Annotated in this window: 39 protein-coding genes; 22 read left to right on the top strand and 17 right to left on the bottom strand. The window is 70.6% G+C overall.

Going from position 1 to position 47,133, the window contains the following annotated elements; translation table 11 throughout:
• Positions 1-22 precede the first annotated feature (22 nt).
• From D7V80_RS16440 to D7V80_RS16430, 3 genes are all read right to left on the bottom strand, one after another.
• Positions 23-2,164 (bottom strand): beta-propeller domain-containing protein, encoded by a 2,142-nt coding sequence (locus tag D7V80_RS16440; RefSeq protein ID WP_120589060.1) that lies wholly within the window; start codon positions 2,162-2,164, stop codon positions 23-25.
• A gap of 126 nt (positions 2,165-2,290) precedes the next feature.
• A complete protein-coding gene (locus D7V80_RS16435; protein WP_120589059.1) occupies positions 2,291-3,463 on the bottom strand; it encodes a TIGR02266 family protein in 1,173 nt (390 codons plus the stop codon).
• Positions 3,464-3,556: 93 nt separating this feature from the next.
• Complete coding sequence (locus D7V80_RS16430) at positions 3,557-5,383, bottom strand: Hsp70 family protein (protein WP_120589058.1); 1,827 nt, start codon at positions 5,381-5,383, stop codon at positions 3,557-3,559.
• 269 nt (positions 5,384-5,652) lie between these two features.
• Between D7V80_RS16430 and atpH the strand changes: the two genes are divergently transcribed.
• From atpH to atpA, 3 genes are all read left to right on the top strand, one after another.
• The gene (atpH, locus tag D7V80_RS16425) at positions 5,653-6,195 is read left to right on the top strand and encodes an ATP synthase F1 subunit delta (RefSeq protein WP_120589057.1); all 543 of its coding nucleotides are present in this window, start codon (positions 5,653-5,655) and stop codon (positions 6,193-6,195) included.
• A gap of 223 nt (positions 6,196-6,418) precedes the next feature.
• Entirely contained in the window at positions 6,419-7,834 is a 1,416-nt protein-coding gene (locus D7V80_RS16420; protein WP_158616647.1) for an ATP-binding protein, read from the top strand.
• A 217-nt stretch (positions 7,835-8,051) separates the two neighbouring features.
• Positions 8,052-9,599 (top strand): F0F1 ATP synthase subunit alpha, encoded by a 1,548-nt coding sequence (gene atpA / locus D7V80_RS16415; protein ID WP_120589055.1) that lies wholly within the window; start codon positions 8,052-8,054, stop codon positions 9,597-9,599.
• A gap of 80 nt (positions 9,600-9,679) precedes the next feature.
• Here atpA and D7V80_RS16410 read toward each other — a convergent pair whose 3' ends face one another.
• Positions 9,680-10,528, bottom strand: coding sequence for an HAD family hydrolase (locus tag D7V80_RS16410; RefSeq protein ID WP_120589054.1), 849 nt, complete (start codon positions 10,526-10,528; stop codon positions 9,680-9,682).
• Positions 10,529-10,748: 220 nt separating this feature from the next.
• Between D7V80_RS16410 and D7V80_RS16405 the strand changes: the two genes are divergently transcribed.
• From D7V80_RS16405 to D7V80_RS16390, 4 genes are all read left to right on the top strand, one after another.
• Positions 10,749-13,346, top strand: a complete 2,598-nt coding sequence (locus D7V80_RS16405; protein WP_120589053.1) for a PAS domain-containing protein — start codon at positions 10,749-10,751, stop codon at positions 13,344-13,346.
• A 70-nt stretch (positions 13,347-13,416) separates the two neighbouring features.
• A complete protein-coding gene (locus D7V80_RS43650; RefSeq protein ID WP_120589052.1) occupies positions 13,417-14,283 on the top strand; it encodes an OmpA family protein in 867 nt (288 codons plus the stop codon).
• A gap of 75 nt (positions 14,284-14,358) precedes the next feature.
• Positions 14,359-15,228, top strand: coding sequence for a hypothetical protein (locus D7V80_RS16395; protein WP_120589051.1), 870 nt, complete (start codon positions 14,359-14,361; stop codon positions 15,226-15,228).
• Between the two features lie 161 nt (positions 15,229-15,389).
• Positions 15,390-16,226: a hypothetical protein gene (locus D7V80_RS16390; RefSeq protein ID WP_120589050.1), complete on the top strand. Its 837-nt coding sequence runs from the start codon at positions 15,390-15,392 to the stop codon at positions 16,224-16,226.
• A 72-nt stretch (positions 16,227-16,298) separates the two neighbouring features.
• On the opposite strand, the gene D7V80_RS16385 is transcribed toward D7V80_RS16390, so the two are convergent.
• From D7V80_RS16385 to D7V80_RS16375, 3 genes are all read right to left on the bottom strand, one after another.
• Positions 16,299-16,988, bottom strand: coding sequence for an NTP transferase domain-containing protein (locus D7V80_RS16385; protein ID WP_120589049.1), 690 nt, complete (start codon positions 16,986-16,988; stop codon positions 16,299-16,301).
• 228 nt (positions 16,989-17,216) lie between these two features.
• A complete protein-coding gene (locus D7V80_RS16380; RefSeq protein WP_014393223.1) occupies positions 17,217-17,525 on the bottom strand; it encodes an HPP family protein in 309 nt (102 codons plus the stop codon).
• Between the two features lie 130 nt (positions 17,526-17,655).
• On the bottom strand, positions 17,656-18,192 hold the full coding sequence (locus tag D7V80_RS16375; protein WP_199738681.1) for a hypothetical protein: 537 nt from the start codon (positions 18,190-18,192) through the stop codon (positions 17,656-17,658).
• Between the two features lie 201 nt (positions 18,193-18,393).
• Here D7V80_RS16375 and D7V80_RS16370 point away from each other — a divergent pair, with 201 nt between their 5' ends.
• From D7V80_RS16370 to D7V80_RS16360, 3 genes are all read left to right on the top strand, one after another.
• Positions 18,394-21,321 (top strand): hypothetical protein, encoded by a 2,928-nt coding sequence (locus tag D7V80_RS16370; protein WP_120589047.1) that lies wholly within the window; start codon positions 18,394-18,396, stop codon positions 21,319-21,321.
• A gap of 31 nt (positions 21,322-21,352) precedes the next feature.
• Complete coding sequence (locus D7V80_RS16365; protein ID WP_120589046.1) at positions 21,353-22,543, top strand: OmpP1/FadL family transporter; 1,191 nt, start codon at positions 21,353-21,355, stop codon at positions 22,541-22,543.
• An 85-nt stretch (positions 22,544-22,628) separates the two neighbouring features.
• Entirely contained in the window at positions 22,629-23,918 is a 1,290-nt protein-coding gene (locus tag D7V80_RS16360) for a YecA family protein (protein WP_014393219.1), read from the top strand.
• An 18-nt stretch (positions 23,919-23,936) separates the two neighbouring features.
• Here the strand turns inward: D7V80_RS16360 and D7V80_RS16355 are convergent, their stop codons facing one another.
• Positions 23,937-25,088, bottom strand: coding sequence for a cyclic nucleotide-binding domain-containing protein (locus tag D7V80_RS16355; RefSeq protein WP_120589045.1), 1,152 nt, complete (start codon positions 25,086-25,088; stop codon positions 23,937-23,939).
• Between the two features lie 276 nt (positions 25,089-25,364).
• On the opposite strand from D7V80_RS16355, the gene D7V80_RS16350 reads away from it, so the two are divergent.
• Positions 25,365-25,862, top strand: a complete 498-nt coding sequence (locus D7V80_RS16350) for a hypothetical protein (protein ID WP_147447119.1) — start codon at positions 25,365-25,367, stop codon at positions 25,860-25,862.
• 49 nt (positions 25,863-25,911) lie between these two features.
• On the opposite strand, the gene D7V80_RS16345 is transcribed toward D7V80_RS16350, so the two are convergent.
• A complete protein-coding gene (locus D7V80_RS16345; RefSeq protein WP_120589043.1) occupies positions 25,912-27,126 on the bottom strand; it encodes a cyclic nucleotide-binding domain-containing protein in 1,215 nt (404 codons plus the stop codon).
• A 244-nt stretch (positions 27,127-27,370) separates the two neighbouring features.
• Between D7V80_RS16345 and D7V80_RS16340 the strand changes: the two genes are divergently transcribed.
• From D7V80_RS16340 to D7V80_RS16315, 6 genes are all read left to right on the top strand, one after another.
• Positions 27,371-28,183, top strand: a complete 813-nt coding sequence (locus D7V80_RS16340; RefSeq protein ID WP_120589042.1) for a hypothetical protein — start codon at positions 27,371-27,373, stop codon at positions 28,181-28,183.
• Positions 28,184-28,306: 123 nt separating this feature from the next.
• Entirely contained in the window at positions 28,307-29,653 is a 1,347-nt protein-coding gene (locus tag D7V80_RS16335; RefSeq protein WP_120589041.1) for a hypothetical protein, read from the top strand.
• Complete coding sequence (locus D7V80_RS16330; protein ID WP_233585405.1) at positions 29,650-30,300, top strand: hypothetical protein; 651 nt, start codon at positions 29,650-29,652, stop codon at positions 30,298-30,300. The genes D7V80_RS16335 and D7V80_RS16330 overlap by 4 nt, the downstream gene beginning before the upstream one ends.
• Positions 30,297-31,535: a YncE family protein gene (locus D7V80_RS16325; RefSeq protein WP_120589039.1), complete on the top strand. Its 1,239-nt coding sequence runs from the start codon at positions 30,297-30,299 to the stop codon at positions 31,533-31,535. Before D7V80_RS16330 ends, D7V80_RS16325 begins: the two co-directional genes overlap by 4 nt.
• Positions 31,532-32,254 carry a c-type cytochrome gene (locus D7V80_RS16320; protein WP_120589038.1) on the top strand — a complete coding sequence of 241 codons (723 nt, stop codon included), beginning with the start codon at positions 31,532-31,534 and terminating at the stop codon, positions 32,252-32,254. The genes D7V80_RS16325 and D7V80_RS16320 overlap by 4 nt, the downstream gene beginning before the upstream one ends.
• A gap of 124 nt (positions 32,255-32,378) precedes the next feature.
• On the top strand, positions 32,379-33,308 hold the full coding sequence (locus tag D7V80_RS16315; RefSeq protein WP_120589037.1) for a protein kinase: 930 nt from the start codon (positions 32,379-32,381) through the stop codon (positions 33,306-33,308).
• A gap of 4 nt (positions 33,309-33,312) precedes the next feature.
• On the opposite strand, the gene D7V80_RS16310 is transcribed toward D7V80_RS16315, so the two are convergent.
• Entirely contained in the window at positions 33,313-33,672 is a 360-nt protein-coding gene (locus tag D7V80_RS16310) for a helix-turn-helix transcriptional regulator (protein ID WP_120589036.1), read from the bottom strand.
• A gap of 143 nt (positions 33,673-33,815) precedes the next feature.
• Between D7V80_RS16310 and D7V80_RS16305 the strand changes: the two genes are divergently transcribed.
• Genes D7V80_RS16305 through D7V80_RS16300 form a run of 3 tightly spaced genes read left to right on the top strand, consistent with a single transcriptional unit; the run spans position 33,816 to position 36,566 of the window.
• Complete coding sequence (locus D7V80_RS16305; protein ID WP_233585403.1) at positions 33,816-35,015, top strand: serine/threonine-protein kinase; 1,200 nt, start codon at positions 33,816-33,818, stop codon at positions 35,013-35,015.
• The gene (locus tag D7V80_RS42775) at positions 34,957-35,628 is read left to right on the top strand and encodes a hypothetical protein (RefSeq protein WP_233585401.1); all 672 of its coding nucleotides are present in this window, start codon (positions 34,957-34,959) and stop codon (positions 35,626-35,628) included. The genes D7V80_RS16305 and D7V80_RS42775 overlap by 59 nt, the downstream gene beginning before the upstream one ends.
• Before the next feature lie 26 nt (positions 35,629-35,654).
• The gene (locus tag D7V80_RS16300; protein WP_120589035.1) at positions 35,655-36,566 is read left to right on the top strand and encodes a DUF2381 family protein; all 912 of its coding nucleotides are present in this window, start codon (positions 35,655-35,657) and stop codon (positions 36,564-36,566) included.
• A gap of 16 nt (positions 36,567-36,582) precedes the next feature.
• Here the strand turns inward: D7V80_RS16300 and D7V80_RS16295 are convergent, their stop codons facing one another.
• The 5 genes from D7V80_RS16295 to D7V80_RS16275 all read right to left on the bottom strand — a co-directional run bounded on the left by D7V80_RS16295 (position 36,583) and on the right by D7V80_RS16275 (position 41,408).
• Positions 36,583-37,053 (bottom strand): NUDIX hydrolase, encoded by a 471-nt coding sequence (locus tag D7V80_RS16295; protein WP_120589034.1) that lies wholly within the window; start codon positions 37,051-37,053, stop codon positions 36,583-36,585.
• The gene (locus tag D7V80_RS16290; RefSeq protein WP_370452503.1) at positions 37,050-38,288 is read right to left on the bottom strand and encodes a DUF2380 domain-containing protein; all 1,239 of its coding nucleotides are present in this window, start codon (positions 38,286-38,288) and stop codon (positions 37,050-37,052) included. Before D7V80_RS16290 ends, D7V80_RS16295 begins: the two co-directional genes overlap by 4 nt.
• A gap of 277 nt (positions 38,289-38,565) precedes the next feature.
• On the bottom strand, positions 38,566-39,897 hold the full coding sequence (locus D7V80_RS16285; RefSeq protein ID WP_199738679.1) for a hypothetical protein: 1,332 nt from the start codon (positions 39,895-39,897) through the stop codon (positions 38,566-38,568).
• Positions 39,898-40,025: 128 nt separating this feature from the next.
• On the bottom strand, positions 40,026-40,451 hold the full coding sequence (locus tag D7V80_RS16280; protein ID WP_199738678.1) for a hypothetical protein: 426 nt from the start codon (positions 40,449-40,451) through the stop codon (positions 40,026-40,028).
• Positions 40,452-40,613: 162 nt separating this feature from the next.
• On the bottom strand, positions 40,614-41,408 hold the full coding sequence (locus D7V80_RS16275) for an SDR family NAD(P)-dependent oxidoreductase (protein ID WP_120589032.1): 795 nt from the start codon (positions 41,406-41,408) through the stop codon (positions 40,614-40,616).
• 198 nt (positions 41,409-41,606) lie between these two features.
• Between D7V80_RS16275 and D7V80_RS16270 the strand changes: the two genes are divergently transcribed.
• Entirely contained in the window at positions 41,607-42,827 is a 1,221-nt protein-coding gene (locus tag D7V80_RS16270) for an FAD-dependent monooxygenase (protein WP_120589031.1), read from the top strand.
• Here the strand turns inward: D7V80_RS16270 and D7V80_RS16265 are convergent.
• The gene (locus D7V80_RS16265; protein ID WP_120589030.1) at positions 42,824-44,518 is read right to left on the bottom strand and encodes an SH3 domain-containing protein; all 1,695 of its coding nucleotides are present in this window, start codon (positions 44,516-44,518) and stop codon (positions 42,824-42,826) included. The genes D7V80_RS16270 and D7V80_RS16265 overlap by 4 nt on opposite strands.
• Positions 44,519-44,663: 145 nt before the next feature.
• Here D7V80_RS16265 and D7V80_RS16260 point away from each other — a divergent pair, with 145 nt between their 5' ends.
• Entirely contained in the window at positions 44,664-45,356 is a 693-nt protein-coding gene (locus D7V80_RS16260) for a lysoplasmalogenase (protein WP_120589029.1), read from the top strand.
• A gap of 242 nt (positions 45,357-45,598) precedes the next feature.
• On the opposite strand, the gene D7V80_RS16255 is transcribed toward D7V80_RS16260, so the two are convergent.
• Entirely contained in the window at positions 45,599-46,849 is a 1,251-nt protein-coding gene (locus D7V80_RS16255) for a hypothetical protein (protein ID WP_120589028.1), read from the bottom strand.
• Positions 46,850-47,133 lie beyond the last annotated feature (284 nt).

The following is a 47,133-nucleotide window of genomic DNA, read 5'->3' as shown; positions in this document are numbered from 1 at the left end:
GTCTGACCGCCCGCCCTCCCCCTCAGGGCGTGCTGACCTGGAACGGCACCGTGACGAGCGGCGTCTGGAGGCTTTGCACCTTCGACACGCGCACCCCCGCGTCGCTGATGGCGTAGACGTAGTCATCCGCCATCACGCTGCGGCGCACATCCGGCGTGTAGTAGTAGCTCCACTGCGGCAGGTTCTGGGTCTTGAACAGGTCCGACATGGGCACCGCGCCTACCGGGGAAATGCCCGCCGCCAGGTCCACGCGGAACACGCGCAGCTCCGTGCGGAAGCTCCGCCAGTAGTCGTCATGGGACATGTAGGACCTCGAGTAGTCCGTGAACGGGATGGCCACCAGCCCCTTGGCCGCGAAGTAGTTGAAGGCCTTGTGCTCGTAGAGGGCCTCGCTCCAGCCGTAGGCCTCGCCCACCAGCTGCGTGGAGACCTCCTTCGGGTTCGCCATGTCGCCCACGTCGAAGAGGGACAGCTTCAGCGCGCTCGTGCCGCAGCAGCCGCCGTTCGGATCCGTGTGGATGCCCAGGGTCAAGAGGTGGTGGTCGCCCACCGGGTGCATGTACGTGGAGAAGCCGGGGACCTTCAGCTCGCCCACCTTGCGCGGGTGGGCCGGGTCGCTCAGGTCGAAGGTGAAGAGCGGATCCACCTGGAGGAAGGTGACCACGTAGCCGCGATTGCCCACGAAGCGCGCGCTGAAGATGCGCTCGCCCTCGGCCAGGTCCTCGCTGCGGCCCAGCTCCGCCAGGTGCCCGTTCTCCACGCCCAGCGTCGTCACGCGGCTGGCCGTCGTGGTGCGGCCCCACCACCAGTCGGGATGCTCCGGCTCCGGGAGGCGCGTGGTGACCGTGGTGGCCATGCGCAGCACGCCCTCGTACTCGTCCAGGGCGAACTGGTTGATGGGCATGCCCTCCACCGTCCCGGAGCCCACGTACACCGCGCGGCCCGGCTGGCGCAGGTCGAACTTGTGCAGGTAGGTGAAGTCCTTCTGCCCCACCTCCGGCCACCACCAGTAATGCGAGTGCGCCAGGTACAGCGATTCCCTGGACGCGTAGACCGTGCCCGGCTCCGCCACCAGGCTGGTGCGCCCCGGCGCCGCCGTGCGCGCGTCCAGGTCCAGCGAGGCCACCGTCACGAAGCCCAGCGCGGACGGCGCGTTGCTCCGGTAGAAGTCACCGCAGGACGTGGGCAGCGACGTCTCCACGCCCGCCGCGTCCACGTGCTTGCCCGCGGGCAGCCACTGGTCCAGCGTGTTCGCGCGGATGTGCTTCTCGTTCTCGGCGATGAGCGCGTCGAGGGTCTGGGTGAGCTTCTCCTCGTCCTTGTAGAGGTCCTCCGAGTATTCCACCCAGAACTTCACGGCCTCCGGCCAGCGGAACGCGTCCGACAGCACCAGCCGCACGTTGCTGTCCACGCGGCGCGCCTGGTTGAAGACGCCGGGCAGGTAGACCTGATCCACCACCGTGGGGTGCGCCACGTCCGACACGTCCACCGTGGTCACCTTGGTGCTGTCCGCGTTGTAGTAGCCGCAGCCGAAGCCGTAGCAGGCCATGTCCGCGACAGGCACCATGCCTCCGCCCACGCCCCCGCCCTTCGCCGGGGTGCCCGGCAGCGACCGGGCCACCTGCGAGACGATGACCAGCCGGTTCTGCGCGTCGAGCAGCATCTCCCGGGGCCAGCCCTCCACCTCCAGCGTCGCCGCCAGCGTGAGCTGCTCCGCGGGCCACGAGCGGTGCGCGTACAGCCGGTTGCCCGACAGCACGAAGATGCGCGTGCCGTCGTTCTGCACGAAGTCCGACTCGTGCACGCCCTCCACCTGGTTGTTGGTGCCGGTGGAGTCCTTCGGCGCCTGGCTGCCGGAGCCGGACGTCACGCCGCCCCCCGCCGAGTCCTCCGTGGGCATCGGCCCGAAGACGACGCCGCCGCGCGTCCCCCGGCCGAAGCGCTCCCAGTAACCGGGCTTCTGCTGCTCCAGGCTCGCGCGCATCTGCTTCGTCGCGGTGTCCTCGATGTACTGCTCCAGCGCCGAGCAGTCGTTGAAGGTCTCCAGCTTCAATGACTGCTGCACGGGTTCATTGGCCAGCCCCTCCAGGGCCTTGCCCCCGCTGTCACCGCACCCCACCGCCAGGAGCGTGAGCCCCACCGTTCCGAAAAGACGCAGCCGCATGCGTGAATCCTCCCTCGAAAGCCTCGCGGGGCCAGGCGCTTTGCCATGCCCATGCCAGGGGAGGATCCCGTCGCGTCTGTCTGTGATTGCGGGGGGTTGGGCAGCGCGCGGGGTCCGCCACCGCTCTCAGAAACCTGAGGCGCGCACGGGACTCGCGGTGGGAAAACCGAGGGACTGGGGCACGAAGCGCACGAAGCGCTGCTGCAGCTGCGCGTCCATGCCTTCCAGCCGCAGCCCCATGCCCGTCTGCGAGCGGAACCCGCTCCCCATCCCGGGCGGGTTGCACCACGCCACCACCGCCTGCGCCTCGCAGGGCGTGCGCTGGCCGGCCATCACCAGGCGCAGGGACAGCCGCGAGCCCTCGCGCGCGGGCGTGAGCGTGCGCACGAAGAGGCCCTGCGGGCTGGCGTCGTGGCTGAAGCCGCTGAGCGTGGGCCCTCCCGGCGTGTTGAACTCCACCACGGTGAAGAAGGGCACCCGCTCCGCGGCCCTCAAGGGGACCGTGCCCGGAGACAGGCGGGCCAGCACCATCGCCAACAGCTCGTCCGCGCCCAGCTGCCGCTTGAGCAGCAGCGGCGCGCCGCTCAGCTCCTGCGCGCGGGCCAGCACGTCCGGCGCCTCCTCCACCCGCGACATGAGGACCAGCGGCTTGCGCGCGAACTGCTCGCGCAGGCGCGTGGCCAGCGCCAGGGCCTCGCGAGGCAGCCGCGACACGTCCACCACGAAGCCGTCCAGCCTTTCCCCGTGGGTGGCGGCCTGGGCCGCCGCGTCGTCCAGGTCCTTGGCGTAGAGCACGTGCAGCCCCTCGTGCTCCAGCGCTCCGCCCAGGAAGGTGTGCAGGAACCGGCCGCCCTCCACCAGCAGCACGCCCCGGCCGCGCGGCGGGCCCGTCCAGGCGCGCTCGCGCGACAGCCGCACCGCGGCCACCTTCGCCGCCAGCGCCTCCTGGCTCACCGGCTTGGGCAGGAAGTCGTCCGCGCCCGCGCGCCCGCAGTGCATCACCTCATGGGGCTCGTCCGCCGCGGTGAACATCACCACCGGGACATTGCGCCCCGCCGGGTGCGCCTTGACCATGCGGCAGGCCTCGTCCCCCTGGAGCTTCTCCAGGTGCAGGTCCATCAGGATGAGCGCCGGCGTCCGCTGCGCCAGCTCCGCCAGGCACGCATCCGCGCCCTCCAGCCCCACCGCGTCACAGCCCATGCGCGACAGGTGCAGCCGCATCACGTCCCGCGCCGTCCGCGAGTCGTCCACCACGAAGACCAGATCTCTCGGGCGAGGAGAAAAGCCGGGGGTCGTCATGACTCCCGGAGATACGCGGACTCCAGGGATGGCACCACGCACCCGGCGCCACAACGTGCGCTGGTGGACGCCTGTTCCGTGCGCCGCGGGACGTCAGCCGCGGGGCTCCGCGCGGCCGGACAGCAGCTTCGTGAGCTGACGGGCAATGAGGGCGCACTGCGCGGCGTCACCGGCGGCCAGCGCGTCCTTGCCGCCCACCAGGAGCTGCTGCACGGTGCCCACGGCCGACTCGGCCTCCGGGCTGGGGTTCTCCCGGGCGCTCTGCTGGAGCAGCCGGGCCAGCTTCTCCCCGCGCTCCAGGAGCTTGCGGAAGGTCTCCTCCGCCTTGCGCGCGTCCACCACGCCCTGGGCCTGGGCGTAGTGGGACTGCTCCTGGCCCAGCTTCTCCGCCTCGCCCTGCGGCAGGCCGGCCCGCGCCTCCAGGCGCACCAGGTCCATGTTGCCGGAGGTCAGGTCGGTGGCCTTCACAGAGAGGATGCCCTCGCCGGACAACTCGAAGACGACCTCCAGCGGCGTCTCCCCGCGGTTGGCGACGTGCAGGTTCTTGAGGACCACCTCGCCCAGCTTGTGGTTCTCGTCCTGGAACTCGCTCTCCCCCTGGTACACGGGGATGCGCGCCTCGGACTGGCCGGAGGTGCCCGGGAAGAAGATGTCGCGCGCCACCACGGGCACGCCCGTGTTCTTGGGGATGAGCCGCTTCACCCGGCCGCCCATCACCCCCACGCCCAGGCTCTGGCTGGCCACGTCCAGGAGCAGCGCCTGCCCCGCCTGGCGGACCAGCTCGTCCGCCTGCACCGCGGCGCCCAGCGCCACGGCCTCGTCCGGGTGCACGTCCGTGGAGGGCGCGCGGCCGAAGAAGTCCGCCACCAGCCGGCGCACCAGCGGCACGCGGGTCATCCCGCCCACCAGCAGCACCACGTCCACCGAGCGCGGATCCATCCGCGCCTCCGCCATCACGCTCTTGCAGACGTCCAGGCAGCGGCGCGACAGCGGCTCGGAGAGCGTCTCGAAGAAGCTGCGCGTGAGCGCGGTGTTGATTTCGGTGAAGCGCTTCACGCCCGCCGTGTGGTCGCCCAGGCCGGACACTGAGATGAGGGCCTCCTCGGACTCGGTCAGCTCGCGCTTGGCCGCCTCCGCCGCCACCTTCAAGCGCCGCAGCGACTGCGCGTCCTTGGAGACCGCCTCCTGGAAGGGGTCCTCCACCTGCGCCAGCAGCCACTGGACGATGCGTTGATCGAAGTCCTCGCCGCCCAGCGCGTGGTCGCCGCCCGTCGCCTTCACCTCGAAGACGCCCGCCTTCACGTCCAGGATGGACACGTCGAAGGTGCCGCCGCCCAGGTCGAACACCAGCGCGCTGCCCTCGAAGCCGCGCGACAGGCCGTACGCCAGCGCCGCCGCGGTGGGCTCGTTGACCAGCCGCACCACCTCCAGCCCCGCGATGGCCGCCGCCTCTCGCGTGGCCTGGCGCTGGTTGTCGTCGAAGTTCGCGGGGACGGTGATGACGCACTTGCGCACGTCGCACCCGAAGTGCGCCTGCGCGTCCAGGCGCAGCTCGCCCAGGATGAAGGCGGACACCTGCGTCACCGGCAGCACGCGGCCGGACAGCTTCACGCGCACGTCGCCCGTGGGCCCGGCCACCAGGGGGTACGGCACCACCGCCTTCGCCTGCTGCACCAGCTCCGGCGTGTAGCGGCGGCCCAGGAAGCGCTTGGTGGCCCACACCACCGCGTCCGGGTGCTCCTCCCCCAGCGCCTGGGCCGGCCGCCCCACCAGGCGGTCGCCCGCCCGGGTGAGGCCTACCACCGAGGGCGTGAGGCGTCCTCCCGAGCGCGAGGGGATGAGGCGCGGACGGCCGTCTTCCACGGTCGCGACGACGCTGTTGGTGGTGCCCAGGTCGATGCCGATGACAGGTTCTTGCATGGCGAGGGGTGGGGCCCACGCTACGGGTAAGCGCCCGCTTCCGCCAAGTCCTGTCGCACCCAGGCCGTCCGTTCCCGGGCGCCGGACTGCCTCAAAGGGCCCCCTCGGGCTCTGAAGACGGCCACCAGCACACACCCGGAGCGCCCATTCGGTGACGCTTCCCTGCTCGCCCTCTCCAGCCCCGGGAGGCCCCGAGCGGCCACGGCGATCCACGCATGGCGCCGGCATCATTGCCGCCAGGGACGCCCCATGCTAAGGGCGCCAGCGTCATGGTGAACGTCTCCATCGCCCGCCGCTACGCCCGCGCCATCCTCGACGTCGCAGCGGAAGGCAACCGCACCGACGCCGTCGCCGAGCAGCTCAACGCCTTCGCCGCCGTCGTGGGCAAGAGCGCCGACCTGTCGGACGTGTTGCTCAACCCCGCCTACAGCCGCGCCCAGCGCAGCCGCGTGGTGGAGGCCCTGCTCCAGGCCATGCCCTCCCCCGCCGAGCCCGCGCTGGCCAACGCGGTGCGCCTGCTGGTGGACCGCAACCGCCTGGGCTACCTGCCCGACATCGCCCGGCTCTACCGCGACATGGCGGACGCCCGCGCGGGCCGCGTCCGGGGCCAGGTCACCAGCGCCGTCCCGCTCTCCGCGGACGCCGTCGCCCAGCTCCAGCAGTCGCTCCAGCAGCTCACCCAGCGCAACGTCGTGCTGGAGACCAAGGTGGACCCCGCCCTGCTCGGCGGTGTGGCCGCCCAGGTCGGTGGCACCCTCTACGACGGCTCCCTGCGCACGCAGCTCGAGCAGATGCGCCGCGAGCTGAAGTAACCCCCTCTTCACTCCCGGTGCGGCAGACGCGCCGGGTTGTCAGGGTTGCCCCGTAGTCCTAGTCAAACCTGTATTTCCTGTCGGCTCTGGGAATGGGTATACTTCTGGGCAACGCGGACAAGCCCGCGTTTTCCGAGACGACCCGCCCATGCCGCAGCCTGTGTTCCAACGGCTTCCCGGAGCCCTTCCGACCCCGGGGGTTCCCGAGGAAACCCTGCCCTTCTTGAGTGCGTTGCTCAACGCGCCGGGTTGGGGAGTGGCGCTGGTGGATGGGGACTCCCGCCTCGTCTGGATGAACGACCTGCTGGCTTCGCTCGGCGGCCGCCCGGCACAGCTGTGCGTGGGGCGCTTCCTGTCGGAGGTGTGGCCCGGCCTGGCGCCGCCGCTGTCGCCGCTGCTCGCGCGGGCGCAGTCCGGTGAGCGCGTGGCGGAGGAGATGGTGTCCGGCCGCTTCGGCGAGGTGGGCACGCTGCGCCACCTGACCGTGAGCGCCATGCCGGCGGCCCCTGGGGCACCTGCGTCCGGCGTGCTGCTGCTCCTGCGGGACTCCTCCGCGCGCCTGCGCGAGGAGGCGGCGCTGCGCGCGAGCGAGGAGCACATGCGCTCCATCGTGGAGATCTCCTGCGACGGGTACTTCTTCCACGACCGCGGGCAGTTCCTGGAGATCAGCCCCGGCCTAGGGCGCCTGCTGGGCTATTATGAGACGGCGGAGCTGATCGGCCGGAACATCCTGGAGTGCGTGGCGCCGGAGTTCCGCGCCCCCGCGCGCGACGTGATGGACCGCGGCGTGGAGGCCCCGTACGAGCTGGCCGTGCTCCACCGCGACGGCCGCCGCATCCCCGTGGAGGTCATGGGCCGGCCGGCGACGTTCCAGGGCCGCTCGGTGCGCATGGGCGCGGTGTGGGACGTGAGCATCCGCAAGGCCGCCGAGGAGCGCCTGATGCGGATGGAGCACTTCCGCGACCAGTTCCTGGACGCGGCGGGGGACGGCTTCAAGGCCCCGCTCCAGTCGCTCCAGTGCGACGTGCTCGCCCTCCAGCACGCGCCGTCGATGCCGGAGGGCCTGACTGACCAGGTAGGGCGGGTGGGCGCGGGCGTGCGCCGGGTGGAACGGCTGATCCGCCAGCTGCTGGATTTCACCCGCGCCCGGCTGTCCAACGGCCTGCCCGTGCACACCTCCTCCGTCGACCTGGGGCAGCTGGCGGAGCGCGTGCTGGCGGACCGGCAGCGCGCCCACCCGGGCCGCGACCTGCGGCTCGTGGCCAGCGGCGACCTGAAGGGCACCTGGGATGGCGAGCGGCTCTCCCAGCTGATGGACTCCCTGGTGGGCAACGCCCTGCACCACGGCCCGGCGTCTTCATCCGTGGTGCTCCAACTGACGGGGCGCTTCGACGGGGTGACGGTGCAGGTGCACGACCCGGACTGCCGCGTGCCGCCGGAGTACCAGGGCACCCTCTTCGAGCCGTTCAAGCACCGCGCCCTGTGCTCCGCGGATGACGGGCTGGGGCTGTCGCTCTTCATCGTGCGGCAGATCGCCCTGGCTCACGGCGGGCGCATCTCCGTGGAGTCGGGGGCGGCGGACGGCACCCGCTTCATCGTGTGGCTGCCCCGCGAGGACGGCCCCTCTTCCGGCGTCTAGCCGGCTCCCAGGCCATGCGGGCGGGCAGGCCCCCCTGCGTCCGGGCCGCCGGCTTACGTGCGCGATAAAGGGGTGCGGGGGTGGGGGAAGGCCCTGGCGCGTGGTGCGTTGCGAGAGTCCCGGTGCCCGTGATAGGGGGCCACCCGGTACATCAAGATTCGCGGCGGCCATCCCCGTTCTCCTCAGGCCGCCCCCTCCGCAAGGACGCTAGACGCCCATGGAAATCCGCGCCGACGAGATCAGCAAAATCATCCGGGAGCAGATCAAGGACTACGGCAAGAAGGTCACCGTCGCCGAGACCGGCACCGTGCTGACCGTGGGCGACGGTATCGCCCGCGTGTACGGCCTGGAGGGCGCGCTCGCCGGTGAGCTGGTGGAGTTCGCCAACGGCGTGCAGGGCCTGGTCCTCAACCTGGAAGAGGACAACGTCGGCGTCGCCATCATGGGCGAGTTCAAGGACATCCGCGAGGGTGACTCCGTGAAGCGCACCGGGCAGATCGCCTCCGTGCCGGTGGGCAAGGGCCTGCTGGGCCGCGTGGTGAACGCGCTGGGCCAGCCGGTGGACGGCAAGGGTCCCGTCGAGGCCACCGAGCACCGCCGCCTGGAGGTGAAGGCGCCCGGCATCGTGAAGCGCAAGTCCGTGCACGAGCCCCTGCAGACGGGCATCAAGGCGCTGGACGCCCTGGTGCCGGTGGGCCGCGGTCAGCGCGAGCTCATCATCGGCGACCGCCAGACGGGCAAGACGGCCGTCGCCATCGACGCCATCATCAACCAGAAGGGCCTGGGCGTTTACTGCATCTACGTCGCCATCGGGCAGAAGCAGTCCACCGTCGCGCAGGTGGTGGAGAAGCTGACCAAGCACGGCGCCATGGAGTACACGACGGTCGTCGCGGCGAACGCGTCCGACCCGGCGCCCATGCAGTACTTCGCGCCGTACGCGGGCGTCGCCATCGGCGAGTACTTCCGCGACAACAAGATGCACGGCCTCATCGTGTACGACGACCTCTCCAAGCAGGCCGTGGCGTACCGCCAGCTGTCCCTGCTCCTGCGCCGCCCGCCGGGCCGCGAGGCGTACCCCGGCGACGTGTTCTACATCCACAGCCGCCTGCTGGAGCGCGCCGCCAAGCTGTCCGACGAGGAGGGCGCGGGCTCCCTCACGGCGCTCCCCATCATCGAGACGCAGGCGGGTGACGTGTCCGCCTACATCCCGACGAACGTCATCTCCATCACCGACGGGCAGATCTTCCTGGAGACGGACCTGTTCTTCTCCGGCGTCCGCCCGGCCATCAACGTGGGCCTCTCCGTGTCGCGCGTGGGTTCCGCGGCGCAGATCAAGGCCATGAAGCAGGTCGCGGGCTCCATGAAGCTGGAGCTGGCGCAGTACCGCGAGCTGGCCGCCTTCGCCCAGTTCGGCTCCGACCTGGACAAGGCCACGCAGGAGACGCTGGCGCGCGGCGCCCGCATGGTGGAGCTGCTCAAGCAGGGCCAGTACGAGCCGCTCTCCGTCGAGCGTCAGGTCATCCAGATCTACGCCGCGACCAACAAGGACGACGCGGGCAAGCGCGGGTGGATCCGCAACGTGCCGGTGGGTGACGTGGTCCGCTGGATGAAGGAGATGCTGGAGTTCGTGGACAGCAAGTACCCGAACATCGTCTCCGACCTGGTCGCCAAGCGCGAGCTGACCGCCGACATCAAGGCGAACATCAACAAGGCGCTGACCGAGTTCAACGACCTGTTCCAGGCGACCCCGGGCGCCAAGGTCTAGTTTCGCGCCCCACGCGCGGTTGCCGTCACGGACAGCCCCGCCCTCCCTTTTCGCAGGGAGGCGGGGCTTTTCGTTTGCCTTCAGCGCAGCCGGGGCAGGATGGCGCGCAGGCTCTTGTCCGCGCTGCCCCGCGCGCCCAGCCGCTGCACGGCGGCGCGCTCGTAGGGCATCACGTTGGCGCGCTCCACCAGCTGCACGTGCGCGCCCAGCGCGGCGGGCATGGCCAGGTCCAATTCGAAGATGTCACCCGCGACCAGCGTGGACTCCGGGCCCGTGTGCGTGGCGTCCCAGATGCGCTTGAGCGCGGAGAAGTAGCGCCCGCGCCGCAGGTACACCGGCCGGCCCAGCACGCCGTCCAGGTGGAGCGCGTCCGGCAGCGCGTCGAAGCGCGCGTCCTTCGGCTCCGTGTCCTCCAGCTGGAACTTGCGCGCGTCGCCGAAGACCTTCAGCCGCTCGCGGCCCTTGGGGGCCAGCTTGTCCAGCTTCGCCTCCACCAGCTCCGTGTGCGCGTTCGTCACCACGGACACGGGCAGGCCCGTGGCGAGCAGCGCCTCCAGCACCTCCTTCGCCTCCGCCTTGAAGGCCGTGGCCGAGTGCCGGTACGCCTCCCGGTACAGCGACTGCACCGTGTCCGTGCGCAGCGCTTCGTCGTCGCCCTTGCCGAAGCGCTTGAGCAGCCGGTGCGCGGTGCAGGTGGCCGTCAGGTAGGGGTCCGCGGTCGCAGGCGCCACGATGCGCCCCGCCACCTCCCAGCCGTACTGGTCCACGCCCTCATGCAGCGCGGCGACCTCCTCCGCCCACGCCTGGGACGCGTCCTGCCCCAGCACCCCGTACAGCGCGTCCTGGAAGTGCTTGAGGAAGGGCTCGCCCTCCGCCAGCACGTCCGTGAAGGTCCCATCGAAGTCCAGCACCACGCACGCGATTCCCATCCACCCATCCTTCTTGCAGCCCGGCCGCTTCGAAGCGCGGCCGTGAACGAAAGCCCTGAATGACGCCCCGTTGGCCGCTCCGAATCAAGCCCCCTGCCCTGCCTCCGGGTGGAGGCGGGTGCCAACTCCCGGAAAGCCGGATGGAACCCAGGTCGGGTGGTCCCACGCCTCCCGCACCCCCACCGTAGAGCCTCCCGCGGGGGAGGGGGGCTCCGCGCCCATGTCCGAGCCGACTGGCACCTTTCTGGCGGAGTCCACACCCGTGCCGCAGGAGTGGCTGCGCACGGTGTTGCACCTCTTGCCGGTGGGCGTGGTCATCGTGGACACGGCGGGCCGCCTGCTCGCGGCCAACGCCGCCGCGAGCGCGCTGTGGGGCCAGGACGCGCTGGCGCGGATGCAGCTGGAGCAGTTCGACACCTTCGAGGCGTACTGGCCGGGCACGGGCAGGCGCCTGCGCGGCGAGGAGTGGGCCGTGGCGCGCACGCTGCGCACCCGGCAGACCGTCTCCAACGAGGAGGTGGACATCGTCGGGAAGGACGGCGCGCGCCGCACCATCCTCAACTCCTCGGCGCCGCTGTACTCGGCGGAGAGCGGGCTGGTGGGGGCGGTGAACATCAACGTGGACATCACCGAGCGCAAGTCCACCGAGCGCGCGGAGTTCTTCGTCAGCGAGGCGAGCCGGCTGCTCGCCGAGTCCCTGGACTGGGAGACCACGCTCAAGGCCGTGGCACGGCTGGCCACGCTGGAGTGGGCGGACTACTGCATGGTGGACGTGCTGGGGCCGGACGGAGCGCTGCACCGGCTCGCGCTCAGCGCGAGGGACCCGCGCAAGCAGTCGCTGCTGGACCAGACGCTGTCCTTTCCGCCGGAGGCCGGCTCGGACACGCCGCTGGGCCGGGCGTTCGCGCGCGGCAAGCCCGTGCTCATCGCGGACATCACGCCCGACTGGTTGGATCAGGTCTCCCGCTCGAGCGAGCACCGCCGGCTGCTGGAGGCGCTGGCGCCGCGCTCGTCCATGCTGCTGCCCCTGGCGGTGGGGCGCCGGCGCTTCGGCATCATCAACCTGGTCTCCGCGTCGCCCGCGCGCCGCTACACGAAGCGGGAGCTGGGCTACGCCACGGAGTTCGCGCGCCGCGCCGCCCTGGCGGTGGAGAGCGCCCGGCTGTACCGCGAGGCCCGCGAGGCCCTGCGCGAGCGCGACGCCTCCGCGGCCATGCTGGAGTCCTTCTTCGCCGCGTCGCCGGTGGGCATGGGCTTCGTGAACCAGGACCTGCGCTACGTGCGGCTCAACAAGGTCATCGCGGAGAACAACGGCATCCCCCTGGAGAAGCACCTGGGCCTCACGCCCCGCGAGCTGATGGGCCCGGCGGGCGGCCCCATCGAGGACCTCCTGAGCCAGGTGCTGGAGTCGGAGGAGGCCGTGGTGGACGACCCGGTGGAGTACGTGAAGGGCCCGGAGCCGCGCACCTTCCTGGCCACGTACTTCCCCGTGCGCTCCGGCGAGGAGCTCCTGGGCGTGGGCGGCGTGGTGCGCGAAATCACCGAGCAGCGCCGCATGGAGACCCACCTGCGCTTCCTCACGGACGCCACCACCCGGCTGGCCACGTCCCTGGACTGGCGCACCACCGTGCGCAACGTGGCGGAGCTGGTGGTGGCGCAGATGGCGGACTACTGCCTGGTGGACATGCTGGGCGAGGACGGCCAGCACCTGGAGCGCGTGGAGCGCCGCGCCCGCAATGGCAGGCTCCAGGCCCGGCTGGAGAAGTCCATGCCCTACGCGCCGCAGCCCGGCGCCCAGACCCTGCTGCGCAAGGTGCTGGAGACGGGGCGCTCGGAGCTGGTGGCGGAGGTGGATGAAAACGCCATGCGCGCCTTCGCCGTCAACGAGGTGCACCGGGAGGTCCTGGAGGGGCTGAGTCCGCGCTCGGTGATGGTCGTCCCGCTGATGGCGCGCGGGCGCACGCTGGGCATCGTGAGCGCGGCGACGTGCTCGCCCACGCGGCGCTTCAACACGCGGGATTTGTCACAGCTGGAGGACCTGGCCTGGCGCGCGGCGCTGGCCGTGGACAACGCGCGGCTGTACCGGCAGGCGGAGCAGGCCGTGGCCGCGCGCGACGAGTTCGTGGCGGTGGCGACGCACGAGCTGCGCACGCCCCTGTCCGCGCTGCACCTGCAGCTGTCGTCGCTGCAGCGCACGGTGGACAAGCTCGCGTCGGATGAATCCGAGCGGCTGGCCCAGGGGCTGTCGGGGGCGCTCCGGCAGGCGGACCGGCTGGCGCGGCTGGTGGCGCACCTGTTCGACGTGGCCCGGCTGGGCACGGGGCAGATGGCGCTGGAGCTGGGCGCGGTGGAGCTGTCCTCGCTGGTGCACGCGCTGGTGGCGCGGATGGAGGAGGCGCTGGCCACCGCGGGCTGCGTGGCGGTGGTGCACGCGGACCAGCCGGTGGTGGCGCTGGCGGACCGGCCTCGCGTGGAGCAGGTGCTGATGAACCTGCTCACCAACGCGATGAAGTACGCGCCGGGCCTGCCGGTGGAGCTGTACGTGGAGCGCGACGGAGAGCAGGCCATCATCGCCGTGCGCGACTGGGGCCCCGGCATCCCCCCGGAGGCGCGCGAGCGCATCTTCGAGCGCTTCGCGCGCAACAGCGGCGAGCACGCGCGCGCCAGCCTGGGCCTGGGCCTCTACATCTCCCGGCAGCTCGCCCGAGCGCACGGCGGCGACCTGTTCGTGGAGGCGCCGCCGGAGGGCGGGCCCGGCTCGCGCTTCGTGCTGCGCCTGCCCCGGTGGAAGAAACCGTCCGGGGCGGCCCCCGGCTGAAGCAGGCGGGCGCATGTCGCACGGCGCCACCTTGCCGCCCACACCCGGGGGGCCATTACCCTTCAGGGCCATGGACGACGCGCGAACGACAGCAGCGCTCGGACGCTGGCGGTGGCTGCCCTGGGGGCTGCTGGCCGTCGCGGTGGTGGTGGCCTCCACGGGCGCGTGGCTGGGCTCGCGCTCGCTCCACGCGCTGGAGACCCGGAGCGCGCAGCTGGAGCGCGAAGCCTCCGAGTCGGAGACCCACGTCGCGCAATTGCAGACGCTCCGTCAGGCCATGGAGCGGCGGCTGCGCACGCTGGAGCGTCAGCAGCAGGCGCAGGAGTGGGGCGGCGCCGCCGCGGAGCTCCAGGCGAAGAGCGCGGAGGCGCAGCGCACCAGGCGCGAGGCGGCGCTCGAGACGCTGGGCATGACGCTGAAGGACGCGCTCCAGGCGGGCGACGTGGCCGTGGCGCTGGAGGACGACGCCCTGCGCGTGGAGGTGTCCGAGCGGATCCTCTTCGCGCCCGCCACCACGTCGCTCACGCCGGAGGGCGCTGGCGTGTTGAAGCAGGCCGCGGCGGTGCTCCGGGGGCCGCTCGCCGACCACCGCGTGGCCGTGGAGGCCCACACCGACGAGGTGCTCCCCACCGCGCCCGGCGCGCCTGCCACCACCGCGTGGGAGTTGTCCGCCGCGCGGGCCGTGGTGGTGGTGCGGCAGCTGGGCGAGCGCGAGGGACTGGCTCCAGAGCGGCTGAGCGCCACGGGCCACGCCGCGTACCGGCCGCTGGTGCCCAACGACAGCCCGCCCCACCGCGCCAGCAACCGGCGCGTCACGCTGCGGCTGTCCCCCACGCCGGTGACGCCGGAGAGCGCGGCCGTGGCGCGCACGGAGCCGCCGCCGCGGCCCATGAAGCGCCTGGCGAAGGCCAAGGCGAAGAAGACGGCGCAGCGCTGACGGAGTGAATAGAACCGGCGGGCCCCACGTCGGGGAAGCAGAGGGGCTTCTCCCCGCCCCTGCCCGGAGCCTCCCGTGTCCGCCTTCCGCCCCGCGCTGTGCGCCGCCTTCGCCGCCGGCCTCCTCCTGGCCGCGCCCGCCGCCGAGGCCCGCTTCGGCAAGAGGTCCTCTGGCACCTCCGACGACACGGGCGCCAAGAAGATCCACGCGGCCACGCCCATCCGCTCCAGTTCCCAGGACGACGCCCCCAGTGACACGCCGCCGCCCTCGGGCGACGACGATGACTGCTGCGACACCGCGCCCGCGTCCAGCCCGCCCTCGTACTCCGCCCATGCCTACGGTGAAGCAGTCCTGGCAGGCGAGGAGCTGCTCACCGCCGCCCTGGCGGCTTCCCACGCGCAGGCCCTCCGCGAGCAGCGCCCCTCCCCGCCGCTCGACGTGCGCCTGGGCCTCAACGTCGGCGCCATGGGCGGCGGCACCGCCGGGGACGTCTTCCTGGGCATCGAGGGCGAGGCGCTGGGCTTCAGCATACAGGGCACGCAGCTGACGCTGCCCACCGACGACGGCACGCGCGGCACGGACGACATCCGCCTGGCGACCATGCACCTCACCTACGCGCCCGTGTCCACCGACCGCGTGCGCTGGCGCCTGGAGGGCGGCCTCTCCACCGCCCACGCGCCGGACGTCTTCTTCGTGGGCCCCAGCGTCGCCACGTCCCTGGAGGTCTGCGTGGCGGGCCCGCTGGACCTGGAGGCGCGCGTGCAGGGCACGGCCGGCACCTACCGGCAGGTGGACGCGAGCGCGGGCCTCGCGCTGCACCTGGGCGCCCTCAACGTGCGCGGCGGCGTGCGCGGCCTCATCCTGGACGACGCGGGCCGGGTGGACGGCATCCAGCACGTGGACAGCTTCGTGGGCCCCTACGCCGGCGTCGGCCTGGCCTTCTGAAGCACCCGCATGTCCGGGGGTGCACATGCCCCCTTCCGGACACCGCCCCCCTTCCCCGGGGCCCTGGTTTCACCAGGGGTGATGAGGGTTGAATATTCCGGGCGAGCAGGCGTCCACATGCCGCGGCCCATCCCGTGGGCCCATGAAGAGGAGAGGTCGCCGTGGGCTTCTGGAAGACGCTGTGTGCCGCGCTGGCTGTCGCCGTCCTGCTGGGCTCCGCGCCCGCCGAGGCCCGCTTCGGCAAGCGCTCCAAGCCGACCAGCTCCGACTCCAAGGACTCCGACGACAAGGACGGCAAGAAGGAGCACCGCGCCACCCCGGTGGGCCGCCGCGCCTCGGACGCGCCGGTGCGCTCCAGCGTGCGCTCCTCCGGCGTCGGCATCGGCTGGTTCGACGTCCTCTTCATCTCTGGCCCCGCCAGCTACCACCGCCGCGCGCGCGCGGAGGTGCCCCGAGGCCAGCGCGCGCCCCGGCCCGCGCCGCTCGTGCACCTGAACGTGCAGGGCAACAGCTTCGGCGACGTGGGCGGCGCGCTGGACCTCTTCATGGCCCTGGACGGCCAGCGCTGGGGCATGGACGCGCGCGTGAGCGGCATCGCGCTGGAGGCGGATGACGGCTCGGTGGACACGGACCGGCTGACGCTGCTGGACGCGCACCTGACCCTTTCGCCGTGGTCCACCGAGCGCGGCCGCTTCCGCCTGGAGGCCGGCATCGCCAGCGCGCACGCCCCGGACGCCATCTTCGTGGGCCCCAGCCTCGCCGCGTCGCTGGCGGCGTGCCTCGGCCCGTCGCCCTTCGACGTGGAGGCGCGCATCCAGGTGGTGCCCTTCCCGCACCGCCAGGTGGACATGCAGGCCGGCCTCGCGCTGCACCTGGGCGCCCTCAACCTGCGCGGCGGCTGGCGCACCCTGTACCTCAGCGACGGCGGCCACCTGGACGGCGTGGTGCACGCGGACCGCTTCACCGGTCCCTACCTGGGCCTGGGCCTGTCGTTCTGAGGGCCGGAAGGCTGAAGTAAAAACTCCCGGGGTGCCCGCACCGCGCGGGCCCCGGGAGTCTTCGCGTCGGGGCTACTCCTCCGACGACGCCGCGTAGGACGCCGGGGTGGTGTCCGCCCCGGAGCCGTTGGACGCGCCCGCGCGCTTCATGCGCCGCTTGGGCGGCGGGGCCAGCTTGGGCTCCATGCTGAAGACGCGCCCGTAGATTTCAGGCGTGTTGATGTTCACGATGACGCCGGGGTCCTTCACGTTCAGGCGGCGCGGATTGATGACCTTGAGCGCCGCCTCCAGGTCCTCGCCCTCCGCCTCCAGGAGCTTGCGCGCCGCGCCCTTGGACAGCACCACCGGCCAGCCCGTGGCGTTGTCGTACTCCGGCCTGATCGCCATGACGCCCTCGGTGCCGCCGCGCTCCATGTCCTTGAGCATGGACTTCACGGTGGTGACCCGCAGCGCGGGCATGTCCACCGGATGCACCAGCACCACGTCCGCGTCCTCGGCCATGGCCGCCTCCAACCCGGCCTTCACCGACGAGAGCAGGCTGCGCTCCCAGTTCGGACTCGTCACCAGCTCCAGGCTCGGGTGCTGCTCGCGCACCGCGGCCTCGTCGCTGCCCACCACGCCCAGCACCCCGCACCCCGCCTTTCCGAAGGTGGACGCCAGCGACTGAAGGAAGCTCTTGCCCCCTTCATGCTCGATGAGCGCCTTGGGGTGGGACATCCGCCGGGCCTTGCCCGCCGCAAGGATGATCGCCACTGCCTTCATGACCCGCCTCCTCGCCCTCGACGGAAAGCCGGGGGCACCGCCAACAGGCTGTTGACCTCCTCCCGGGATTGCAGCCCGCCCGCCAGTACGAGTCGTCAGACAGCCGCCAGTCACACGAGGAGGTGTTCGCTGCCGGCCCTTTGGGCAAGGGTGGGTGTCCACCAGCGGTCAGCCGGACTGGCGAAGGGACTTGCCCTCCCCCGCGCCGGATGGGCGCCGGGTGGCCCTTCAGTGCAGCCAGCCGCTGGAGGCCGCCAGCCGCAGCGGGGCGGCCGTCTCCACGGTCGTTTCTTCCGGCGCCGCCAAAGCCTTCACGGTCAGAATTTCAGCCAGCCGGGCCAGCGGGCGGCGGCGGGCCACGCGGTGCAGCTCGTCCTCCGTCACCTCGCCCAGCAGGTCGCCCCCACGCCCCTCCACCACGGGCAGCACGTGCACGCCATGGCGATACATCTGCTGGAGCGCGCCCAGGACGGTGTCCTCCGGGAACAGGGTGATGGCGCGGGAGACGAGGTTCTGGAACTCAGGGCTGCGGCACATCGACACGTGAGGCCTCCGGTGCTCGGCGTTCGGGCGCCGTGTGCCGGAAGGCCTTAGCAATCCGCTTGCCGACGTCCGCGCAGGGGATCCGGAGCGGCTCCAGGCCCCCCGCGGATCCGCCTGCCCGCCCCTACTTCTTCGGCGCGGGCTTCACCGACTCCACCATCTTGCGGAAGCCCTTCTCCGCGCCGTTCACCGTCTTCTCCGGCCCGGTGAGCTTGTAGAAGATGGCGCCCTCCGGCCCCTCCACGATGGCGCCGCGCAGCTTGAAGTTCGGCTTGGGCGTGGAGGGCCCCATCATGGGACCGCCGCCCGCGTACGTGCCCTTCACCTCCACCGTGGTGACGGGCAGCCCGTTCACCTTCTCCTGCTTCGTCTTCGCGTCCTTGTCCTCCAGGGGCTTGCCGTCGGGCTTCTGGAACTGCGCCACCCAGCGCTTCACGTTCGCGTCCACCGCGCCGCCCTGCCCCTGCCCGAAGTAGAAGACAGCCAGCTCCGCGTCTTCCGCGTCCCCCTTCACGGCGGGCACCTTGTACGTCGCGGCGCGCATCGGACGGGGCGGCTGGGCGGCCCACTCCGGCGGCGCGCTCCACGTCAGGCCCCCGGCCTCCTCCGCGCTCGCGCTCATCGCCACGGTCATCGCCAACACAGTCAGCAGTCGTTTCATGGACGGCAGCGTATCCGCGTTCCTCCGCGCGTCACGCCCCTCGCGCCGCTCACGCCGCCCAAGACGTCCACCTGCGTGCACGCGCGGGAACCCCATAGCTGACTCGGCGCGTCAATCCCTCTCACTTTGTGACCGGTGGAGGGCGTGCTACTCACTGACGTGTTTCCAGCAGTTCACCTTGGGCTGGAGGGGAATCCCACCATGAAGAAACAGTTGTTCCTCGGGGCCATGGCCCTGGGAGCCGTCGCCTGCACGCCGGAGATTGAGCAGGAGGCTCCGAATCTGAACGTCGGCCTCGCGGAGTTCGACCCTTCGGCGTCTCCCGCCGTGGTCCCCTCTCCCAACGACCTGGCCATCGTCACCATCGACGCGCAGACGAAGCGGGTGAACGCGCCCATCAATCCGGCGGCGTCCCCCGCGGAGCAGGAGTTCACGCGCGACTACCTGAACTCGCTCAACGGCTTCCCCACGTCCGCCATCGCGAGCACCAAGATCAAGGACCTGGATCCGAGCTCGGTGAGCCCGAAGACGGTCATCTTCATCGACCTGTACCAGGGCACGCCGCTGGCGACGAAGCCGGTGACGCCGACCCTCGCGTACAACGAGGACACGGACCTCCTCAACATCATCCCCCCGGTGGACCTGAACACGGGCCTGCCGGCGTGGCCGAAGGGCTCGCGCTACGCGGTGGCGCTGGTCGGCGGTGAGAACGGCCTGAAGACGACCTCGGGCCAGCCCCTCATCGGCTCCGCCACGTGGGCCTTCATCAACTCCGACAAGTCGCTGGTCACCTGCGAGGACCTGACCTCGCCGGACTGCGGCCCGGCCACGGAGCTCATCCCCTCCACGGAGACGGATCCGGCCAAGCGCCTGGCGGACCAGACCAACAAGTCCCTGCAGCTGGAGCAGCTGCGCCGCGGCTACGCGGACGTCTTCAACAAGGCCCTGGCCCCGCAGGGGTTCAAGCGTGAGGACATCGTCCTCATCTGGACCTTCAGCATCCTCAACCAGCCGGAGGCCACCATCAACCTGGCGGCCAACGAGCGGCTGCCGCTCATCGTCCCCTTCCCCAACAACCTGATCCGCAAGGCGGACGGCAGCGGCCTGGACTTCCCGGTCCCGACGACGCCGGGCCTGCAGCAGGACCTGTTCACGGGCCTCAACACCCTGGACGGCTTCTCCACCACGGGCGCCACCGTTTCGGAGAACGGCGACACCACGGGCGTGCTGGACGGCACCATGTACCGCGTGGCCTCGGACGGCCCCGCCCCCAAGCTGGATCCGGAGTCGCTGGCGGACGGCGTGAAGTTCTTCAAGGTCAACAACCTGGACAAGGGCACCCAGCCGGACGTGGTGACCTGCCTGGTGAACAACACCGGTGACTGCGGCACCAGCGTGGGCGCCGAGGGCGTCATCGCCGTGCCCCAGCAGCTGCAGATCATCCCGAAGGCGCCGCTGGATGGCGCCACCGAGTACGGCGCGGTGATGACCACGGACCTGAAGGACGAGAAGGGCCGCAACGTGGCCCCGTCCACGGCCTTCGCGCTGCTGCGCCTGGCCAACCCGGTGTACGACGAGGTCAACCAGAAGAGCCTCATCTCCTCCGTGCCGAGCGACCTCGCCAAGCTGCTGGAGCCGCGGCGCAAGCTGCTCAAGCCCTACTTCGACAAGGTGGCGGCGCCGGTCAAGGACGGCGGCTTGGGCATCCCGCGCTCGAAGATCGCGCTCGGCTGGAACTTCACCACCCAGAGCACCACGTCCGTCCTGCAGCAGCTGTACACGCTGCCCGGCGGTGTCTACGGGACGTCCGTGGCGCCCAGCTACGTCTTCCCCATCACGGCGCAGGTGAAGGGGTCGATGGCCGGCGCGAATCCGCCGTTCCCCAGCGGCAACATCGGCGAGATCTACGAGGTGATGGCGACCACGCCGTGGCTGCTCACGGGCCCCTTCGGCACGCTGAATCCGGGCGCGCCGCGCAACACGCGCTACCCGTTCATGCTGTTCCTCCCGAAGGAGGCGGCGCCCGCCACGGGCTATCCGGTGGTGGTGTTCGGCCACGGCCTGACCAGCAACCGCACCTCGGCGGTCAGCGTGGCCAACACGCTGACCGGCGCGGGCTACGCGGTGGTCGCGATGGACGCCGTCTACCACGGTGAGCGCACCAGCTGCGTGGGCTCCGCCGCGGTGCTCCCCACGCCGAACCCGGTGGGCGACGACGCCGCGTGCGCCAACCCCGCCACCCAGCGCTGCGACAACGACCCCCAGAGCGTGTCCTACGGCCGCTGCGTGGCGCGCACCATCGAGACCCGCGCGTCCTGCGCCGCCGCAGCGCTGCCGCCGGGTGTGCCGGGCGACGTGTACTGCGCCAACATCATCTCCCCGTCGCAGGGCCGCTGCATGGCGGACAACCTGTGCGAGGGCGGTGACTTCCTGCGCGACAAGGGCGTCCCGGCCATCTCCGGCTGGAACTTCCTGAACCTGGGCAACCTGTTCACCACGCGCGACAACTTCCGCCACCACGTGGTGGACTTCGCCCAGCTCACGCGCGTGCTGAACAGCGACGAACTGGCTGCGGTGGTCAAGCTGGACGCGGCCCAGGTGGACTACGTGGGCCAGAGCCTCGGCGGCATCATGGGCACCATGTCCACCGCGGTGTCCCCGCGCGTGCGCCGCTCGGTGCTCAACGTGGCCGGTGGCAACCTGGCCGGCGTGCTGCTGACCGCGGAGAGCTTCGAGAAGCAGCGCACCGCGTTCCTGCTCCAGCTGTCCCAGGCGGGCATCAAGCCGGGCATGCCGACGTTCGACACGTTCATCAGCCTGGCGAACACCATCCTGGACCCGGCGGACGCGCGCAACTACGCGTACCTGCTGGAGAACAACCCGGCGGCCGGTGAGGACCCCGCCGTGCACCGCGCGTTCATCCAGTACATCGCGGGCGACAAGACCATCCCGAACGCCAACACCCTGGCGCTGATCAACGCGGCCAACCGCAAGGACGCGCCCCGCACGGTGGCTACGTACATGTACCCCGCGTCGGAGTCGCCGGCGGGCCACAGCTTCCTGGCCTTCAGCCAGAACGCCCAGGACCAGGTCGTCGACTTCCTGCTGACCGGCGCCCAGCCCAACTAACGCGAACCACTGAGAGAGGAATCAAACACCCATGAAAAAGACACTCTCCCTCGTGGCGATTCTGGCGGCCGGTACCAGCCAGGCCGCGGGATTCCAGGTCGACACCCACAGCGCTCGCGCCACCGGCGCGGGCGGCGCCGCCACGGCGTGGCTGGAGGACTCGTCCTCCATCTATTACAACGTGGCGAACATGGTCGGCGTGAAGAAGCTCGACATCACGCTCGGCGACACGGGCATCCTCCCCAGCATCACGTTCCAGCGGCCGAACATGGAGGCGGAAGGGCAGCGCACCACGCTGTCTCCTCCCCCGCACCTGTTCGTCGTCTACAAGCCGTTCGAGAAGGCGGCGTTCGGCGTGGGCGTGTTCACGCCGTACGGCGCGCGCAGCCGCTGGGAGGAGGGCTTCAGCGGCCGCTTCCGCGGCTACGAGTCCTCGCTGGCGACGTACTACATCAACCCGTCGTTCGCGTATGAGCTGCACCCGCGCTTCCGCTTCGGCGCGGGTCTGGACATCGCCCGGGCCACCATCGAGCTGACGCGCGGCCTGGACTTCGTGAACAGCGAGGGCGCCGTCCACCTGGGCGGCGCGGACTGGGGCTCCGGCTTCAACATCGGCGTGCAGGCCAAGCTGCTGGACAACCTGGACATGGGCCTGCACTACCGCAGCGCCATCGACATCGCGTTCCAGGGCCAGGCGGACTTCCAGAACATCCCGGTGGAGTTCCAGAGCCGGCTGACGGACCAGAAGGCGCACGCGGACGTCGTCCTGCCGTCCACCGTGACGGCGGGCCTGGCGTACCGGCCGCTGAACAACCTGCTCCTGGCGTTCGACGCGAGCTGGGTGGACTGGTCCACGTTCTCGGAGCTGGCCATCCGCTTCGAGAACCCGTCCATCGACAACCCGCTGCCCAAGCGCTGGCGTGCGAAGTGGAAGTACTCGCTGGGCGGCGAGTACGGCGTGACGGACGCGCTGCAGGTGCGCCTGGGCTTCACCTACGACCCGTCCCCCAGCCCCAACAACACGCTGACGCCGGACCTCCCGGACGCCAACCGCTTCAAGGTGTCCGTGGGCGCGGGCTACCAGTTCAAGCCGTTCCGCGCGGACCTGGGCTACCAGTTCGTCGCGCTGGCGGACAAGGAGAGCACGGCCCCGGGCATGCCGGGCACGTACTCCGGCAACGCGCACGTGCTGGGCCTGACGCTGGGCTTCAACCTCCAGTAACCGGCTGAGCACTTCCTGAAGCACCGGGGCGCCCGGCTCCTTCCGTTCATGGAAGGGCCGGGCGCTTTCGCTTACGGTGCCGGCCGTGAGCCCTTCCAAGCCCGGCCGCAACGACCCGTGCCCCTGTGGCAGCGGGAAGAAGTACAAGGCCTGTCACGCCGCCGAGGACCGCGCGAAAGCCGCGCCGCCTCCCACCGCCCCCGCCCACCCGCTGAAGCAGGACCTGGAGGCGGCCATGTCGCTCCTGGGCGACGCGGACGTGTCCCGCCTGTCCCAGGCGCTGGAGCACCTGGGCGTGCTGCTCCAGGCCGCGGGGCCCCAGCCGGGGCTCCGCTATGACGACAAGGCCTTCAGCGACCACGTGGGTCAGGCGCTCGCGAAGCTGGCCGCGCAGGAAGGCCTGGACGCGCTGGAGGCGCGCAACAGCCTGCGCGTGGGCGTGGTGCGGGAGCTGGGCACGCGCGGCTTCCAGGAGAAGCTGGGCGCGGGGCTGCTCGCGCAGGCGGCGAAGAGCGGGCGCACGCCGGAGGAGCGGCGCGCGCTGTGCGTGGGCGCGCTCCTGGCCACGGCGGCGAAGAAGACGGGCAAGGTGCGGCCGGAGGACAACCCCGTGCTGGACGTCGTCTTCGACGTGCAGTTCCGCGAGTGGAGCCAGAAGCACGCGGAGGTGGTGCGCAAGTACGAGTCCCTGGTCGCGGGCATGGAGCAGGAGGACCTCACGCCCGAGGCCTCGGAGGCGCTGCGCAAGGCGGAGGCCGGCGAGCTGGACGCGCTGGTGAAGCACGTGCAGGCGGACCCCGCGCTGGTGGAGCGCATCTCGCGCGAGGCGAAGGAGCGCGCGCAGCGGGTGGAGGCGAAGCTGCGCGACCCCGCCACGCCGTCCGTCTTCTCTCCGGAAGAGGAGCTGTGGCTCACCGTCGCGCTGTGGGAGCCGCTGCGCGCGATGAAGTCCCAGCCCAAGGAGCCGGAAGCGCGGAGGCAGGTCATCGCCGCGCTCCTGCGCGCGGTGAAGGGCGCGGTGGACGCGGACTTCCTCGAAGGGATGCTGGAGCGCATGCGCGAGGGAGCGAAGGACCCGGCGGCGGACGAGCCCACGCGCGAGTGGCTCACCGACGCGGCCATCGCCTTCGAGGCGGAGCCCGCGCGGCTGGTGCTGGCGGCGCTGCTCACCGCGCGGCAGGAGGCGAAGGGGCGGAGCGCGGAGGAGCTGGTGGCGCTCGCGGACCTGAAGGCCCTGCCCGCGTGGACGCCGGAGCAGCTGGAGCCCTACCGGCAGCTCCTGGAGAAGGAGGGCCGCGCATCCGGCGCCGAGCGGATCCGCCGCGCGCAGGACTGGCTGCGCGAGCATCCCGTGCAGCTGGACGCGGAGGCCTGACGCGCCTTCACCCCCACTTCAAACGAAGAGCGCCTTCGCGGTCTGCTGGAGGCGCTCCGTGCCCATGCGCATGAGCTGGCCCTTGAGGCCGGGCTGGCTCACGACGTACCGCTCGAAGGCGGCGCGCTCCAGGCGCAGCACCACGCACGCTGTCTTCGTGCGCACCGTCGCGGACACGGGCTTGTCCAACAGCAGGGAGATTTCGCCGAACACGTCGCCTTCGCGCAGCTCCGGCAGCAGCACGATGCGGCCCGGCTGCTCCAGTGACAGCTGACACTGGCCGCGCAGGAGCAGGTAGAAGGCGTCGCCCGGCTGCCCCTGCGTGAGGAGCACCTGGCCCGCGGGCACGGCGCGCAGGTCGAACTCGCGCGACATCGCCTGCTTCAGCGCGGGCGACAGGTTGGTGAACAGGGGGCTGGTGCGCAGCAGGTTGTCCACCAGCCGGCGCTGGTAGAAGGCGTGCACGGCCGCGTCCACCTCCGGGTGCGCCGCGCTGACGCGGGCCAGGGAGGGGCGCTTGAACTCCAGCAGCACGGAGCGCTCACGCACCTCCACGCTGGCCAGCCTGGGCCCTTCGGATACCAGCGCCACCTCGCCGAAGAAGTCCCCTGGCCCCAGTGTGGCCACGACCTGGCGCGCGTTGCCCTCCACCCGGCGCGTCACCTCCGCGCTGCCCTCCACCAGCGCGAACATGGAGTCCCCCGGCTGCCCCTCCTCCACCACGCGCTGGCCCGGCCAGAAGGCGCGCACCTCCAGCGCCTCCACCAGCGCCACGAAGGCGTCGCGCCCCACGCCGGACAGCACGGGCACACCCGGGTCCTTGCCGTCGGACACCCAGGCGAAGGTAGGGGCCAGCGCACCGGGCGGCAGGGCGAAGCGCTCCGCCACCGCGCGCACCGTCTTGGGACGCGCGCCCCGCAGGCCTCGCGACAGCACCGTGGCGGCCACCGCGCGCAGCAGCCCTCCCGCGCGGGTCCAGGCGAGCGCCGCGTCGTCGTAGGCGTGGGCGGCCTCCGGGGTGCGCTCCAGCCACTCCAGCAGCTCCGCGACGCGCTGGTGCAGCTCCGGGTCGCCGGGGTCCGCGCGCAGCGCGTCCTGGTAGGCGGCCAGCGCCGCGTCCAGCTCACCGCTCGCGGCGAGGGCCGCCGCCCGGGATTTGAGGTCCGCCATGCGGCCCCATGTAGCGCAGGCGCGGGTCGCGCGCACCCGTCCGGAAAGACCGGGAGTGAAGAACCGGAGAGTGCGAACCCACCTGGGCCTGCCCGATGCAGGGACAGGTCGGATACCGGCAGCACAAAGGTTGAGAGCGGTCATTGTCGCGCCTGATGGCATCCAGACCCATGACACGGGTGAATTCACGGGTGTAAGGGCCGCAGGTCAGGAGTCCTTCATGTCCGTGGACGACTGGAACAAGCTGATGACCGCATCCGGGGGAGCGACCACGCCATGAGCCCTTCACGAAAACAACTTCATCTCTGTCTGCTCCCAGCGCTGCTGGCCCTCTGGGCCTGCGGCACTCGCGCGGCCCCGGAGGTCCACCTCATTCCTCAAGGCTACCGGGGGCCGGTGATCATCTTCTTCAACGTCCCCGGCGCCCGCTCCGCCCTCCAGGAGGACGGACGGGAGTACCGGATCGGCGAGGACGGGACGCTGGCGGTCAGCTCGCCGCCCAATTACGGCGGAGGCAAGCTCGACAACTTCCGGTTCTTCTACGAAGGGCCGGGCGGCAAGCGGGAGCGACTCGCCTTCGGGGCCTCGACGCCCCACGCTCAGCTTCAGGTCTTCGCCGTGCACCAGGGGGCGATGCCCCTCCGGCCCGGCTCCCGGGAGGAGGCGCGCTTCGAGATGTACGTCGTCGGGGTACCGGATGAAATGCCGGACTGGTTGGAGCGGGGCGACGCCCTGCTGAAGCAGAAGGTCGCGGCCATGCCCCTGCCTCGCTGATGCTCCCACCGCGCCCCCGGGCTTGAAGTGCCCGGGGGTGCGGGACGCGTCACCCGCTCAGCGCCTTCACGCGCTCCGCCAGGCTCTGGGTGAAGAGCCGGTAGATGCGCAGGGCCGCGGCCTCGTGCGTCTCCAGGAAGTATTGGAAGTCCGTCCGCGTGACGCGCAGGGCGCGCACTACCGTGTGCGCGCGCACGTGCGCGGTCACCGGGCTGTCGAGGATGAGGGAAATCTCCCCCAGGAACGCGCCCGGCCCCAGCATGTTGAGCTGGCGCGCGTCCGGGCCCGGGCCGGTGGACACGCTCACCATGCCCTCCAGCATCACCACCAGCCCCATCCCCTTCGCGCCCTTCTCCAGCACCGTCGTCCCCGCGGGCACCAGCACGGGCCGCGCCAGGCGGTAGAGGTCGCGCATGTCTTCCAAAGACAGACCATCGAAGATGGGAATGGCTTTCAGATAGCCATAGCCATCCACCACCGGCTGCGCCTTCTCCGCCGCGACCGAGCCCTCCGGCGCCGACGCAAGCCCCAGCTGCTGGAGCAGCCGCGCCTGCTCCGCCTGGAGCAGCAGCAGCCCTGCCCCTGACGCGTGCTTGATGCCGTCCGCCAGGAGCACCAGCGCGCGCCACGTCGCGCCCTCCGCGTCCAGCAGCTCGCACATGCGCAGGACCGCCTCCGGCCGCCGCGGGTCGTCCGCGGGCACCGCGCGCAGCATCTCCAGCTCCGCGTGCGCGTTGCCCAGCACCCGGAACACCTGCGCCGCCTCCATGGGCCGGTGCATGCGGCCCAGGAGGTGCGCCAGCGACTCGCGCGCGCCCAGCGCCTGGTACAGCGACAGCGCCTGCTCCAGCGAACCGGCCCGCTCGAAGGCCGCCGCCGCGCGGGCCTGCTCCCCCACCCTCAGCCACGCCTCCGCCGCCAGCAGCGGCGCGCCCGCCTGTTCGTACAGCGGCGCCGCGCCCCGGTCGTCTCCATCCGATTCCAGCAGCCGCGCCGCGCCCGCGAAGTCGCGCGCCTGCCGCAGCACCTCCACCAGCCGGGTGCGCGTGTCGGCGGGCACCGCCAGCGCCTCCTCCAGGACCCGCTCGCGCTGCCCCGCGCCCATCGCCTCGTAGGCACGCACGGCGTCCTCCACCGCGCCCTTCAACACCCGCGCCCACACGCCCCGCGTGACGCTGGAGCCAGGGCCCGCGGCCACGTCACCCACGTTCGAATCGTCTGGAGTCACGGCCTTGTCGTCCCTCCCGGACACCCTGGCGGACAAAGGGGGTCCACGCCTGGGTCCGGGCCCCTGATTCCGTAGCATTCTGAAACAGGGAAAGCCAGCCAGCGCAGTGAAGAGCGGCAGGCCTTGGACATACTGTCCACCGCGCGAATCGGATGCGCAAAACCTGAGAGGTTGGGGGCTGCATGAACCCTGCGCTTCGGGGTGGCTGTCTTGCGTGAGAGGGATTCCCCACCTTCTGGCATCCCTGCCCCAGGGACTCCTACCCAAGGTGTCTTCCCTCATGACGTCGCGCCCCGCTTCCTTCCGTTCTCTCAAGGTCCTGGAGCCGTCCCACCCACGCCGCGCGCTGAACCTCCTCGCGCGAGGCGGCTGCCTGCTGATGCTCGCGTCCGGAGGAACCGCCCGCGCCAACGAGCCCGAGGCCCTCGCGGCGCCAGCGCAGGCCGAAACCCCGGTGCAGGCCAAGGCGCCCGAAGCCCGGGTGCAGGCCGAGGCGCCCGTGCCAGCAGAGGACGCGGCCCCGGCGGAGGACGCGGTGTGGGGAGAGGATGCGCTGGCGCAGGCGGAGCTGCCCGCGTCGATGACGGACGCGGCGCGGGCGCTGGGGGAGGCGCCGGTGGTGGTGTGCTCGGGGTCGCTCCAGCAGGCCTACCGTCCCGGGCTGCTGCTCACCACGCCCCGGAACGCCGTGCAGCGCGAGTCGCTCCAGTTCAACGGCTGCCCCGTCAACGACGGCGTGGTGATGGTGGCCGTGGGCATGGAGACGCAGCACCTGAAGCGCGCGACCTGCATTGGCGGCACGGGCGGTGCATCCACCGCCACCGTGACCTGGTCCAACGGGGAGAAGTCCTCCGTGGAGCTGGCCCGGGTGGAGGCCGTCGTGGACGGAGGGATGCAGGTCTTCACGTCCGAGGGGCTCATCGGCTCCGGGCGTCACGCGGGCCACGGCGTGCGCCTGGTCACCGCCGTGCCCACCCTCACCACGCTGGCGGCCTGCGTCCAGCCGTCGGGGCTCACGGCGAACATGGGCATCGCCACACTCACCGTTCTGGACCTGCCCACCGTCCTGGACGTGCCCGCCGGGAAACAGTGACCGCGCGGCCGCTCCCCTGCCGGGCGCTTCGGGGAGGGGCGACTTTCGGGCCGCACGCACCGCTATGCAGGCGCGGGCCGGACGTTATCGTGGGGGGCCATGAGGCCTGCCCCGGAGCGCCGGATGCGAACGCGACGAATCACGGGGGGTTGGCGGGGGGCGGCGGTGGCCGGCCTCCTGAGCCTGGTGGGTTCGGGCGCGGCCTGGGCGCACGCGGGCCTGCCGGAGACCTCCAACGTCACGCTGCGGCGGGGCCACTCCGAGGACTTCTTCGTGGGGGCCACGTTCGGCGCGGTCATCTCGCGCGACAGTGGGCGGACGTGGCGCTGGGTGTGTCCGGATGCCATGGGGTATGGCGGCTGGCGACCGGAGTCCTTCGTCTGGCGCGGGACAGGGGAAATCCTGGCGGCCACCGGCAACGCGCTCCTGTCCTCGAAGGACGGCGCGTGTTCGTGGACGTCGCACCCGGCGTTCAAGGACACCTGGGTGACGGGGCTCGCGGCGCACCCCACGGATGACGCGGTGCTGTACGTGGCCACGGGCCGCTCCACGCAGGCGACGAACGGGGTGTTCCGCTCGGAGGACGGCGGGGAGACGTGGCGGCCGTTGGGGCTCCAGCGCGCGGGGGTCCTCTTCTCCGCGGTGCGGGTGTCCACCGCGGATCCGCGCACGCTCTACGTGTCCGCGTCGGACACGACGCGCATGTACCTGTTCCGCAGCGATGACGCGGGCGAGACGTGGGAGGAGTTGCCGCAGGCCTTCCCGGACCTGGTGCGCCCGTTCGACTTCGTGGTGACGGCGACAGACCCCGTGGAGCCGCGCGGCGTCTGGGCGCGCGTGTCCGCGCAGGGCTACACGCACATCCTGCACAGCACGGACGGCGGGCGCACCTTCACCGCGCGCACGGGCGCCGGCATCGACGACGTGTTCATCAACATGGACGTCTCCGCCGACGGCGGCACCGCGTGGGTGTCCACGTACAACTCCTTCTTCCGCAGCCAGGCGGGCGGAGCCTTCTCCAAGCTGGTGCTGCCCACCGGCAACGCGTGCGTGACGCGCGTGGGAGACGTCATCTACGGCTGCGGCTCGCCGTGGCTGCATGACTGGTCGCTGGCGCGCAGCAGCGACGACGGCACCACCTGGGAGCCCCTCTTCAGCCTGGAGCAGATCCAGGGCAGCCATCAGTGCCCGGCGGGCACGCCCGTGCGCGAGCTGTGTCCGTCGCGCTGGCCCCAGGTCGCGGAGACGATTGGCGCCCCGCTCTACCCGGATGGCGTTCCGGACGCGGGGGTGCCGGATGCGGGCGTGCAGCCTTCGGACGACGACGCGGGCACGCCTTCCGACCCGAAGCCGAAGCCGTCCTCCGGCTGCACCGCCGCGCCCGCGGGCACGCTGCTCCCCCTGTTCCTGCTCCCCTTGCTCCCCTTGCTCCCCTCGATGCGCCGCGGCCGGCGGCGCGAGGCCCCATGACCATGAAGCTGAAGACGTCCCTGCCATGGAGTACCGCCGCGGTCGCGCTGCTCGCCCTGAGCGCGTGCGATGGCGACGACACCGAGCCCCAGGTCACCGAGTGCGAGGAGCCGCTCTACGCGGGCGGCGCCACGGACGAGGCGTGGCGCACGCTGGTGGATGCGCGAAACCAGCCCCAGGACAGCTCGCGCGCGGTGACGCTCACGTCGCCCGAGTCCGAGCAGGCGTACTGGACGGACCAGTCCGCGCCGCTGTGGCAGTGGACGTCCCCGCTGCGCGCGTCGCTGGAGCGCCCGGGACGCACGTCGCCCCTCCTGGAGGGCCGCCCGCGAGAGTCGAAGCGCTCGGTGCTCGCGTGGCTGGGGAACTGGGTATTGCCCACCGCGGAGGCCCACCTGCCGCCGTACACGGGCGACATCTACTGGGTGAAGGTCCATGCCGCCGGGCGCGAGTGCCCCATCGCACAGGTTTTGACATCGGAGTTGCAGTGGCAGCTGGATGACGGCTCATGGCAGACGGTGAAGGACGCGGCGGGCAAGGCGCTGACGGTGCAGGTGGTGAGCGCGTACCTGGTGCAGAACCGCATCACGGAGGGGCCGTACTCGCTGGGAACTCCGGTGCCCTTCGCGATGGGGATGGCCAGGTGAGGCGCGCTGCCTGGCTTTGCGCGCTGGCGCTGGGCGCGTGCACCGAGGCCGAACCGCCGGAGCCGGGCACGGGCGTGCCCGAGCTGACGTACGCGGATCCGAACCCGTGGACGCGGGGAGGGACGACGGTGCCTCCTCCGGGGCCGTCCGGGCGGCTGCTGGTGACGAACAGCCTGGATGACTCCGTGAGCCTGCTGGACATGGACGGGCTGGGGACGCCGGGCTGGGGCGAGCTGGCGCGCGTGCCGGTGGGGCTCCATCCGGTGGAGCTGGAGGGGCCGCACCACACGGCGGTGTCTCCCGCGGGTGACTACTACTACGTGGGCATCTCCAACTACGTGCCTGGCGGCGGCTCGGGTCCGCATGGCGCGCATGGGACGGGGACGGCGGACGGCTACTGCCTGAAGCTGAGCGCGAAGGACAACCGGTTGGTGGCGTCCACGCGCGTGGACCGCAACCCGGGGGACGTCATCGTCAGCGCGGATGGGCGCACGCTGTACCAGACGCACTTCGACCTGTTGCGCATCGCGGACGTGGCGCGAAAGGGCGGGCCGGAGAAGGACATGGTCGCGCGCATGGTCATCCTCGACGCGGAGACGATGACGGTGAAGGAGCGGGTGCCGGTGTGCCCCGCGCCGCACGCGGTGCGCCTGTCCGCGGATGAGCGCACGGCGTACGTGGCGTGCTGGTCGGACGAGGTCGCGGTGGTGGACCTGGCGGCGGCGGGCATGCCGGTGACGCGCGTGAAGGTGGCGGCGGGCTCGGGCACGGCGGTGAATCCGCGCCATCAGCCGTACGCGCTCACGGTGTCGCCCACGACGGGGGACGTGTGGGTGAGCTCGCTCGCGAGCAAGCAGGTGCAGGTGCTGGAGCCCGGGACGCGCACGATGAACCCGGAGCGCACGGTGTACCTGCGCGGCGCGCCCATGTTCGGCACGTTCACGCAGGACGGCCGCACGCTCTACATGCCCTATCAGCAGGAGGACGCGGTGGCGGTCATCGACGCGGCGACGTCCACGGTGCAGCGCACGGTGCAGCTGTCGCAGGCGGGCTGTCTCAACGTGCACCAGTTCATGCTGACGCCGGACGAGCGCCACGGGTTGGCGGTCTGCGAAGGGGACCACATCGGCCCGGGCACGTTGCACGTCGTGGACCTGGCGGAGGGCACGGTGCTGTCCACGGTGAAGATGGGCATCTTCCCGGACTCGGTGAGCCTGCTGCGGGGGCAGCCATGAGGGGCCTGCGTGGAGGAGTGGCTGCGCTGCTCGTGGGGGGGCTGGCCGGGTGCGGCGGCGACACGGCGGGGCCCCAGGCCGCGGCGGACTACGGGGAGGCGCTGTTCCAGGACGCGTGGCTGTCGCCGAGCGAGTACAACACGTTCTCGTGCGCGACGTGTCATGTGACGACGCCGGAGGCGCAGGCGGGGCGCATCGACTCAGGGCACACGCTGTACAACGTGGCGGCGCGGCCGAGCTGGTGGGGCGGCAACGAGACGCAGCTGCTGGACGCGGTGAACTTCTGCTACGTGAACTTCATGCGCGGAGTGACGAAGCTGGGGGCGGAGGAGCCGCGTTCCCGCGCGCTGTACGAGTACCTGTCGCGGATCAGCCCGGACGCGCAGGCACCGGCGCTGCCGTTCACGGTGGTGAAGGACATCCAGGACGTGCCCCGGGGCGACGTCACGCGAGGCAAAGCGGTCTACGAGGCCGCGTGCCACCACTGCCACGGCGCGACGCACACGGGCGAAGGACGGCTGACGGACTTCGCGTCGGTCCTGCCGGAGGTGACGCAGACCTACGACCAGGCCTTCCCGGGCATCCCGCACGCGCAGGTGGTCATCGAAAAGGTACGGCACGGGCCGTTCTTCGGCGTGGGCGGCAACATGCCGCTCTACAGCACGGAGGCTCTGTCCGACGCGGACCTGGGCGCGCTGCTCACGTACCTGGGGCTCTGACGGGCCGCCCCCTCACCCAGACCGAGGAATCGACCTTTCAAGTTCACCGATATGGACTTCAAAGGTCGAATCCGCTCAAATCCCCGGAAAGGCGCTGCGCTTTGCTTCCGCCTCCCGAGGAGCCATGCCCGACACGACGACGGATGACCTGGCGCGCACGAAAGCCGCCCAGCGTCGCAGGCAGCTTCCGCCGACGCCTGACAGGCCTCTGCATCTCTTCACCCTCGACGGCATCCGCTACGAGGCCGTCCGCGAGTTGGTGCTGATGCAGACGGGGGAGTTGCTGATGCTGGCCCAACGCTTCTCGGAGCGGGCCCCCACGCTGCCCGGCTTCTGCTTCGTGCGGAGGCTGGCGAACCCCTCCACGTACCTTCAGCGCACGCGCCTGGGAGAGGAGATTCAACTGGCGTTCCGCTTGCGCCACCCGGCCATCGCGCAGGTCTTCCACCGCAAGGTGCGCCAGGGCGCGCTGCACGTCGTCATGGAGTCCGTGGACGGCCCTTCACTGGAGACATTGGTGAGCGCGGGCGTGGCGCGCGGCCGGCCCGTCTCCGAGTCCTTCGCCCTCTACGTCGGCGCGGAAATCGCGGAGGCGCTGCACCACGCGCACACGCTGACGGACGCGGCCGGCCAGTCGCTGGGCGTCATCCACCGCGACGTCAACCCCCGGCACGTCTACGTGGGGACGCAAGGCGAGGTGAAGCTGACGAACTTCGGCGCGGCATACTCGCTGGTGGTGGGGCGCGAGGAGTCACCCGCCAACCTCGTTCGCGGAGACGTAGCCTACGCCTCACCGGACGTGAAGGCGATGCTGCACGTCGCGCTGCGCGCCAACCCCGACGAGCGGTTCGCCACGGCGGCGGACATGAGGGATGCCATGCGAGTCGCCCTGGCGAGGCGGCACCCGGGCTATGGCCGCCAGGAAGCCGCGGCGGAGTGGGCCCAGGTGCTGGCGGAGGGCAGCGGCCTTCGCGACGCGGTGGAGTTTGGCGAGGGCGGCCTCTTCCGCGAGGGGCTGGAGGTCCACGAGTTGGAGGGCTTGAAGCGGGAGTAACGCTTCAGCGTGCCAGCGCCGAGGCGACGTGGAGCAGGGCGTCCAGCTTCTCCGCATCCAGCTTGCGTGCGAGGTGCAGGAGGCGCCGCAGTTCCGGGGCGTCCTCTTCCTTGGGCTTGGACTTCGTGCCCTTGCGCACGTCGCCCGTCGCGGTAAGGCCCAGCAGCTTCTCTGGGGAGACGCGCAGTTCCTGGCAGAGGCGGTAGAGAGAAGGGACGCTGGGAAGCATCTTCCCGCGCTCCAGACGGTTGTAGACGGGGTGCACCAGCCCGATGCGCTCCGCGACTTCGGCCTGCGTCAGGCCCAGGTGCTGGCGGGCCGCGCGGGCCTCCGTGCCGATGGTGATGCCGAGTTCTTCATTCATGGCAGGGCGCAGCGTAGCCCAGGGCTCACAGGGATGAATGCTGGAGGTTGGAAGCGCTTCAGTGGACTCCACGAGTCCCCAGCTGGATGCATCCCAAAGCGTTGCCGCATGCGAGAAGGCTGGGAGTCAGAGAGAGGGCAACCATGATTCGGGGGCCGCCTCTGTCCGTGTTGACTCCGGGGACCCGGGTGCTGGGCTACACGGTGGAGCGCCAGCTGGGGCAGGGCGGCTTCGGTACGGTGTACCTCGCGCGTTGCGAGAGCCAGCGCTTTGCCCTGAAGCTGCTGCACCTGCCGCGCGTGGGCGAGCGGGCGGAGCGCGAAGTCTCCATCCTCACCCGGCTGCGGCACCCCAACGTGGTGGGCATCCTGGGCCACGGCTACTGGCCAGTGGCCCGGCCCCAGTTCGCCGTCATCGTCATGGAGTACGTGGACGGGCGCCGGCTGGACGAATGGGCCGACGCGGAGAACCCCACGGCGCGACAGGCGGCGCGCGTACTGTTGGGGGTGGCGCGGGCGCTCGCCGCCGCCCATGCGGACGGGGTGGTGCACCGGGACGTGAAGGAGGCCAACGTCATGGTGCGCGACTCGGATGGCGTGGCCAAGCTGGTGGACTTCGGCATCGGCGACTACGCGGGCGCGCGTGAATTGACGGCGGACATCCTCCCGCCCGGGACGGTGGACTACCGCGCCCCGGAGGCGTGGCGCTTCCTGCGCGCTCATCGCGAGGCGCCGGACGCCCGGTACACGGCGGGACCGGCGGACGACTTGTGGGCGCTGGGGCTCGTCGCCTACCGGCTGCTGACGGCGCGCTTCCCCTTCGATGGCGAGGATGCCGCCAGCTTCACGGAGGCGATTCTCTCCAGCGCGCCCACGCCACCGCACGAGGAGAACGAGCGCGTGCCCCGGGCGCTGGGCGACGTGTGCCTACGGCTCCTGGAGAAGACGCCCGAGACGCGCACGCCGAGCGCCCAGCGGCTCTGCGAGTCCCTGGAGGAGGCGCTCCGTGGCGCCGACGCGACGTGGGACGTACCGCTCTGCGATGCCTATGCCGAGGACTCCGCGACGACGGAGGGGGAGGACCTCGACAGCTTCGAGCAGTGGCGGAACGAGCCCCGGCACCGTCCCCGCCGGGGCCAACGCCTTCCCCTGAAAGTGGCGCCAGTTGGGGACGCGAATGCCGCGACAACCGTGCGTGTGGCGCCCGTGAAGCGCGGAGCGTTCCGTGCATGGATGGCGTTCGCCCTGGTGCTCGTCCTGGCGGGGGGGCGTGTGGGGACTCGGGATGTCGCGCGTCTCCATCCGTCAGGAAGTAGCGCCCTCCGGCAAGCCGCCTCAAGCTGACCGCGCCGCGGCTCCCACCGGGCCGGAGACCACCGCCGCGGTCGTCGCGCTCCCCGCGACGCTTCAGGAGGACTCAGCCACCGTGACGATGCAGCCGGAAGACACCCTGCCCCCTCAGTTCCCCTCGAAGCCCGCGAAGAAGGGCATGCGTGTCATGGCCCGTGCGATGAGCACGGCGGCGGCTTGCACCGCGCTCGCATGCCCCGGGCCGCAGGTGCGCCCGCCTCCGCCGCCAGAGCCGTGTCCGGTGGGGGCGGTGAAGGCCATGGAGAAGCTGAGCATCACTCCAGGTGACAAATTCCATGCGGTCTTCATCGACGGCGTTCCGACGTACATCTCGGTGCGGGAGGGGCCAACGCAGTTGCTCCTGGGTGGCACTTGGGGAGACATGCCGAGCAGCACGGTGCTGTCTGGCCGGCTCATCGTGAGGGAGCGCGTGTATGGACGCCTGACCTGGGCAACGACGCCGGCAGGGGACAGTTTCCCCGTGTGCATGGAGGTCCTCGCGGAGGAAGGTGACCGGGGCATGGCCCGCGAGCCTGGAGACAACTCACCCTCCAGTGCCCGGATCTTCACGACCGGCCAGGTGAAAGCGGTAAGCGAGTTCGAGTAGCAGGATGACCCGGGAGCCATCGTCGAGTGTCTTCTTCCTCTTTCGTCGTGCTCCTTGGGCTCGTGCTCGCGAGTGGAGCGTCGGTCGCTCAATCAGAAGCTGATGGTTCGTCGCCGGGCGTACGCCGGATTGAGTTGGCTCCTGACGCCCCCTCCTCCGCGCACGAAATCGCGATCAGCGCTCACCTTTCGACGACGTTCCTCTTCGACTCCGATTTGAAGCGCGACGCAGTCGAACTGGAGGGCCGGGACCACTTCTCCCTCGTGGATGTAGGGCAGACCACTTTGAGGTTGGTGCCTTCAGCCCGTTTGAATGCTGGGGAGAGGTTGCATCTGGTCGTGCGTTTCCGGGATGGGTCGGCGCCAGTCAGTGCCTCGTTCCTTCTCCGGGCGCATCCCGCGAAGGCAGACCCTCTCATCGAGGTCTATCGCGGCATCCGGACGATCGAGACGTACCAGCAAGAGATCCGGGAGGTTCGTGCGGAGTTGATGCGCTGCCAGGGCGAGGTCGCGCGACTGGTGGCCGAGCAGAATGCTCCGGGCGGGCTGTCAGGCCTCGTCTCGTCCGGTGCTCTGGACGAGCATGGCGTGACCGGACGACTCGTGACCAAGGACGTCACCCCTGCGGCTGGGGACGCTCTTGCGGCAACCTCCGTCAAAAGCTACCGGTCCGCGACGGGGGTTGCTGTCGAGGTCAGACTGAAGCTGCAGCGGGGTGCTCCTCCATGGGTCGCGAAGGGGGCAACGCTTCGGGGCAAGACCGGAGCGGAGTTGAAGGTGCTTCGGCTCTGGCAGCAACAGCCCATCTCAACAGGTGAGTTCGTGCCCGTCGTGGTGGAGGCCGACGCTTCAGGGGCGGCCCAGGGAGCCTTCTCCCTCAAGCTGTGGGAGGAAGACGGGCCGCGCACGATCACGCTCGGCAACGTGAGGTTCCCGTAGCGGCTTCCGCTTCCAGTCAGGCCTCCTCATCGGGGAGGAGCGTCCGGAGAAGCGCGTCGTCAGGACCGAGCGGACGCCAGCCAGCGGGCGGTGGATTGGCGAAGAGAGCGTCACTAGCGCGGTCAACACGCTCCTGGTGTGTTTCCGGGGTGTAGGCGAACCACTGGCCGAGAGCTATCGCAACTTCCGTTCGTGCCTCTCCTTCCAGCGCGACAGGCCAGCCACTGGGGAGACGTTCGTACAACTCGCGCACGAGCTGCCCACGCACCAATCGAGTGAGCCTCTTGTTGCGTTCAGCCTCGGCGACCAGCCCCTTGAAAACCTGAACACCCGCAACGTCATCCGGACCAAGCTCCTCTGCAAGTGCGACAAGGGATGCGGTGGGACGGTCCTCGGCAAAGGCAGTGACCGAGCCGTAACCTCGCTCACGGACTCGCTCATACATGCGGGCTATCCAATTCCCCTGCCACGAACGCCCATCGGTCATCGGCTCCTCCCTTGGGTGAATTTCATCGGGATGTCGTAGCTCCTCATGTTCTCCGCGACGATCCGCAGGATCGTATTCCGCGTCAACTTCTGGCCCTCCCTGCGTTCGGCTCGTTGTAGAGCATCCATGATCCTCCTGTTCCACTCATCAGGCCACATGCGCCCCAGCTTCCAGTTCCCCCCTCCGTGAATCGCCTCATGGTGAGACCGCTCCAGGCGGACACAGAACTGGTCGATGTCCATGTCGCCCTTGAAGCCGCGCTGCTCGAACCACTCGCGGTGTTCTTGCGGCAGCACATGGTGCTTCGGGGCATCCGACATTCCCGCCCCCGCCCTGCCCGTTACCCGCATACCGCGCACCTCGGGGCTGTCCCCCAGCGCTTCGCGCACGCCCTTGGGTAGGTCCTGCTGCGCCTGGGCCATCGTGACCTGCCCGCCCTGAATGAGGACGGCCGCGCCGACGGCAGGCACGGAGATGACGCCCGCCTGCACGAGCCTTCGCATCATCTCCACCCACTCGGCGGAGACCACCAGCCGCGAGCCCACCATGACGCCGCCTGAACTCATTGCCAGGCCCACGCCGAGCGCCGCAGGGGCCGAGGGTGGCACGCGTGGCAGGGCCATCTTCATCGTGGAGAGCATCGTGACCATCTCCACCGCCTGCATCGCCGCGAGGACCTGCCCGCCAAGCTTCAGGGTCTCGCGGGTCTCCCGCTGGAGCGTGTCGAACTCACGCGTCAGCTTCCCCATCAGCTCGGGCATCGCGGTGGTCGCTGCCTCCACCCGCTCTGGGTCCAGTGAGGCGAGATCCGTCAGCGTGGGCTCCATCAACCCCTGCACGCGATGAAGGTCCACGAAGAGTTTCTCGGCGCTGCACATGGGGCAGTTGCGAAGCACGGCGTCCGCGAGATGCAGGAAGTCCCCCCAGGTGGCCAAGAGGAGCGTCCCGAACTGGGCCGCTTGGAGCTTCGGCCCCGTCATGCGCAGCAGGCCCAGCTCCATGTCCGTGTCGCCAACTTCCGAGGCCGCTTCCGTCAACGCGGTGGCGCTCCCAAGCGCGCCATGAAGCCAAGTCGCCTGCTTGGAGCCCTGGTCGAGGTAGCGCGTGAAGACGCCAGTCAGGCTCCAGCCCCAGGGGTCCGGAGGACGGGCCGCCAGCTTGCTGAACGCGGCCTCGACGCGGGTCAGGGATCCCTTCACGTCTTTCGTCGCGTCGAGGACTGCCTGTCGCGTCAATGCACTGTTCCGGACCCCGCCCCCGACAGCGCCGCCTCCCACGGAGGTCACGTCGTCACGTGGCCCCTGGCGGCGCAGCAACCGTTGATACCTCTCAGGCCCGGAGATGGCAGACGGAGGAGAGAGCAATGCGCGTGGGCGCTCATCGCTCGGAGCCTCTTCCCAAGTGGGCGCAGGAGCCCCGCGCGGCGCGTAGCTCAAGCTCCGGCCATGCCCGGGAGCACTCGGCACGGAGGCGCATCCCGTGGCCAGCAGCATCAGGGCCAGCAACAGGGCGTCAGCGCGCATTGTCCACCCCCAGGCCCACCGAGGCGAACGCCCCTGGCCGCAGCGTCCCCGCTGGCGTGGGGAACAGCAGCGTGCCGCCCGTCCCCATCGCGTAGAGCTTTCCGCCCAGCAATCGCCAGCGGACCTCGGCGGACCCCAGATAGCGCGCCCCGGACTGTCCCATGCCCACCCCGAGCCCCTTCAACGCCACTTCGAGGCTGCGCGCGAAGAGCTGCACCGCCACGCGCCCATCCACGTCGAAGCGGCCCCACGAGAAGGCCTCCGCGCCCAGCGACAGCTTCAGGTGCCTGGAGAGGCCGCCGTAGCGGACCGCGTCCCAGCCCACCTCAGCCTCCCCAAATGCTGAGTAGCCGTCCGGGAAGGAGGTCTCCGCCAGCGGAAATCCCTCCGGCCCCGCCACCTTGAAGCGCGCCAATTCGTAGTCCGGGCCGAAGAAGCCCTGCCGGAAGCCGCCGTGCTGCCTGCGCACCTCCAACCGCAGCCGCATGTCCAGCGTGGGCGTCACCGCATCGGCGCCCGCGCCCACCACCGCTCCCCATGCGCCGCCCGCACCGGGCCGTCCGCCCCAACCGGCAAGCAGGTGGGCCTCGAAGCCCGGCCGCACCACCACCACGGCGGTGCCGTCCAGATGCGCCAGCGTCACCGAGGGCGCGCGCCCTCCGGCCCTCCCCCAGTCATGCACGGCGGAGAGAGCCAGCGTGTAGCGGCCCTGCTCGCGGGGCTGGCCGAGGAGGACGTGCTGCACGTCCAGCGCGACTTCCACCCCCATGAGGCGCGCGCCCAGCACATCCGAAACGAACGCCTGCGTGTAGAGGGGTCCCAGCGTGCCGGTGAGGAAGCCGCCCGCCGGGTGGTAGTCGGGATTGCTTCGGTTGGAGTAGCGCCGCACGAGGTGCGCGGACAGCAGGCTGTAGGACTCCAGCGCCCCGAACCAGACGCCCACGGGCGCGTTGTTCGAGCCCAGCTTGAGGCCGCGCACCACCTGCCCGAAGTCCGAGAGGCTGTCCCAATCCTCCTTCCTCACGAGGCCCGTACCCTCACCTCCACCCCACAGACGCAGGCGCACCGGAGCGCCCAGGTTGAGGCCGAACCCAGCGCCTCCGTCGAAAACGAGGGTCGGCTCCACCTGCACGAACCCTTCATCCGTGCCCACGCCCGCGCGCGGCTGAAACGTCAGCGTCGTTGCCTCCAGGCGTGTCAGTGAAGACCAGGAGCGAGGCGGCTCCTTGGGGACCGAATCCTCGGAGTCAGGCGACGCCGTGGCCGCGCCTCGCAGGGAAAGGAGCCCCAGCCACAGCACCGCCCACCAGCGGTTGCCCATCGCTCGCGCCTCCTGACCGCACCCCGGTGCGGCGTGCAGAAGCTAGCCATAACCGTCGAGCCTGACAAACAGGTCAGACCAGGAAGGCACGGGCGCCCGGGACATGGAGGGAGATGAGAGTCAGGGCTTCAGCCCGTGGGCTGCCGACTCCCAGCCAGGCGCGCTCCAGGGCCTGGCACGGTCGTCACGTCGTCGGGGTGGCGCTTCGACGTGGCCTGCTTTCGTGAACCTCCACGGCTCGCGGGTGCGGTCGGAACCTTGTCCGGATGGGACGTGTCGAGCATGGGCACGGCAATCCCGCCCTCCTCGTCCGGCACTTCAATGTCCCAAAGCTGATTCTCCGCCTCCGCGAGGGCTTGCTGAACCTCCTTCACCGCGTCTTCACCCGAGCAGGGCGGCAACCGAGCCAGCCGCGCGCGCAAGAGGCCTTCCAATTCCGACGCCGTAGCGAAGCGCTCCGAGGGTTCGGGCCGCAGCAGCGTGCGGAGGATGTCGCGCAGGGGCACGGACAGCCCTTCCGCCGCTCGCTCAACGTCCACGGAGCGGTAGGACATGGCGCGCCGGTGGAGGTCCTCCGCGAAGGGCGGCAGCGTCAGCCCCAGGGAGAAGAGGTCCGCTCGTGGTCCACGCCGAGCACCATCTCGGCACCGTAGAGCCTGCCCGCCCCGGGACCCCACTGGCTGCCCACACTGTTGCACACGCGACGCCCCGGGCGCTCAGGCGATGGAGTCCACCACGCCCCCATCGACCCGCAGCGCGGCGCCGGTGGTGGCGGAGGCCTGGGGCGACGCGACGTAGACGATCATGTTCGCCACCTCCTCCACGCTGGACGGGCGGCGGAGGATGGAGCTGGGCCGGCTCGCCTGGATGAAGTCCACGGCGAGGTCCTCGAAGGACCGGCCCGACTTCTCGTGCTCCTCGCGGAGCATCGAGCGGACGCCCTCGGAGAGGGTGGGCCCCGGCAGCACGGAGTTCACCGTGACGCCCGTCCCCGCCATGCGCTTGGCCAGGCCTCGCGCGACGGACAGCTGCGCCGTCTTGGTGACGCCGTAGTGGATCATCTCCGTGGGGATGTTCAGCCCGGACTCGGAGGAGACGAACACCACGCGGCCCCAGCCCTGCTTCTGCATCCCCGGCAGGTACGCGCGCGACAGCCGCACGCCGGACAGGACGTTCGCCTCGAAGAAGTGGCTCCAGTCGTCGTCGGACACGTCGAAGAAGTCCTTCGGTCCGAAGATGCCCAGGTTGTTGATGAGGATGTCGCAGTGGGGGTGCGCCGCGACGAGCGCCGTGGTGGCCTTCGCCGTGCTCAGGTCCCCCGCGAAGCCCTTCACCGTGGCGCCCGGGGCCGCCTCGCGCACCGCCGCGATGGCCCGGTCCACCGACTCCTGCGTGCGGCCGTTGACGATGACCGTCGCGCCCGCCGCCGCCAGCCCCTTCGCCGTGGCCAGTCCAATGCCGGCCGTGGAGCCGGTGACGAGGGCAGTCCTTCCAGTGAGTTCGATGCGCATGGGGTGTCCCGGGAAATGAGGAGGGGGTTCTAACAATGGAGCTGGAGCGGCTCCTGGACGTCGCCCCGCGGCCTGTCCTCCACCGCGCAAGCCATCCCCGCTCTGTCCTGCCAGCAACGACAGACAGCGCTTCCGGACAGCGTCGATTTCCCTGACAGCCCTGTAGCATCCGGGCCGTTCGCGCGTTGGGGGGATTCGATGAAGATGGTCTGTGTTGGCGGAGGCCCTGCCGGGCTCTATTTCTCCATCCTGGCGAAGCTGTCCAACCCGAAGCACGACGTCACCGTCGTCGAGCGCAACCCCGCGGGCGTGACGTACGGCTGGGGCGTCGTGTTCTGGGATGACCTGCTGGACGACCTCTTCCAGAACGACCCGGTGAGCGCGCAGCGGATCGCCCAGGCCGCGGCGCGCTGGGACACGCAGGAGGTGCACCTGCGGGGCCGGTACGCGACGCACATTGGCGGCTATGGCTTCGCGCTGGGACGGGACCGGCTGCTGGACATCCTCATCCGGCGGGCGCGAGGGCTGGGCGTGGACGTCCGCTTCGAGCACGACGTCACGGACCTCTCCGCGTTCATGGATGCGGATCTCGTCGTCGCCTGTGACGGCGTCAACAGCCGGCTGCGCCAGCGCCACGCCCATCACTTCCAGACGCACGTGGAGGAGGGACGCAACAAGTACATCTGGCTGGGCACCAACAAGGTGTTCGACGCCTTCACCTTCGCCTTCGAGGAGACGCCCGCCGGCTGGCTCTGGTTCCACGGCTACCGCTTCAACAGCGAGACCAGCACCTGCATCGTGGAGTGCCAGGAGGCGACCTGGAAGGCGTTGGGCTTCGACGCGCTGGGGCCGGATGAGACGCTGCGGAAGCTGGAGGGCATCTTCCAGAGCCGGCTCCAGGGCAAGTCGCTGTTCAACCAGCTGAAGGGCATGGGCCGGGCGCCGTGGCTCAACTTCAAGCGCATCACCAACGAGCGCTGGTACCACGACAACCTGGTGCTCATGGGCGACGCCGCGCACACCACGCACTTCTCCATCGGCTCCGGGACGAAGCTGGCCATGCAGGACGCCATCGGGCTGGCGCGGCAGCTGCGAGCCCATCCGGACGACCTGCCCACCGCGCTGGAGGCCTATGACGAGGAGCGGCGCGCCTCCCTGCTGGCCATCCAGTTGGCGGCGCGCAGCAGCTCCGAGTGGTTCGAGAACGTCCCCAGCTACGTGGACCAGGACGCGACCCAGTTCGCCTACTCGCTGTTGAACCGCCGGGGCAGCTCCGTGTGGAGCTACCTGCTGCTCATGGCCAGCCAGCAGCCGTCGCTGCGGGGCGTGCTGCGCAAGCTCCACTCCTCCAAGCAATGGGTCCGGGAACAGCGCCGGGGCCGCGGCGCCGTGGCCCTGAGCCTCCCGCCTCCAGGTTAGGGAGACGTCGCGGCGTCCGGCGGGGGCGGCGTGGCGACGAGCAGGCCGTGGGAGCGGTTATCCGCGGTCTTCGCCCACGAAGCCTCGAAGTCCTTCCACGAGTAGACCTCCTCGCGGTTCTGGAAGGGGTTGTAGACGCGCACCGTCCACTCGCCGTTGGCGCCCTCCTCCACCGCGCGGACGTTCACCCAGTGCGCGGTGCCGGACGCGCTCAGCTTGCCGTCCGCCTTGGTGCCTGTATCGATGTCCACCAGCGCGACGAGTGTGTCGCCGTTGGCGAGGAACCGCGCGAACTCCTCGGGAGGGAGCGCCTTCTCCGCCTTGTATTTCGAGGACCAGCCCGCGGCCTCGTACATCTGCATCAGGTCCGCGTTGTCGGTCGTCCCTCCGCCATTGAGCAGGTTCGCGCTCGTCGCGCCGTCGGAGTCCTTGAAGAGGGCCAGCGCTTCATCGGGCGGCAGCCCCATTGACGCACCCACGGCCAGCGGACCGCACAGGTTCTTGTGGGACGTGCGCCAGCCGTCGCCCAGCATCTGATGGAGGTTGAGGTACTGCGCGGCGGAGTTCGGGTTCACGGCGAACTCGCGCCACTGATCCACCTTTCCACGGCCCAGCGAGCTGTCCGTGCCGAGGAAGGGATGATCCACCCGCACGCCGCCTTCGGGGACACCCTTGAAGAGGAGCGACGCGTGCTCGTGCACCGCCGCCTGCCATTCTTCACGGAAGAGGGACTGCTTGCCCTCGGGCGGAAGGTGGTTCCACACCAGGGGGTCCACGGAGGGCGGCGGTGGGCCGTTGACGTCGAACTCCGGCATGGGCCAGGTCTTCGCCACCACCGCCTCCCAGCCGTCCAGGCGGACTTCATCGCGGGCCGCCTGAGACAGTTTCGTCCAGACGTGGACCTCGATCTCAGGCGGGTTCGTTCCGTTCGCCAACCACGCGGGGACCGGGGACTCATACGGAGGAAGCGGCGGCGGAGGCGGCGGCGGGGCATCCGTTGGCTGGGTGAAATCCTCGAACACCCAGCCCTGGGTGCCATTCGCCAGCTCCACTTTCAGCCAGGTGCCGGCCTCGTTCTGGTCGATGACCTTCAGCTTGTCGCCCGCAACCAACCCTTCGATGATGCCGAAGCTCGTGCCTGCGTCACTCCGGAGGTTGATGTTCCTGTCCGGTGAAACCCAGCGCTCGCCGTCCGCCACCTGCCGGTCCGCCACGCCGGACAGTCCCAGCTTCTGGATGAGCGCTTCGCGCTGGGGCCCCGGGGGCGTGGAGAGGACCTGCTGCATCTTGCCCGCCGGCACCGGGACGGGCTGCGAGTAGCGCGGGTGCATCGCCTGCCACTGGCCCAGCGTCTCGTAGCGCACCGTGGGGTGGTTGGGGTCCACCACGGAGCCGTCCGGCTTGCGCACCAGGGCGTGCCCCACGCCGTCGCTCGCGTCACGCATGAGGACGATGGAGTCCCCCGGCCGCGCCAGCCCCACCGCCTTCTCCAGGCAGTTGGCGCTGCCGTCTCCCAGCCGCTCCGTGTGCAGGTTGCTCGCGGGCGCGGGCGCGGCGTCGAACGTCGACACCGCCCCGAACGGCCGCGGCTGGGGCGCGGGCTGGAGCGTGGGCGCCTTTCCGGCCGGAGCGGGCAGGGGCTCCGGGCGAGGAGGTACGGCCAGGGGCAGGAAGCGCGAGAACTGGATCATCGGGAGCTGCCTCGAAGATGAAAACGTCGTTTCCCCAAGTCACGCGGAGCCGCGCCCGAATTGAATTAAGCCGAGTTAAACGTGCGTCCCAGCCGGCCGCCCCCGTCGCGTCACCCGCGCCGGAGCGGCGCTAAGGTGCCGCTCCATGCGCGAGTCGTGGACAGGTGGGACGAAGCTCCTGGCGGCGGCGAGCCTCGCGGGCGCGGTGGGCTTCCTCTTCGTCATGGACGTGGGGCCCCGGGAGGCGCGGCTCGTCACCAAGGCGCTGCCCATGGTGTGCCTGCTGCTGTGGCTGTGGCCCGCTCGGGGGCGCTACGCGCGGCTCATCTTCGCGGGGCTGGCGCTGTCGCTGCTCGGCGACGTGCTGCTGGAGGTGAGCCGGGACCTGTTCCTGCCCGGCCTGGGGGCCTTCCTGCTGGCCCACGTGGGCTACACCGCCGCGTTCCTCTCCGTAACGCGGCGGGGGTCCCTGCTTCGTGCCCTGCCCTTCCTGCTCCTGGCCGTGGGCGCTGGCGTGGCGCTGTGGCCCGGCCTGGGCGGGATGGCGCCGCCGGTGACGGCCTACGTCGCCGTCATCTGCACCATGGGCTGGCGCGCGGCGGCCATGATGGGCGCTCCGGCGCTTCCTCGACGCGAGCAATGGCTGGCGTTCGGGGGCGCGCTGCTGTTCTCCGCCAGTGACGGGCTGCTCTCCATCCGGCTCTTCGTCACGCCCCTGCCCGGCCTGGGCTACGCCGTCATGCTGCTGTACTGGGCCGCACAGCTCTGCATCGCGGCCTCCGCGCGCGTGGAGCACGCTCCGGCCGCAGTGCCTATATCCTCCAGCAGTCCCACCTGACTCCTGGAGGTCTCATCCATGTGGCGTTCCCTGATGGTTGCGGCGATGTGCGCTGTCGGTCTCACGGCTTGCGGCGGTAGCGCCGACGCGGATGTGGACCTGGGTTCCCAGGAGCAGGGCCTCGCGTGTGAGACCGGGACCGGCTACTGCCGGGGTAGCACGACGTACTGCAACAGCTTCTGCTTCTGATTCCCCGGCGCACCGCCGGATGCGGAGCCCCACTGCTTCGCATCCGGTGGGGCCTACTCGTCGAGCAGGTCCGCCACCGCGCTGTTCCTGTCCAGGGGGTCCTCCTCCGCCATCTCCCGGAGGACGGCAATCACCCGCTCCAGCATCCCCCTGCCGGCGAGGGTCTTCACGTTGCTTTCATTGAGACGCTCGAAATAGAGGCCCTCCTCCTTCAGGCGCTGGACGGCGGCACTGCCCACATCCAACCGCTGCTGCTCCGCGAGCCGCCTCCGCTCTTCCGCCTCGCGCTTTTCTTCCTCCAGGACGGCCACCAGCCTCCGGTGCCACGTCACGGGGAAGGAGGTGCTCCGGCACCGGAAGCCACCTTCCTGCTCGAGCATGTATGACAGTGCGTCGGAGAAACGCTCGCGCATGGGGACGGGAGCGATGTCCACCTCCGACAGCGCCTTCTGGAGCCACTCGAAGGCACGCGCGGCCAGCTTGTGCCTTCCCTTCCGGTCGTCGTGCACGACGACCACCTTGTCCGGCGCCAGGGCAATCCCATTCACGAAGCAGAAGTAGTTCTCGGCCTGATGCGTGTGGTAGCGGTCCACGTGCGCGCTATTCACCTTGAGGGGGAAGGCGCCCACGACCTCCACGACCTTGAAGGCATGCTTTTCGAGCAGCGCCTTCGTCCGGGCATTCACGGCCCCGTACTTGTCCTGAAGCGCGGCGATGTCCTTGAGCATCGCCTCGCGCCCCGGCAGCTCCTCCGCGCTGAAGCTCTCCACCAGCCGGTGCTGCTCCGTGAAGCTGTGGAGCGCGAACGCGCCGTTACCCACGTAGAGCATCTGCATGTCGATGTGGTAGGCCCACTGCGGGACGAACAGGACGCGCTTCTTCCTCGAAGTGTGGTCCTCCGACCCGGACAGCTCCCCCAGCAACGTCCGCCGGATGCGGGCCTTGGCGTTCTTCCACAGCAGGTACTGCTCGGGGTCGTAGCCCGACTGCTCGGCGCGCTTGAGCAGCTTCTGCTCCTCGAAGTCCGTGGACTGGACCGTCATCTCCTTGCCAAAGGTCTCCGCGTGCCAGACGCCGTACAGCCCCAGCTCTCCCACCACGAACCGCAGGAGCCCCTTCTGGTCGCGCGCCGCGATGATGTTTCCGCCCGCGACCGGGACATCATGGAGGCCAAAGCCTCCCTTCTTCGCGATGCTCAGGGTCGCTTCCGGATCCATCACCTTGATGCCATCGAACATCTCCCTGGCATCCAGCGCCTCGTTCTGGGAGCGGGCGTTGGCCTTGAGCACGGCGCCGCCCCCCATCTTCGGGACACCCGTCCGGGGCCTGAAGGATCCCCTCATCTAGCGAGTTGATCAGCACACGCTCGCTCGGCGGCTGCGTGCGAAGGCGCTGGTATCCGCGCAAAGAGGCAGCCACCATGACGCGCAAGGTGGCCATCGACGAAGAGCAGGTGCGGGGGTTCCTGACGGAAGTGTTCGAGGAGGACCTGCACGTCAAACGAATCCTCTCCCTGTCGCACGCGACGCTGGGGGCGGTGCAGGCGGCGAGCCTGTCGGTGGCGGCCATCGGCAAGGCCATGGCGTGG

It is taken from the genome of Corallococcus sp. CA054B, assembly GCF_003611625.1.
GTDB lineage: Bacteria > Myxococcota > Myxococcia > Myxococcales > Myxococcaceae > Corallococcus > Corallococcus coralloides.
The sequence above is the reverse complement of the archived record's forward strand: the minus strand, read 5'-3'. Positions and strand labels throughout refer to the sequence as shown.

What these genes read in the sequence shown, in the direction of transcription:
- D7V80_RS42775 (WP_233585401.1), top strand. Translation starts at nt 34,957, where the DNA reads ATGTCGCGCGTCTCCATCCGTCAGGAAGTAGCGCCCTCCGGCAAGCCG.
- D7V80_RS16340 (WP_120589042.1), top strand. Translation starts at nt 27,371, where the DNA reads ATGACGTCGCGCCCCGCTTCCTTCCGTTCTCTCAAGGTCCTGGAGCCG.
- D7V80_RS16350 (WP_147447119.1), top strand. Translation starts at nt 25,365, where the DNA reads ATGAGCCCTTCACGAAAACAACTTCATCTCTGTCTGCTCCCAGCGCTG.
- D7V80_RS16255 (WP_120589028.1), bottom strand. Translation starts at nt 46,849, where the DNA reads ATGGGGGGCGGCGCCGTGCTCAAGGCCAACGCCCGCTCCCAGAACGAG.
- D7V80_RS16335 (WP_120589041.1), top strand. Translation starts at nt 28,307, where the DNA reads ATGCGAACGCGACGAATCACGGGGGGTTGGCGGGGGGCGGCGGTGGCC.
- D7V80_RS16355 (WP_120589045.1), bottom strand. Translation starts at nt 25,088, where the DNA reads ATGGCGGACCTCAAATCCCGGGCGGCGGCCCTCGCCGCGAGCGGTGAG.
- D7V80_RS16440 (WP_120589060.1), bottom strand. Translation starts at nt 2,164, where the DNA reads ATGCGGCTGCGTCTTTTCGGAACGGTGGGGCTCACGCTCCTGGCGGTG.
- D7V80_RS16315 (WP_120589037.1), top strand. Translation starts at nt 32,379, where the DNA reads ATGCCCGACACGACGACGGATGACCTGGCGCGCACGAAAGCCGCCCAG.
- D7V80_RS16410 (WP_120589054.1), bottom strand. Translation starts at nt 10,528, where the DNA reads ATGGGAATCGCGTGCGTGGTGCTGGACTTCGATGGGACCTTCACGGAC.
- D7V80_RS16380 (WP_014393223.1), bottom strand. Translation starts at nt 17,525, where the DNA reads ATGTGCCGCAGCCCTGAGTTCCAGAACCTCGTCTCCCGCGCCATCACC.
- atpA (WP_120589055.1), top strand. Translation starts at nt 8,052, where the DNA reads ATGGAAATCCGCGCCGACGAGATCAGCAAAATCATCCGGGAGCAGATC.
- D7V80_RS16370 (WP_120589047.1), top strand. Translation starts at nt 18,394, where the DNA reads ATGAAGAAACAGTTGTTCCTCGGGGCCATGGCCCTGGGAGCCGTCGCC.
- D7V80_RS16285 (WP_199738679.1), bottom strand. Translation starts at nt 39,897, where the DNA reads ATGGGCAACCGCTGGTGGGCGGTGCTGTGGCTGGGGCTCCTTTCCCTG.
- D7V80_RS16265 (WP_120589030.1), bottom strand. Translation starts at nt 44,518, where the DNA reads ATGATCCAGTTCTCGCGCTTCCTGCCCCTGGCCGTACCTCCTCGCCCG.
- D7V80_RS16435 (WP_120589059.1), bottom strand. Translation starts at nt 3,463, where the DNA reads ATGACGACCCCCGGCTTTTCTCCTCGCCCGAGAGATCTGGTCTTCGTG.
- D7V80_RS16405 (WP_120589053.1), top strand. Translation starts at nt 10,749, where the DNA reads ATGTCCGAGCCGACTGGCACCTTTCTGGCGGAGTCCACACCCGTGCCG.
- D7V80_RS16330 (WP_233585405.1), top strand. Translation starts at nt 29,650, where the DNA reads ATGACCATGAAGCTGAAGACGTCCCTGCCATGGAGTACCGCCGCGGTC.
- D7V80_RS16385 (WP_120589049.1), bottom strand. Translation starts at nt 16,988, where the DNA reads ATGAAGGCAGTGGCGATCATCCTTGCGGCGGGCAAGGCCCGGCGGATG.
- D7V80_RS16310 (WP_120589036.1), bottom strand. Translation starts at nt 33,672, where the DNA reads ATGAATGAAGAACTCGGCATCACCATCGGCACGGAGGCCCGCGCGGCC.
- D7V80_RS16375 (WP_199738681.1), bottom strand. Translation starts at nt 18,192, where the DNA reads ATGAAACGACTGCTGACTGTGTTGGCGATGACCGTGGCGATGAGCGCG.
- D7V80_RS16305 (WP_233585403.1), top strand. Translation starts at nt 33,816, where the DNA reads ATGATTCGGGGGCCGCCTCTGTCCGTGTTGACTCCGGGGACCCGGGTG.
- atpH (WP_120589057.1), top strand. Translation starts at nt 5,653, where the DNA reads ATGGTGAACGTCTCCATCGCCCGCCGCTACGCCCGCGCCATCCTCGAC.
- D7V80_RS16260 (WP_120589029.1), top strand. Translation starts at nt 44,664, where the DNA reads ATGCGCGAGTCGTGGACAGGTGGGACGAAGCTCCTGGCGGCGGCGAGC.
- D7V80_RS16430 (WP_120589058.1), bottom strand. Translation starts at nt 5,383, where the DNA reads ATGCAAGAACCTGTCATCGGCATCGACCTGGGCACCACCAACAGCGTC.
- D7V80_RS43650 (WP_120589052.1), top strand. Translation starts at nt 13,417, where the DNA reads ATGGACGACGCGCGAACGACAGCAGCGCTCGGACGCTGGCGGTGGCTG.
- D7V80_RS16270 (WP_120589031.1), top strand. Translation starts at nt 41,607, where the DNA reads ATGAAGATGGTCTGTGTTGGCGGAGGCCCTGCCGGGCTCTATTTCTCC.
- D7V80_RS16280 (WP_199738678.1), bottom strand. Translation starts at nt 40,451, where the DNA reads ATGTCCTACCGCTCCGTGGACGTTGAGCGAGCGGCGGAAGGGCTGTCC.
- D7V80_RS16275 (WP_120589032.1), bottom strand. Translation starts at nt 41,408, where the DNA reads ATGCGCATCGAACTCACTGGAAGGACTGCCCTCGTCACCGGCTCCACG.
- D7V80_RS16365 (WP_120589046.1), top strand. Translation starts at nt 21,353, where the DNA reads ATGAAAAAGACACTCTCCCTCGTGGCGATTCTGGCGGCCGGTACCAGC.
- D7V80_RS16295 (WP_120589034.1), bottom strand. Translation starts at nt 37,053, where the DNA reads ATGACCGATGGGCGTTCGTGGCAGGGGAATTGGATAGCCCGCATGTAT.
- D7V80_RS16320 (WP_120589038.1), top strand. Translation starts at nt 31,532, where the DNA reads ATGAGGGGCCTGCGTGGAGGAGTGGCTGCGCTGCTCGTGGGGGGGCTG.